The sequence below is a fragment of the Paenibacillus sp. FSL M8-0212 genome (assembly GCF_038004645.1).
Taxonomy (GTDB): Bacteria; Bacillota; Bacilli; order Paenibacillales; family Paenibacillaceae; genus Paenibacillus.
This window is the reverse complement of record NZ_JBBORP010000001.1, coordinates 3,402,234-3,459,904: the sequence shown is the minus strand read 5'-3', so window position 1 is coordinate 3,459,904 and position 57,671 is coordinate 3,402,234. Positions and strand designations below refer to the sequence as shown.

The following is a 57,671-nucleotide window of genomic DNA, read 5'->3' as shown; positions in this document are numbered from 1 at the left end:
ACATTCCGGTTCTCTCGCATCCCAAGAGATGGAGTTGTCTATTTCCTCAACGATCATTGTATACAGGTTTGCGAGTAGCTCATACTCGTTTATAACCTGGTCCATTTGAATGGACAGATGCTTAAGTCCTGCCACATAAGAGGCAATATCCCATCTTGATTTGGCATAATAGCGAAGAACTGTTGCCGCTTGTTCTGCGTCATATGTTCCTGACTGCAAAGCACCAGCAATAGCGGCATACGCAGCCGCCCCACAGGCATAATCTTGGGGCGGCAGCATATAGTCATGGGTTTCCCATTTGTAGACGGCCTGTATTAACGATTCCTTGCAGACTTCCCATAGATCTATAGGTGCACAGGCTTCCATCACCTGATAGTACCAGTAGGGTGTACTGTCCCTCCCAAACGAATCATAGGGCAGACGAATGATTTCATTACCTTTACTTTCACAGATGAACAGCACACGTTCCACCTCATCATATCCAGTAACAATGACAAATTGATCGTGCCAAAGAATCGCACCTACGCCCCGGTCAATGGAAGCTTTGATATCCAGCAGAGCCTGCTCCTGATAGAGCGGAAAAGTCGGTTCGAACGAAAAGCCCGCTGCCTGGCTCGCCGTCACGCCAATGAAGTCGGCTGCGACAAAGTTCTCTGCCATCCAGTTGTATGCGGAGATTGACTCTGCCGTCAGACACCGATCCACCACTAGTCTGAATGCACTTGCTGTCATACCTGCAATCATGTGGTGTGGGAAAACCGTCCACTGTTTATGTAATAAAATGCGATACAACGCATCTGTATACGCGCTCATACCGCTCCATGATCTATATTCATCAGCAAAATTCACAGCTTGCGGGGATTGAATCCAGTCCTGCAATACTACTTTTGTCGCCATCATCCTTCACTCCCTTCCTCTCTCATCCTATCGTGCGGAATGTGCTCCCCACCGTGGTATAGTGGACCTTTTACGGTCAGGATACTTCCGGGATATCACTCGAAAATAATCAATAGCCTGCTCTTCCAATGCTTTCGCCTTCACTAGTACCTGTGCTATATCTTCTGTCGTATCTGATCGCAAGACACGTCTATTTTCCTGCTGAACTATATATCCTTTCATTTGGTCAATTAACGTCCCAAGCTTTTCATAACATGCACAAGCCTGGTCCAGTTCGTTCCATATCCCTTGAACACCCTGCAAATACATTCTTATTTCGGTTCGCGAATGGCAGAAGGATTCCAAAATATAAGCCGCACCGGATTCATCGAAATCCCCACTCCGCAGGGCCTCCACCCACACATCATATGCCTTTTTACCTGAGGCAATATTCTGATCAGGTAACAGACGATAGGGAATATCCCAATCCTCAATCGCCAGTCGCAGGGATTCCAGCAGCATCTGCTGTTCAGGAATGCGGACCTGATCACCAAACACCTGACAATACCAAAATCCGGTAAAGTTCAAGCCGAAATTGTCATACAACAAAATCTGTGGTTCCTTGCTCCATCCGTCTTGCACATAAAAGATGCGGTCACTGTCATCATATCCATGAATAACACCAAACTCAGGAATCCAGTAAATCACACCAGTGCCTTCATCAATACTCCGTCTCACCCAATTCACTGCATCCTGCTGATAATAACTGAACGTGGAATGACGTGTACGTCCCCCATCCCAGATCGTGAATATCCCCAGGTTATCGACTCCAGGACGATGCGCTTCCCCCCACTGCCCATACGCTGTAACCGACATGGGAAGTAGTCTGCGATGTACCGACAGCTTGAAAGCCATGCCCGTATATCCGGCAAGTACAACCTTGGAACCTTGAAACTTGCCCGTATGGGTGAGTATCGCATGCAGACTATCCACGTATGATTTGGACTCCCGCTTCATGATGAGGTGATCTAAAATATTCTCAGCCAAGGACGGATCTTCTCCTCTCTACACTGGTTTATTCCACGTTTAACTTACGTTGTATCGCGAGCCTGTCCATTAATCCTTCTGCGCTTTGCTGAAGCTTGCGTCTAAGCCACCCAGGAGACAAAAGTTCTTCCCATTCGCTAACAAACAAATGCTGCAAGAAAGCGTCCGTGTCATAAAATTCAATTGAATAAATCTGATCTTGCCTAGCCCGAATACGATACCCTTCCCATAGGTCCATTTGCTGCAATTCCTTCAAGCGAATCTCAGCTACAAACGGTTTACGCACAGGCAGTGGTTCTTCCCATCCACCTAAAAGAGCATCTGACCTGTGCTCAAATCTCTCATCCAAGATCGATACATGAACAATGCCCTCCAAGCGAATGGCCACTTGCTGTACAGGGTCTGCTTCATACCCCACCACGTAATCGGCGTTAAACTGGGATATCATCTTTAATGGACACAAGGAAAACTGCCGTTCTCCATCATGATCCCTGTAATGAATATGTATTCTGCGCAAGTCGGTTATGGCATGGGACAACAATTCAAAGACTTGCAGTTGCTTCGGTTGCGCCGAAAACACTGGGAGCTCACTACTTCCCATCTGTTGTTCCTCCAACGTAAAACGCTCCAGCAAATGCGCTACACGTTTCACCGCATCCGATTGATCATAATCGTAATGCCGGTAACGATGCGCCAGATATTTCAGCACACGCTGCTCTTCTTCGGTCATATACAAATGGGGCAATCGAAAAGTCTGATCCTCATAACAATAGCCCCGATATTTTGCCATATACACCAAAGGGGCTCGCAAGGAACTTGCCATATATTCAATATCACGCTGAGCCTGACGACGGGAGATTTCAAATTCACGGGCAAGCCAGCTGCTATTCGGAAAACGTCCACCCCGAATCTGTTCGTCAAACCAGTGAATCCGATGCATGTTACTCATCTTCCCGCCCCCATCTCATCCATTCCTAATATATTCGATTATATCAAAAGACATGGCCCGTTCCGAAGAACAGGCCAGTTATGTTATACATGTGCCTTATCCACTCTGGATTGCACGGCTTTGAAGCATTTCTTGCATACTTTCAGACTTGTACCGTCTGTTTTTGTTTGCGTATACAACAATTTAATTCGGGTACTGCTACACACCGGGCATGTTCCCCGGCCTCTGGAAGGAAGACTCCACAAAACGCGTCCTCTTTTAGTTTTTGCCAATGGTTGTGAACCTCTTTTCGATATGGTTTGTTTGTTCACCGTTATTATATAGGGCCTGGTACGACACAGAATGTCGCATCAGTATTAGAGGTTGTTTAGTATCAGAAAATAAAAATGTCCCCTCTTCGACCTGAAGAAAGGACAAAATTTAGGAAAGATCTGTGCTTGACTGAGCTGCGGCCTGCAATAACGGTTGCAAGAGACCTGGAAAGCGCGTTTCCAAATCTTCGGATCGCAGGGTGAGAAAATGCTGTGTGCCCTGCACTCTGACCCGAATAACTCCGGCTTCCCGCAGGGTGCGAATGTGGTGCGACATCGTTGACTTCACAACAGGTGCATGAAAATGACTGCACGGCTGCTCCCCGCTTCTCGCTGCTTCCGCAACAATCCCAAGACGGGTTGGGTCGCTTAACGCATACAACACGGAGGAAAGTTCAATATCTGACACCTGTGGATGATGTAAAATCTTCATACTGTAGTCCCCTTTTCTCAGACTATCCATTGTATTTTAACACAGATCCATGATATATTTCTAATGTTCGATACCAATCGAACTTTAATGATTTCGTTATGTAACCCCTGCTGTTAGGCACGGGATTGACATCATACTACATTTTGCAAATGTTACACACTGTTTCTGAAATGTTGCGAAATACATATCACTTTAGGAGGTTTTTATGAACAACACTGCAACCGCATCATCAGGGGAACGGACCGGAATACAGGAAGGATTAATTGTAAGCTTGCTTGGTTTCACCGTTGTACTCGTTGTTATGAATACAATGATGTTTAATCTGGCTCTTCCCAAAATTGCAGCCGAATTTATGCTTACATCCGTCGCTTCCTCATGGATTGTTACAGGGTATTCCATTGTATTTGCCATTTCCTCGATTACGTTCTCACGTCTATCGGATTTCATCCCCATTCGTACATTATTCACGACCGGGCTTACGTTACTTGGTGCGGCATCGGTTCTCGGGTTCTTCAGTAATCACTTCATCATTTTGCTCATTGCACGTCTGATCCAGGCTGCGGGTGCTGCATCGGTTCCGGGGCTTGCCATTGTGCTGATTACCCGGTACATTCCACATGATCGCCGGGGTAAATCGATGGCTGTCATCATGTCCGCGAGTTCACTGGGGCTTGGACTTGGTCCCGTCATCGGCGGAAGTATTACTCAGTTTCTGGGATGGCATGATCTGTTTATCGTTACGGGCTTAACGTTATTCTTGATTCCTGTATTCTTCAAACTGCTTCCTCGGGAAACACCGCAAAAAGGTTCATTTGACCTGCTGGGTGCCGTGCTTCTTGCCATTGGTACTACGGGTGTGCTGTTATTTCTGACTTCCCGTCAGTGGTACACACTTGTTATCGGTGCTGCGGCACTGCTTCTGTTCTGGCTCCGAATTCGGCGCGCGGCAGATCCATTTGTTCAACCTGCTTTGTTCAAAGATAAAAAATATATGATGCTCAGCTCGCTGGGGATTGTATCGTACATCAATAACTTCTCAACGCTGTTCCTGCTGCCGCAAATTTTGGCGCATCTGTATGGACTGACCCCTGCTCAATCGGGACTCGTCATCTTCCCGGGTGCAGTCGTGTCCATGCTGCTGTCCAATCGGATCGGCCGCATGATTGACCGACACGGCAATACGTTGCTACTGAAGTTTGCACCATGGTTGCTACTGGCTGCTGCCGGGTTGTTTGCCTTATTTGCAGACAATAACATCTACGCCATTATGGCGGTCTATGTGCTGCTCAGCGTTGGCTTCTCATCCCTGACCACTAGCGTGTCCAATGAATTGTCTGGTAATCTGACCATGGATCAGGTGGGCGCAGGTATGGGACTGTTCCAACTCAGTCAGTTCTTCAGCGGTGCTTTCAGTGTTGCTGTTACTGGCGTAGCATTAACGGCGATGCAGAATATGCCACTGTCCTCAGCGTACACTAATATTTTCTGGGGCATGACTGTAGTCGCACTGGCATCCGTTATTTTCTCTCAGGTGTATCTAAGAATGCAGTCTCGGAAAGTCACGGAAACAAGTAGCCGGATCTAACATCATATTTAAACAAAAGAAGTCAGGAAGGGACCCTCGGGTTCTGAACCTGACTTTTTTGTTATCCCATTTTTCTGTGTAGGTGTCAGCTGTTCTGCTCCACTAACACCAAATAGCCCCAAGGACGCATTCATTGCGCTACTCGGAGCTATTATTTTCATGGTTGATCAACTTATCTATTCTGCTACACGGATTATACTATTCAAACAGGTCCAGACGAAGACGTTTCAGACTTGTATGTTTGATGTACCACTGGCCGTCGATTTTGACAAACGTTTCGTGGTAGTGTCCAAATCCGTGGAAGGATTTGTTTTCATTGCCCTCCGGGAACGTGACCCAGTCTTCCATTGGGGAGATGACCTTTGCTTCGTTCTCAGATACAAATTCAACTTCGGCGCTATGAACATGATGCACAGTTACGGCAACATCCACCAGATCACGGAATACTTGTACGATCGTATCACGGCCTGTTAATACCGGAATCGGATTGCCTTCTGTGCTGAAATCGGCCACTGCATCCGGAGCAAAAACATCACCCAAGGTATCCCATTGTTTCGTATCAATATAGCGGCAATAACGCGCCTTGGTGTTCCTGATGTTTTCAAGCGCGAGCAATTGTTCCAGTCCTGTGATCATTGATTGGCTCATGTGTTGTCCCTCCAGAGATGTAAAATATGATGTGAAATTTGGATCATGTATGTATGCATACTATACCTTCCTTATTGTACCATTCGGCTTCTATTAGGTACAACGATACAAAAAAAATCTTTCCTTACCTCTCGCGAGGTTGGGGAAAGATCACTTCTAGTGCAAGTTACAGGGAATGTGTACCCTTCATCTGGGAAGCCAGTTCTGACATTTTTTTATTGTTCAAAAAACTTTCCATCTCTTCTTCCGCCTGCACCATCACCTGCTGGATCAAACAGCCTGCGTTATGATTCTGGGAACATTCGAACAGGGACGCCTGACCTTCAATCGCATGAATGATCTCCAGAAAAGAAGGGTCCGGATTTTTACGACTAAGTCGGTAGCCACCATTGGCACCAGAAGTAGATTCAATCATGCCCGCCTTAACCAATTTGGTCAAAATTTTGGACAGGTAGGTTGGTGATACCTTCTGCAATTCTGCAAGTTGGTGTACACTAACCAGCTGCTCAGGGGCAGTACTTACAAGATGAAGCATCGTATGCAAAGCATAATTTGTCGCTTTTGAATATTTCATGAGGGCACCTCATTATACACGGATTTAATTTATCCATAATAGACTTGATTGAGCTCTCTGTCAAACCACTATACCTAAAGCGCTGACAACATCGAATCGATACGGGTTAATTGTGATACAATCCGCGGTAATCCGTAGGTGTCATCCCCTCATGGGCCATGAACTGGCGGTTAAAATAACTGGCATTGGGATACCCCGCTTCCTCCGCGATTTGTCCAATGTTGGCCGTAGGCCGTTCGAGTAACCACTGCTTCGCCATCTGTAGCCGTGAACGAGTGATAAACTCCATAGGCGTCATCTCCACAGCACTCTTGAACATTTTGCAAAAGTAATACGAACTCACACCTGCGAGATCCGCCCAGTCCTGTAACAGGAAAGGTTGACAGGCCTCTTGCTGCATCTGTGGAAGAAGTGCAAGAACCCGACTCTCCGCCTTGCTTGTGGTACGAGTGCTCTTTAAAGGTACTGCATGCTGTACGAACTCGGCGAGTACGGCATAGGTCAGTGTGGATAGCTGAGCAGGACGCAGCATCGTGTTCTGTTCCGCTTCAGTCAGCAAAGCCAGATGAGCCTCTTCCCATGAGCTACGCTGCCGTAGCGTCCACAGCAGATTGCGATGCAACCCCCGCTCGATCATATAATCATGCAGACGTTCACCGTAAAAATGAACCCATCTCACATCCCACGGGTCATCTTCACTACTATAATAATGCTGCCGCTGCTGCGGGAAATAGAGAACCGCCTGACCTGCGCGAAGCTCATGCATCACCCCGTCCACTTCCACGTACCCTTTGCCCGCAGCGACATAGTGAATATTAAAGTTGTTCAGTGCTCCTGCCTCCCGCAACACGGAATGCTGGACGTGGTCCATATAATGTCCAACGGACTCGGGATAACAAAAATATGGAATATCCTGCAGGGTAAGCAATACGGTTTGTCTCATCATAGCCGGTTCTCCTTGATCAACAATATTGTGTTAACTAACTTCAATATATTATCATTTTAATTCATTGGTCTATTCTTTATAATCACAATATACATTTATACACAGGAGGATACAACACATGAATTCAGTTCAAAAATTGCGTTGGGGCATTCTTGGTAGCGCTAGCATTGCTGTGGAATCCGTCATTCCAGGCCTGCAGCAATCCGAGTTGAATGAAGTAACCGCGATTGCCAGTCGAGACGAAGATAAAGCCAAACAGACGGCCGAACAACTTGGGATCAACAAGGCTTATGGCAGTTATGAAGCTTTGCTCGCTGATGATTCCATTGATGCCGTATATATCCCACTGCCGAATCATCTGCATCGGGAATGGACGATCCGTGCTGCTGAAGCAGGCAAACATATTTTGTGTGAAAAACCACTGGCTCTGACAGAGCAGGAAGCTCAGGAGATGGTTCAAGCTTGTGCAGATGCAGGTGTGCATCTCGCGGAAGCATTCATGTACCGCCATCATCCAAGATATGAGCAGATCAGGGATATCATTGCCAGTGGTGAGATCGGTGAGATCCGTGGTATTCACAGCACATTTTCATTTAATAACTCCAATGCATCCGGCAATGTCCGCTTTCGGAAAGAGTGGGGTGGCGGTGCACTGTATGATATCGGGTGTTATTCCATCAGCGTAGCACGTCTGCTGCTTGGTCAAGAACCAAGTGCAGTTACCGTTATTGGCATGTTCTCCCCACAGCATGATCAGGTCGATATGATGGCTTCCGGACTGCTGGAATTCGATAATCATGTTGGCGTGACGTTTGACAGCAGCATGTGGGCAGCCTTCCGCAACACGCTGGAGGTATTGGGATCCGACGGGATTATCGAAGTACCTTCCGCATTTATCAGCGGACAGGACCGCAGTTCCAACTTCTATGTAACGGCTGGTGGTGAACGCAGAGAGATTGAAGTCCCGCAAGTGAACCACTACTCTCTACAGGGAGATGATATGGCACGTGCTGTACTTCAGGGCAAGGATCTGCGCTTCGCCCCTTCCGATGCGGTAGCTAATATGAAAGTACTGGAAGCTTGCCTTCGTTCAGCGGAAGAACGCACACGAATTACACTATAATTGAGAGGATGAACTGACTTATGGAATATATCGAAATTGCTGGTGCAGGTAAACGTGTCTCCAGATTGATTAAAGGAACCGATTATTTCGTGCATGATGCCTACGATAAAGCAGCTACGAACATGGATGCTTTTCTGTCGATTGGCGGTAACACTGTAGATACAGCACATATCTATTGTGGTGGACAGAGTGAAGAAGTCCTTGGTCGTTACATGAAAGAACGTGGTAACCGCGACCAGATCGTCATTCTCACCAAAGGCGCGCATCATGACCAGAATGGACCACGTGTGAACGCTGATGCCATCCGCAGTGACTTGATGGAAAGTCTGGAGCGTCTTCAGACAGATCACGTAGAGATGTATGCCTTGCACCGGGATGATCCAAATACTCCTGTGAGTGTTATTCTTGAAGCATTGAACGAACATATTGAATCCGGCAAAATCGGCGCAATTGGCGCCTCCAACTGGACTTGGCAGCGGCTCGAGGAAGCTAATGCATATGCTGCGGCAAATGGCCTGAAGGGCTTCACATTCAGCAGTCCAAATCTCAGTCTCGCCAAAGCAAACGAACCGTTCTGGGAAGGCTGTGTGTCAGCAGATGCAGAGACGCTGGCATGGCATGATCAAACCAAGCTGCCATTGCTATCCTGGTCCTCTCAAGCGCGTGGTTTCTTCACTGGACGATTCACACCTGAAGTTCGGGATAACGAAGATCTGGTACGTGTATTCTACAGTGATAACAACTGGGAACGGTTACGTCGGGCTGAACAATTGGCTAATTCGAAGAAAACATCACCCATTCAAATTGCACTCGCTTATGTATTGAATCAGACGTTCCCAACCTGTGCCCTGATCGGTGCCCAGAATCAGGCGGAACTGCTGTCCTGTGACGAGGGTTCCCGCATCACGCTAACTCCGGCTGAAATAACATGGCTGGATCTGGGCAGTGATGTACCGGCTGGCATCTAAAGAAAGTTAATCATTATATCATTAATTTTAATGACTCTAAAGGGCTGATATTCCGCGATAGCGCGAGATGTCAGCCTTTTTCTGTTCAGTACAAGCGATCAGATCCTTTAACCTTGTTGCACAAATTACCGTATACACTGTTCACCTTCCCATACTTGCCTGTAAACAAACAGAGAAAGACTTACCCCAGAACACTTCACTGAGATAAGTCCCTTATATCATACATTAAGACATATAAAATGTTAGAAATTGCACTGTCATTCGGTTGAATTACAGCTTAATGATCTGACCTGTTTTCTCGGATTCGAATGCTGCCAAGATCACTTGCAGGGAACGCAAGCCCTCTTCCCCAGAAATCGCTGGAGGTGTTTGGGTTACAATCGACTCTACAAATGCGTCAATTACACCACTCGGCACTTGTTTCTCGTTGGTAGCCATGGCACCAACTTTGTACGTCTCAACTGTACCATTGGTCAGCTCAACGATAACTTCATCGCCTTCCACTGTTCCGATCTTCATAACACCATTCTCGCACCACAGCACTGTACTGTTGTCTCCAGCTCTGTATTGTGTCCAGCTTGCTACGAGCGTTCCGATCGCTCCGCTCTTCATACGCAGCAAACAAGTTGCGTTATCGTCAACCTGAGTACCTTCCTTGTGCAGTGTGCTGATGAAACCAGCCACTTCAGATACTTCATCATTCAGCAAGTAACGGATAAAGTCGGATTTGTGTACGCCCAGGTCGCCCATCGCGCCCATGATCGCTTCTTCTTTACGGAAGAACCAGCTTTCAGCTCCGTCCACACTCCATCCTTCCGGACCCGGGTGACCAAAGGAAGTACGGAAATTCAGGACTTTTCCGAGTCTGCCGGAGTCGAGAATTTCTTTTGCTTTTACGTGAGGAGGCATCAAGCGCTGGTTGTGTCCAACCATCAGATACACACCATTTTTCTTGGCAGCTTCGATCATTTGCTCGCCTTCTTCAGTGGATACTGCCATTGGTTTCTCAACCAATACATGCTTGCCTGCATTTGCAGCTGCAATCGCCATTGGCGCATGCAGATAGTTAGGTGTACACACACTAACGGCATCCACTGTTTCGTTTGCAAGCAATTCTTCGTAACTGGAATACGCTTTACCGCCGTAAGTCTCGGCCATCTTCTCCGCACGCTCCACAATCGGATCGGCAAAAGCGACAAGTTCTACGTTCTCATTGGCAGCGTACTCTGGAATATGTCTGCGCTCGGCAATGGCTCCACAGCCGAATACAGCAACTTTAATTTTACTCATGTACATAAGTCTCCTTTGACAAATAGATTAGCATTTTTTATGGTTCGATGGTCCGTTAGAATTGGTTCAAATAGTTCTGTTTCAGCCAGTTGTAGCTGTTGGATACGCTCTCAAGCGGAGGGTTCTGACATACGTCTTGTTCCACGATCAGCCATTCCACGCCTGCATTCGTAGCGCCTTCAATAACAGCTGGCAGGTCAACCGAACCTTGTCCCAATTCCAGTGTTTTCATCTGGCCCTGTTCGTCTTTGCTGAAGTCCTTCAGATGAAGCAGCGGCAAGCGACCCGCATATTTATTAATATACTCGATCGGATTTTGTCCCGCAAATTGTACCCAACATACGTCCATTTCCACTTTTACCGCTTCCGGTGATGTTTGAGCGAACATGGCATCAAAGGCATTAGCATCGCCAACCTGGCCATGGAATTCAAAGTCATGGTTATGGTATCCGAAGATCAAACCTTGTTTCGCTGCTTCAGCTCCATATTGTTGTAACTCAGCGAATAGCTTGGTCCATCCTTCTGCATTCTCAGGACGATCTTCTGGCATCAGGTAAGGGCAAATGATATATTGTGCACCAATTGTTTTCAGGTAATCGATTTGTTTTTGCAAGTCTTCGCGCATCGCATGTAATGAAACGTGGCTGCTGAATCCTTTCAGTCCAAGTTCATCTAGTAGCGCTTTCATTTCCTCAGCTGGAATATCGCCATATCCGGCAAACTCCACACCTTCATATCCAAGGGCCGCTACCTTACGCAACGTACCACGAAAATCTGCTGCAGTTTCATCACGGAGTGTAAACAATTGCAAACCAATATTAAGTTTTTTCATGTAGGATACACCTCTGTTCTCAAATTTGCTTTCATTGCTCTATCTGGTATCATCCTAACGCAAAACAGGCTAGAATGAACATATACAATATAGTCAGAACATGAACTATCTGATCAAATTTTATTTCCATCATTTTGCATCTATTGAATGTAGCTAATTTCAACTGAAGATATTTACACTGGCACTCCGATGACAGAACAACCTTCCGATCGCTGTTATCCCCAGATTTTTTTGATTTCCTTTTCAATAAGGATAAAATCCGGAGATAAAGGCGAACACTTCGTTTCTTCAGGTTCTTTCTGTCCTCTCCGTTTTCGTGTAATGTTAAGTTAAACTTATGATGTAAAAGGATGTACATATTGGGGGATTTTATCTTTGGATACGTTAGAGACATCTGTACTGATCTGTGACTACTCATACCACTATAAAGCGTTCACACATAATATGAAGGGCGAGTTGCAAACCTATCTGTTCCGCCTGCAGACCGAAGGCTCGTGCAAAGTGTATGTACAGGATAAAGAATTCAGGATGACTAGCGGGGACTTGTTGCTGCTCAAGCCTGGCGACGACTATCATCTCGTTGTAGATGAACCACATAAAGAAGGACGTTTGTCCAGCGGAGATTATTATCTGTTCTGCGAGGGCAGCTGGATCGAGAACTGGTGGAAACGGCAGCATCGATCTACCGTGAGCCGGATTGGACTTGATGATAAACTCATCAGCCTTTGGAGAAATATGTTACTTGAGAAACGTCGCGGGCCTCTAGAAGAAAATGCGGAGCTAAAGGATGCGTTACTGCGCGGATTATGTCTGTATATCGACCGGGCAATTAAAGAGAATATTCAGACCGATCGGGCAGTTTCCTCTGCGCTGAAGTTAAAACGATTTATTGAGGAGCATGCCACGGTTACGTTCAAGCTTGAGGAAGCGGCACGTTATGCAGGGCTCAGCTTGTCACGTGCAGTCCGTTTATTTAAGGAGCACTACAATCAGACCATGATTCAATATGCGATTGAGATCCGTCTGAATGCGGCGCTGGAACGAATGAAATACAGTGAAATGACACTGGAGCATATTGCCGAATCCTGCGGTTTTGCAAGTTACTCCTATTTCCACCGGGTATTCCGGGCGCACTTCGGTGTGTCTCCGGCGGAGTATCTCAAATCCAGACAGCATGAACCTATCGATGATCTGGAGCATGTGTGAGGATTCTATTTTAAGATACTCTCACACTCCAGGAAACGATAGATATAAATAACACCTTGGTCAATACACGCATATCGTGTCTGCCCAAGGTGTTATTTATATTTAAAGAATGCCCATTGGTTCGCTATCCACAAATAACGTTTGAGCGTCCAATCATGGCTTACAGATTAAGGCTCGCATCAGCGATTATCACCTTTGTTACGGAAATAGTTTTGAAGGAATTCTTTTGCCCGCTCCGATTTAGGGTGATTGAATACCTCATCTGGAGTCCCTTCTTCAACAATTTTCCCTTTATCCAAAAAGAGAACTTTATTCGCTACTTCATATACAAAACTCATCTCATGTGAAACAAGGAGCATCGTTTGACCCGTAGCCGCTGTTCTTTTGATGGTTTGCAGTACCTCACCCACGAGTTCCGGATCCAGAGCAGAGGTTGGCTCGTCCAGCAACAACAGTTTAGGTTTCATCGCAAGAGCACGAGCGATCCCAACACGTTGCTGTTGGCCTCCAGATAAGTGCTTCGGATAATAATGACTCCGTTCGGAAAGCCCTACTTGTTCCAACTGTTCTTTGGCAAGTTGAGTAGCTTCACGATCATTCATTTTTTTGACGATCTTTAAGCCTTCTTTGACATTATCTAGCGCAGTTCGATGTTGAAATAGATTGAAGTGCTGAAAAACCATCGCCGTTTGCTTCCGGAGCTCCAGCCGCTCTTTATTAGTGATCGTACTAAAATCAATCTTGAACCCTTCGAGATCCAACGTACCTCGATCCGCCGTTTCCAGACAGTTCAGCGCACGCAAAAAGGTGGACTTCCCCGCACCAGACGAACCGATTAGAGCTACAACATCTCCCTTTTCAATCTCGACTGAAATATCATCAAGGATTAAATTGCTGTGAAAGGACTTGGACAAATGGTTTACCTTAATCATCAGATGCCCCTCCTTCCCCAATTAAACCAACCGCCTCCGTTGATCGTTTGTTGAACCGGGTCTGGAATGGAAAATCTCTTCTCCAAATATCGAAGAATTTGTTCAATGATAATCGTCATGACCCAATAGATAATTGCAAGAGCGAGATAGACCTCAAAAAATCTAAACGTGCTTCCGGCAATAATTTTCCCTTGTGCGGTCATTTCGATAACTCCGGCAACAAACGCCAAGGACGTTCCCTTTAACAAACCAATCAATGCATTTCCAAGCGGTGGAATCGCAACGACAAGCGCTTCAGGAACGATGACTCTTCTCAAAACCTGAAGATAGGTCATCCCCAGCGATTCAGCAGCCTCAATCTGCCCTTTGTTCACAGATTGTAGAGCAGCACGAATCGTTTCCGAATTGTAGGCAGCTTCATTAAACGCAAAAGTAACCAAAACAAAAAGCATAGCAGGCACAGCATTAATGTTGTAGTCTGTCCCGTACTGTTGATTAATGAATTTTAATAACAACGGAATCCCGTTATAGGTCAGGTACAACTGTACAATAATTGGTGTTCCTCGTATAAACGAGATAAAGACAGTGACAAGCTGACTCAGAACAGGGACTTTTTTCATGCGAATAATCGCAAATAACAAAGCAAAAACAAGACCAACGATCATTGAAATAGCAGTGATTTGCAGACTCACAGGAAGAACCTCTAACAGACGAGGAATTGATGTGAACACCGCGTTGATATCAAAAATCTCTCCCATGAAGTTTACATTCCTTCCACGTTCATTTTCCACAGACCGTCAAAGTGGAATTACTTCCACTCTTTAACGGTTATACGTTCGCCTTGGCGTACAATTTCGGTATTATATCTGTCCTTGCTCACTGTATTCAGCCTATCAAGCAAAGACGATGTAGCCTCTTCCGATGCGAGCACAGGCAACCCCCGTTTGGTCACGGTTGAATGAGTCAGCTGGAGATCAATCGGGATCAATTCATAATCAAACCTCTGCTGCTCCACATCCAGATCAAATGAGATTACAAAGTTCTCCGAGAACTTCCGATCACTATAGAAGCCCTGCCAGTTCCCTTCACTGTCTTTTGTTCTGTTCTTGTGCAGTGTAGACGGAGACTCGTTCTCTTCATAACCATAGGCAGTGAACATTTCCGGAGAAACAATCGATTCTCCTGCCTCAAATTCCATGAGCAAGCTGCCAATGTTGTAGAAAATCGGCTGTCCCTGGTAAAGTTCTACACCTCTTGTGAAGTGGGCACCATGCCCGAATACACAATGAGCTCCTGCATCCACAGCTCCACGAGCAAAACTTTCGATAAATGCAGCAGGATAATCGGAATACCAGTCTTCATTCTCTCCCTCATGTGTATGCAGGTTGACAAAAACAAAATCACTGCGCTCTTTAGCGTCACGAATGGTCTCAAAGATGTCCTGTTGATCCTGTTCATGCGCTGTCGTTTTGACACGCGGGTCCTCGCCTTTTTCAAAGGTCAGATACCCTTCAAACAACGATCCAAACTCATAATGATTCTCGGACTTGCTCTTAAACGTCTCAATCCGTTTGCCTACTTCCATGCTTGCGGCGATACCGATTCGTTCACTGATACCCTTCAGAGCCTCGAAGTCCTGATCGTTAACCACGTACGTGCGTGACCACCGCAGCGGATTCAGACCTGGACGTGCAGGAACGCCATTCCCCGGATTGGATGCGGCGAAAACTTCGCTTCGTGTCACACCTATCGTAATGATCGCAATCCGTCCATCTGCTGTATCAATAAAAACCGGCTTGCGTGCATCATGCAGACTCATGCCCACCCCAAGAGGAATCAGCCCGCGTTGCTCCGCTTCCTCAAGCGTGTCCGTAAGTCCTTCTATTCCATAGTCACCGGTATGATTGTTGGCAAAGCCGACATAACGAATGTTCAAACGTCCAAATTCATCCAGTGTATTGGGACGTACACTCGTCTGATAACCCCGGCCTGCCGCGGGAGCTGTATGTTTTCGCGGGGTGACAAATTCCGCATTGGTAAAGACCTCATCTGCTCCCTTTAACAGGGACAACAGATTCGGGTCCATGGTTTTATCTACATTACGACTGGAAAATAACGCATCCCCTGTAACGATAAATTTCATGCCATCACCTTTTCCTATTCCATTAGTTCTTTCTTAGGCAAATAATCGCCCCCAAGTTGTTCTTCGCTAATTTTCAATAACGTTCCATCGTTGTACATTTCTTTGATTCTCTTATTAACTGCATCCAATAGTGTGCTGTCAGCAGATTTGGAGAACAGGATATAGGAGCCTGGATCGCTATTTTCAGTAGAGAAAGGAACTACTTTCAAATTGGTAAAGCCATGCTCTTTAATCGCCTTTTCAGCAGAAACGCGAGAAATGATTCTTACATCGTATCGTCCTGCTTCAATACCTTCAAACTGCTTGACGAAGTTTTCTTCGGTGTACATAATTTCCGCTTTGGCATCCGCGTGTTCCGCATTATAATTTTCAAGCAGCGTAGCGCCGGAATTCCCTACTTCAGTCACGGCTTTGTAGCCCTTGAGATCTTCTATCGATTTAAGTGTATTATCGTCCTTGCGAACAACAAACACATTTGCATTTTCAATGATAGGCAAAGAGAAATCATATTTATTGCGTCTTTCTGCGTTGGAGCTGAAATTATTTGCGCCCAATTGGAAACGTCCATTATCAAGGCCAGTCAAAATGCCTTCAAATTCAATAGCTTGTACTTCCAACTTATATTCAGGAAGACCTTCAAAAACAGCTTTCATGACTTCAACATCGTATCCCGTCAATTGGCCGTCCTTATCATAACTGAACGGATTGCTAACTCCGCTCGTGCCAGCTACAATCGTCTTTTGGCCTGGTGTTGCACCGGATTCTGCTCCTGAGCCTGTCTCATTTTTGTTTCCACAACCCGCGATGACAACCCCTAACAATAATACAAAAACAACCGGCAAAAATTTCTTTTTCATTTTAACTTCCCCCTCGTTTATCAACGGAAAAAATATGATGTCCAACTTAACATAGTAATTTAGTATGAAATGTATTATGTCACGCTATATATACTGTGTCAAGGTAAACCGGTAATGGATTACTGAAACTGCCAATGCCGATCAAGGAACAAGAGATCACCCTTTTGATCATTCATATTTTCCTTGCTGATCTTTGTCATTTTGTCATTCCAAATGTGATGTTTTATCAAATATCGGAACAATACATTGGTATTATTAATTTAATGAGAAGTAATCATACTTTTCTGAATAAAATAAATAGCTAAATCAATAACTTGATTCCTCTATGACTTAAAATGACATAAACTAAGAATATACATAATTACAGTTATTGCCTTAGCTTATTATCCTTCTAATGGAGCGCGATCAGAATGAACTCTAAACGCAAAGTCCTCATCATCGAGGATGAATCAGATATTTCGCGCATTCTGCGAGATTATTTAACCAAAAATCAATATGAAGCCGCCGTGGCAGCCACTGGACAAGATGGACTTCAGATTATGGAGCTTATTCAACCAGACTACATCATTCTGGATATTATGCTTCCGGACATGGACGGGATCGAGGTCTGTCGAGAGATCAGAAGACGCAATAATATCCCCATCCTTATTCTGAGTGCCAGAGGCAGTGATACCGATAAGGTACTTGGTCTTGGCTTTGGAGCAGACGACTATATGACCAAGCCCTTCTCGCTGAGCGAACTGTTAGCACGGATTAATGCCCACTTCAGGCGTTATGACAGCATGACATCCGTTGGAGACAGAACAGATCTACTGCATCTTGGAAACCTTATGATTGATAAAAAAGCCTATAAAGTTACATTAAACGGATCGGAAGTTTCTATGTCTGCCAAGGAATTCGAATTACTTCATTATCTGGCAAGCCATAAGAATCAGGTATTCTCCAAAGCCCAGTTGCTCGACGCCATCTGGGGATATGCAACCTACGGCGATGAAAATACCGTAACCGTATACATTCGCAGACTGCGTGAAAAAATCGAGGCAGATGCCTCGCATCCGACCGTTCTGAAGACCGTATGGGGTGTCGGTTACAAATTCAATTACGCATAAGTGAGATTGGAGGCTCCCACATGTCATTGAACAGCTGGTCCAAACGCTGGTTGTTAACAACACTTGGGCTTCTCATTATTATCGTTTCAAGTATCCTTGCACTGTCGATGATGCTGTTACAAGATCAAAATTCAGGCGAATCCAATCTGTCCCTGAATCAGGTTCGACTCAAGGTCAATCCGATCTTACTCGCTTTGGAGCAAAATCATCAGCATCTTAATGAACAAAATATTCGTGAAGTCATACGTTCCACCGCCAGAGAGACCGGAGTTCTGCTTACCTATCTAAACTTGGATGGAAAAGTCATGCTGTCCTCCGACCCCAACTCTGAAGGGACGCAAGTTAATCTGCGTTCAGCTCTCCATTATGATCTGCATCATGCCACGCAGGCCGCGGACGGTAACGATACGCTTGATATTGCGTTTCCCGTGATGGACGGACCGGTGGGAAGTCAGATCGGCAATGCCATCTTTTCCATCCCCCAAGCCATGGTTACGGTTCAGCAGTCGATGACTTTTCCGGTTATATTGATTAGCGCACTCATTCTCCTGTCACTGATTCTGAGCTTATTTCTATTCTGGATGAAACGAAAACTGGACAAACACCTGCTCTCTCCCATCCATCAATTGAAGCAACATGCGGAATCCATGCTTAAAGGCAATTATGAAGAAAAAATCCAGTACAACCGCAACGATGAATTGCTCGAAGTATATGCCATGTTTGATCTAATGCGTACGGAGATTAAACATATGAGCGAGCAGCGTATTCAGCAGGAACAAGCACAAAAGGAACTCATCACCAATATATCTCATGATATTAAAACACCAATTACCACGATAAAAGCATACATAGAAGCGATTGAGGAAGGACTATGCAACGATCAGGAGACGCTGATGGAATATATGAGAGTCATGCGGACCCATACGGATAAAACGGCCCGCCTTGTGGAGGATCTGCTGGTTCATGCACTTCAGGAATTGGGGCAAATTTCGGTGGAAACCCGTGAGATGTACAGTGGGCCTATACTGGAGACGATGTTGAAACCTATTGAACATGTTGTCCTAACAAAGGGGCTTATCTATAAAGGACCCAACTACATCCCAAATGTGTTAATCGCTATCGATCCCACTCGAATTGAACAAGTGATTTCCAATCTTGTCGTCAACGCCCTCAAGCATACAGCTCCAGGAGACACGATACGTATAGGTATGGAACTGGAATCCGGACACTTGAAAGTGACGATTGCCGATTCGGGTCAGGGAATACGTGTACAGGACATGCCGTTTGTATTCCAACGTTACTTCAGAGGCCAAGCGAGTCAGGCAGACCAACATGTTCAGGAAGGTACAGGGCTGGGTCTTTCCATCTGCCAAAGCATTATTGAAGCACACGGAGGCAGTATTTCTTTTACTAGTAAAGAAGGAGAAGGTACGACCTTCCGATTCTATCTGCCGATCTGCTGAGCCCACACTCCACAGCTGTAATACTTTATTCATAATTTGATAAGGCTTCCTCAACATCCCTCCTCTAGAATGAATCCTATACTGCACTTGGGAGTGATTTGACTTGTCCAAAAAGGTGATTATCCGTGCACAGAATCTGTGCAAAACGTACAACAGCGGAAGTGAGCAACATCATGCCATCCGTAATGTTGATCTCGATATCTATGAAGGGGAATTCACGGTCATCATGGGTAACTCTGGCTCTGGCAAATCAACCCTCTTATATCTGCTAAGCGGACTGGATCAGATTACAGCAGGTGAGGTCTATTTTCGTGATCAGCGGATTGACGCTTATAGTGAACGGGAAATGTCCAACTTCCGCACCCGCCGAATCGGTTATATCTATCAGAGCATCAATCTGGTCCCAGACCTTTCCATTAAAGAAAACATTGCTTTACCGGGATACATTGCAGGAAACAAAAAGAAGGACATCCAATACCGTGCTGCTGAGCTGATGAGTGCGATGGATATTGATGGACAGCGTAACCGTCTTCCCTCCCAAACTTCCGGAGGACAGCAGCAGCGAGCTGCCATTGCACGGGCTTTGATCAATTCGCCGGATATCATTTTTGCGGATGAACCGACCGGAAGCCTGAATATGGAGCACGGCACAGCTGTTCTTGATATCCTTACGGCTATCCATCGGAAAGGACAGTCTGTTGTCATGGTGACGCATGATATCAAGGCCGCCTGTCGGGCAGATCGCCTGATCTACATTTTGGACGGCAAGATTGGCGGAATCCTTGAGTTTGACACCTATGACGAACATCAAATTCAAGATCGTGAAGCGATCATCTTCGCTTTGGTTACGGGGAAGGAATAACGATGGCGGTCATGTTTAAACTTAGCTTGTCGTATCTGAGTAGGAACAAAATACAAAATGCGTTGATTGCGCTGCTTATTTTGCTGTCTACCCTACTGGTATCCACATCTGTCATCATTCTGGCCAATACGGGTAACCAGTTCAAGGAAATGCATAGTCGGACCAACGGGTCCCATCAGATCTTGACGTTCGACAAAGGACTGAATGATCCCCAAACTGTGCATGGCTGGTGGGCTGCCCAGAACGGTGTTCAAGTCTCACCTTTGCTTACTTACCGCATCTTGTCGGGCATCACTTTTGGCGGCACTGACATCCCTAACCTTTATCTGTACATGATGAATACCCCGCCTCCTCCGTGGAGTGTAGATGAACTTGTATTTGCAAGTGGTACACAGCATTCGGCTCCTGAACAAGGAAGCGTATGGATCCCAACTTCCATGGCGAATGGCTATAACATCGCTGTCGGTGATACCATTCAATTCAAAACTGGATCTACCACACTTGACCTCGCAGTCTCAGCTATTGTTGTGGATGTTCCTTATGGGGCACCGTTCACCAATACGGCAAGAATTTGGATGAACAGTACGGATTACCAAAATGATCTTAGTACGCTTGCAGGAAAAGATATTCACATGATGGGCATCCATTTTGATGATTACAGTACGAACTCCAGCTACTGGGATCGTTATACAAGCGAGACGGGTGCCCCATTCTTGGAAACCAAAATGGAATTTGAAAGTATCTCATCCTTTTATCTGATCATCAATCAGATCGTAGGGTTCATTATGATATTCTTAGGGGCCGTCATGATGATTATTGCCCTCATTACGATTGGCTTCACCATATCCGATGCCATTCTGGCCAACTACAAAACGATAGGTATCCTTAAATCGCTGGGACTCACTTCCCGGGGCACCATTGGTACCTACGTCATTCAATATACCCTGCTGTCCATCATCGCCGTTCTTCCCGGGCTAGTACTGAGCGTATTCGTCTCCAAATTCATCATCAACATCTCCGTATCGTCCCTGCGAACTGGCCAGGGTGATCTTCCAATTGAGGGCATTGGAGCTGCTATTGTTGTGGGGCTGCTGTTACTCGTCTTGGTTATTGCATTTGTCGTGTTATACGCCAGAAAAGCTCGCACGATCGAGCCTGTTCAGGCCATTCGGTACGGTATGTCGGAGAGCGACAATGTACGCATGGCGCGACGAATGAATTCACCGCTCGCAAACCGGGCCTTGTTTGGACGATTGCCCGTCTCTTTTGTAATCGGCATACGCAATCTGATCAAAAACAGCAAAAGCTCGGTTCTGATGTTATTGCTAACAACGTTGGCTGCTTCCGTACTTGTCCTCGGGTATGTTGTACTGACCAGCATTACCGGAATCTATCAGACGGCGGCCAAATGGGGGTATGACAATGCTAACATTGCCGCAGTCGTTGTAAACAAAACTACGTTTCCGAGAGCAGAGCTGCAGAACGTATTGGAAGAAGACCCTCGCATCAAAAATGTGGGCTGGCAAGGAAACATCACCGGAGTTATCCTTCCAGATGATTCAACCGACGTGGTCAGCCAGTCTACCAGTCTTTATCTAAGAGTACTGGATGGAAGCTATCAAGATCTTGGTTTTGAGACGTTGAGAGGAAACAATCCGGAACTCGAAAATGAAATTTCAATCGGGGTTAGTGTTGCCAAGATGTTAAACAAGGATATGGGAGATCTCATTGATCTCTACATTGAAGGAGAGAAGCGCACGTTCATGATTTCGGGCATCTATCAGGCCATCTCCGACTTGTCGGTATCCGGAAGAATCACAGCTCAAGCGGTTCGAAGCGTGAATCCGGATTACGGAGATGTAAATGTCGCGTTTATCAATGTCAACGATCCTTCACAGGCAGGAGCCATTGCTAACCAATTGAATGAGCGGTTCAAAGACTCTGCTTCCATCGTCACGCAAAAAACGCTGCTGGATTCTGTTTATGCAGAAGCTGCAAGCATTCTTGTGTACCCCATGGCTCTCATTGGTCTGCTGTTCATTTTGGTTACATTTATCATTATCTTCAGCACCTGCCGGATCAGTATTCGCAAAGAGAGCAAGACGTATGGCATTTATAAGTCGATTGGAATGACATCTAGCAGTATTCGGTCTTCTATTACACTGGGAGTCGTATTGTTATCCCTGATCGGTTCGATGTTTGGCGTTATTGCTGGCGTGTACCTTCTTCCGTTGTTGCTTGAAAAAGTACTCTCGGGATACGGTATTGTTCAAATCCCATTGGTTCTGAATTGGTGGGGAATTATACTTTTCTCTTCTCTGAGTATCCTTGCAGCAGCTTTTGGCTCCTGGAGATCATCCAAGGTGATTCGTCAGGCATCCCCGCGCATTCTTGTTATTGAATAACATGCAGCAGCAGACAGACATTAAAACACATGACAATATATTTCAACAAAACTCTAAATCCGACACAGAAATAGTCCTATATACCTAGCAATGATAGATATGATAGACTTAATGGCATACTATGGTAAAGGAGTTAATTTCTTTGTACAACAAAAATAAAACGAGTAAATTGTTGAAGTGGATAGCTTGGATTAGCATCATTCTATCCATTATTGCCGGCATCCTCGTTGGGCAAAATGAGTTCAGTGGCTTTCAATGGTCTTTGACTCTTCCAGTTATGATGAACGGCATTGTAGCAGGACTATTGTTACTAGGTGTTGCGGAGATTATACGGTTGGTGCAGGATATTAAAAATGAAACGGTAGGTCCAGATTAAGTTTGACCTCGATTTTTGTTAAGGAGTTGTTTATTTTGAAATGGTTATGTATTCGATTTTGTTTGTTGATCAGCATCCTGAGTCTAGGATTGTTGTCAGTAGACAAACCTTCAGCGTCGGCTAAAGCCAAGACCGTGCCACAACTTGAATGGGTCAAGCAGGTCGATTCTGGCCAATGGGGGGATGGATTCACTCCGCATTACTTCAGACTGGATTCGTCCGGCAACCTAAACATTCTGGTGAGAAAGGTTGTGAATGAGGACCTCATATATGTGGAGAACATTAGTGGTGAAACCGGGGACATCCGATGGTCCAAGCCAGAATCTGATTATGGTTCAACAAGTGATGGTTACATGTATACTTTCAAACCTGCTGAAACTGATGACTATGAAAATAGATTAGATGATATTATTACAGTCTCGGATCTGACAACTGGTAAACCGATATGGTCTTCAATAAACCCTTACTTTCGTGAAGGTCAGTCCTCAGATTTCGCCAAAAACGGAACAGTTTATTCTTTCACTTATCACAAAAACAAATATGTAACTCTTTATTATTATGATGAACAGGGACATCGAAGCAAAAAGCTTGTTCTCCCCTATATGCAATATTACACAATAGAAGGCAATTTTATTTTAGGTCAACCGGGCAACAAAAGTCCGTATACTCATGTTTTTAATCTTTCTACAGGTAAGAAGCTAACGGTGCTGACCAATGAAACAACCTTGCCCTACGGGAATAGGGTTACGGACGATGGAACCCTAATAACCCGGAAGTTTATCAATAACCGTGAACTTGAGTTGAGGGCATACTCGCCTACAGGAAATTTGAAATGGAAGTATGATTTTTCTTTTAAAAAGGGGCCTCCCGAGATATTTATCATCCATGATCGTGTGCTGTATCTGGAACAAACCGCAGGCAATATCATGCTTATGAATTCCGATGGAAAATTCATTACAGGGGTCAATGAAAATCCCTTCTACATGCAAGGTGAGCCAAATAGCTCTCTGAAAATGGCCATCGATTTACAGAGTTTTATGTACATCCAATACACGGAACAGGGAATAGAACTCGTGATTAGAGATTCAAATAATCTGAGAGAACTCTATCGGGTGTCGCAGAACGATTGGAAAGATGTAAGGTTTAATCGAGATGAACTGTTCCTCAACAAGCAAAATGAACTATTTTTCATACCTTCCGACGGGCAAACGATAAGAAAGTATCAGTTACTTCCATAATCCAGAGAACATTACATAAGGAGTCTACCAATCATGAGTTTAAAACGAATCAACTATTGGCTTATAGCCAGCCTATGCATCTTCCTTGCGATCCCATCCGAGCCAGCTCTGGCTAAAGATCTGCTGCAATTCCAATGGGGGTATGATATTACCAACGGCGGACAGAGTGCAACAAGCTCATATTCAATGAAAAGTGTTACGGACGCCATGGGGAATGAAAGTCTGCTCGTAACTAAAGCAGGCAAGAATAATGATTATTATATCGACAGTGTGGATGCCAAAACAGGGGAGCTACTTTGGTCGATTCCAACGGACAACGAGTACACGCTATCCGATGATGGATATATGTTTATTTTCCACGATAATCAAGTCAATGCCAAGCATATAGCTACGGGCCAGATCCGTTGGACAGCTTCTCTGCCCGGACCGCCAGAAGATTGGAGACTATACTCGGCAGAGTCAGCCATTCCAGGCGAAAATGGAAGTCTGTATGTGATTTCAGTCTCCCATGATAATAAAAGCAGTACACTCTACTATTACGATGCTAATGGAAATTTAAGTCGAAAGTTCAAGGTTCCATATATAATGCAACAGATTCATGGTGATGTGATTGTCGGCAGTACATTTGGCGATCATCCCAATTTTCACTTGATTAGCCTGACCAGCGGACAAAAAATTAAAACGATTACTGGTGGTAAAGGTTACAATGGGATTAAGAGTCTATCTGACGGCACATTCCTATATTATAATATCTACAAAAAAACAATAACGCTTAAAGGCTATAACAGCACGGGGCAGCTAAAGTGGACAAAACAACTTCCTTATAAGGAATATTCAACAGAGCTTTTTGCATTGAAAGGTCGTTTTATATTTGTGGATTATAAAAATAAGCGAATCAAGCTATATTCATCTTCAGGTAAATTAATTGCTGAGAAGGCATATCTGCCAGTATCATATCCAAATATGGCTTTGGATGGCACAAGTTTGATGTTTAAATCTGAAAAGAATGACGAAGATGAACTAGAACTAATTATTATGGACACAAGCAACCTGAACGTTTTGTACACTTACAAAAATGGCGAATTTGATCTTAATGATGAACGTCTATTTCTCAATAACACAACGGGTCTGTACATCCTAAGCGACGAAGGTCGTACCTTAGTTAGCACTCAGTTAATTAAATAGCATAATTAGAAGCATCAGAAGAGGAATGTCCTCATGTTGATGTTAACAACGCTAAATCACACTGAAAAAGCCCTCACCAATCCAGTAATGGGTCGTGAGGGCTTCTTTATATTTGGTTGTATCTCTAGCTTTTCAGTGTACAACTCTATTTCAAGTCTTTTAACTCCGCCACTTCTTCGCAAGTTCGCCAATCTGATGTGGCGTAGTGCGGCAACAGCCGCCAATAATCTGCGCGCCCGCAGCAACCCACTGCTCCGATGCGTCCCTCATACTACCACAGGTCCCCTGTCCGCTCCACGTCTTCGTTGCTGCATCATACGTCTCTCCCGAGTTCGGATACACAATAACAGGTTTGTCGCTAGCACTACTGAGAATACCCACTGCTTCCGTCACCACTTCCATCGGAGCACAGTTCAGGCCAATCGCCGCAATCTGCGGCTCGGAGCCAAACGTCTGTGCACATACCTCAAGCGGTGTGCCCTCGCTGATGCTTGTCCCGTCTTTTAAAGAGAAAGATAGCCAGGCATACGCATAAGGAAACTCTTTCAGTACATCAACCAGCACCTGTGCTTCCTGCAAGGAAGGAATCGTCTCAAACGCCAAAATGTCAGCCCCCGCTTCAATCAGCGCCGCCATACGCGGACGGTGAAATGCAGCAAGTGTCTCATCCGACACGCCGTAATGTCCCACATACTCTGAACCATCCGCCAGATAGGCGCCGTAAGGCCCAACGGACCCAGCAATAATTGGACGTGGACGGAGATTGTCTTCTTCGCGATCCACTGTAAGATCTACTATATGCTCATCATTTTCCACGGTCTCGGAACGTATCGAAGGAACTTCTACAAGCTGACCTGTCGAGCTTTCTCTCCCTACTAAACCACTCTGCACTTCTGCCCACACGTCATCTCTCGCCTGCGCTGCCAGTTCGACCGTCTTGCGAATCAGCTCCAGTGCTGCCTGTTCATCGATCCCTCTCTTGCGGAAACCATCCACCGTCGCCTGATAGCTGGATGTAATCGCACAGTCGGCTCCTGCTCGAAAATAATCTGCATGGACCTGAACGATAACATCTGGATTCTCGAGCAATACACGAGCTGACCACAGTGGATCATCCAGATCACAGCCATGCTGTTCGAGTTCCGTGGCCAGCGCTCCATCCAGAATCATGACCGGATGTTTACGCAGGATCTGTTCTATGGGATTAGTCTGTTGTGCTTGAGTCATGTACTTGTCCTCTTTTCTTATTCACACGTTCTGTCAGATAATAAGCAGCGTAACATACTGCAATAAATGGAACCCCACAATACAGCGCAATCCGCTGTGTCGGGTCAAAGGCAATACCTATGCATGAAGCCAGGCATAAAATAAATGAAACAATCGGTACCACCGGATACAGCGGTGTGCGATAAACCAGATCTTTGACCGCATGTCCTTCCCGGATATACTGTCTGCGGAACATGTATTGGGAGGCACTGATGCTCATCCATACCGCAACGACAGCCAGACCTGAAATGGAAACCAGTGTAATATACACGGTACCTGGCGCAATGATGCTGGACAGCAAGGCCAGTGCACCACCGACCATACTGATCAGAAGTGCATTCAGCGGTACCCCGCTTTTGGTCAATTTGGCAAACCACGGAGAGATCGTTTTTTTGTCAGCCAAAGACCAGAGCATCCGTGAAGATGCATATAGGCCTGAATTGGCAGCAGAGAGAATCGCCGTCAGAATAACAAAGTTCATAATGTCTGCTGCATAGGGTACACCCACCCGCTCCATTACCGCTACAAACGGACTTTCCAGTACACTGGCATCCGACATGGGCAGCAAGGCCGACAAGATAATAATCGTTCCGATGAAGAAAATAACCAAACGCCACAGCGTTGTATGAATAGCTTTTGGTATCGTCTTTTCCGGATTCTCCGTCTCACCGGCGGCAATGCCGATTAACTCGGTGCCTGAGAAGGCAAAGTTTACAGCAAGCATGGTCATCAATATCGCTGTAGCCCCATGAGGGAACCACCCGGATGCGGTAATATTTGATAGAAATGGAGCCGGTTCAGAATCCGCCATGGGAATGATACCAAACATGGCTGCGCCACCGATAATAATGAAGATTACAATAGTAACTACCTTCACAGATGAGAACCAGAACTCGGATTCCGCAAATAATTTCACCGTTAAAGCATTGAACAAAAAGATCATCAGTGCAAAGAGCGCGCTCCATATCCATACGTTTACCGATGGGAACCAGCGCTGCATCAGCAATCCGGCGGCTGTGAATTCGGAGCCAAGCGCAACAGTCCAGGTTAACCAGTATAACCAAGCCACCGTGTAACCTGTTGCCGGTCCGATATATTTGGCTGCATAACTATGAAATGCTCCCGTCTCTGGCATATGAACAGACAGTTCACCAAGACAGAGCATCACCAGATATACAACGATGGCTCCGATCAGATAGGACAGAATGGTTCCCAGTGGTCCCGCCTGCTGAATGGTGTAACCTGAGCTGAGGAATAATCCCGTTCCAATGACTCCTCCGAGAGAGAGCATGACCACATGCCGTGCCTGCATTTTTCGCTGAAAATGCCCTTTGTCGTTGTTGTTCTCCATACCTGCTGCTCCCCTACTTCTTCATCCAGAAAAAACAAAAAAGACCCACTCTTCCTAAAGAGTGCGCCGTTACTGACAAATAAAAACAAACGCTCCTATCTATCAGGCTTTCACCCGCTGGAATTAGCACAGTATCCTTCAGATCTGTTGCTGAGGTTTCTAAGGGCCAGTCCCTCCACCTCTCTGGATAAGAAAATGATTTTTTATAAATATAGCGATTGATCATGAATGTGTCAACATTTAAATAGTAAATGGCACACCTCGCTATTCCGTAGAAGACCCCGGATTGATGATGGAGGTCTTTACCTCATACGTAATGGGTATAGTAGCAAAGATTTCATCCCAGTTCCCTTTAACCTTCTTCCACGTTTTTGGATATTTAATACGAATGCTATCGCGGAAACCAGCAACATCGACTTTGTAGGTATGTTGGAGCTTGTATAGTAACTGTTTGATCTGTTGCTCGACCAGTTCAGCAAAATCGTTTTCCATTTCTTTCAGATATGCACCCTTTTCCTCTTCTTCCGGTGCCCGCCAATCCTCCATTAGCCATCCTTCAGACTCTGCCTTCACATGGAACGAGATATCATCGCCATTAACCTTCGGAATGATTTTGATTTTCTTCTTCTTGATTTCATAGAGTACCGTGAAACCCTCCTTACTATATGTTTTTATGACACCACCTTGTTTTTTAGGCATAAGCCAGGACAGAGCTTCCAAATCAGTTTGGCTGAGTTCCCCCAGAAATTTGGTTGTATTTGCAGCAAATATGCTGCCCCCGGAGAACTTGTCCTCTCCATTGGCATTCAGCACATTTTGAAGCAGAAAACTGGACCCGGACTGCATCTGTGCATCCAGTTTTGCCAGCGAAACGGGTTCCAGAATCTTGTTGGAAATGTATGCATTGTTCGTAATGCCTGTAAGGTAAAATGCAGGAATACGGGAAGGATCATCTGAGGTAAGCACATCAACCGCCCGCTGGTGACTAATCAGTACAAGACAGTTCGGTCGAATATCGTTATCCCGGAGTACAAAATCGAGCAATTGAATCAGTCCATACTTTTTGGCAATATCCTTGGAGATCACAATAACCTTCAGATGATGTCCAATGAGTGGACGATCTCGCCGCAAAGCAAACTGACGAAAAATTTGCAGCATGGAATCTCCCGTAAGCTGCTCATTGGAATAAGACTCTTTGCCAGAAGAGGGTGAACCAGATTGCTGACTTTTTTGACTGCTAGAATTCCCAGGGGCAATCTGAACGGTTGCTGTGACATTGTTTTGTTTGGGATAATGCCCACCCTGCGCTGAAATCTTCTTCTCGAAATCGGTCTCTTTTCCAACGTCAATCCCGAGACCTACATACAAGCTTAGATCTTCTATCTCGCGGCTGCTCCAGCAACCTGATATTATACACAGGATGAACACAGCACAAGTTACTCTTAAGCACAGGCGGAATGAAATCATGCGTGTTTGCCTCCTTTTTTGCGAATTATGCTGATAAGCAACAATACCAGAGGTAATATAGCGAACAAAACTACAGATACGTTACCTAGCATATCGCCCAGTGCAAAAGTTTCAAACACTGTTTTAGGCATCATTGCCGTCAGATAAATGAATGGAAGCAGGGCATACATAATCCAGCGTATCTTCTTTGCCCGAAACAAGTCCCGGATTCCTACGGAAGCACAGTAATGGGTAATGGCAAATGTCGAGAAAATCTGCATAATCCAGATCACCAGCAATAACGATTCGAAACGTTCAAATATCAGTCCCTGTATCTCAAAACTTCGTACCAGATCCAGTGTTGGCCATGTTCTGGTCTTAATTCCATCCAAGGACAAACTGCCTACGACCATTACAACAGTGATCAGATATACCATTGTAGAGATAGTTAACCCCCATGTCATCGCCTTGTTGCTTTTCTTCGGATCTTGCATATATGCAGTGATGACCAGCATAACTTCGTAACCGGTATACGACAGTAGCGATGGTTTCAGCCCTTTGAGTACAGGCATGATGCCCTCACCCAATACGGGTCTGAGGTTACTAATTTCGAAGAGCTGATTACTGAGCAATATCTCCATAACAAATATAATCAAGGTGATCGGCAGGATGATCTCAAACACGCGAATAATGACACCAAGCCCACCGGAGATCATATAGATGCCTATCCACATAAATACCATTACAATAGCCCATGTAGGCGTGCGCTCAAGCAGATACATCCCCGTGACATCGGCCATGACTCTAATTTCGAATGCTGAAATGATCATAAAATACAAAATTGTCACACAACCCAGTATGTAAGCAATCCAGCGCCCGGTGATCTCCCGGGTAAACTGGAACACGGTTTTCTCAGGAAATCTGCGGCACAGGGTAACCAAAATCAGACCAATACCTGTGACAATGAGCCCTGACAGCAGGATGGAAATCCAGACGTCCGGCGTTCCAACGGCTCTGCTAGTTGTTCGAGGTAACGTCAAAATACCCGCTCCAAGCATGTAGTTAACGATAATAACAACGGCCTGTGTGGTGTTAATTTTCACTCGCGAGTCATTCACTTTGTTGTACCTCCAGACCTTCTGTGGATTGTCTACTTCTTGCGATCTGCATCTACCGGATTCGTCATCTCGGGACGTCTTCTCATCATGTTGAGTGGAGCACGAATGACAAAATCTTTCCAATCACTCAAGTGATATGGAACAGCTGGTGCGACATAAGGCACTCCAAAGCTGGAGAGTCGTGCAAGATGTGTACAAACCAGCAAGAAGAACATAACGACACCAAACAAACCTAGTATTGCAGCACTAAACATGGCAGCAAACCGGAGAATCCGTAGCGTTAATCCCGCACTATAGACAGGAATCGTAAAAGAGGATATGGCTGTAACAGCTACAACGATAACAAGAAACTGACTGATGATTCCCGCCTGTACGGCAGCTTGACCAATAATCAAACCCCCAACGATACCCATCGCAGGTCCAATCGGCTTGGGTAAACGTATTCCCGCCTCTCTCAGGATCTCAATGGAGAGCTCCATGATCAGCACTTCTATAATAGAAGGAAACGGTACTCCAGTCCGGGTTTCTATAATCGTCAGTACCAGCTTGGTCGGAATCAACCCCGGATGAAACGATATAAAAGAGACATAGAGCGCTGGAGCAAGAAGGGCCAGCATGGCGGACATAAACCTCAGGACCCGGAGAAATGTACCGGGAATCCAGCGTTCATAGTAATCCTCAGGAGATTGGAGCAACATGCTGAAGGTCACCGGTACCACGAGGACAAATGGCGTTCCATCCAATAAAATAGCCACTCGACCTTCAAGCAAAGCACCGATTACCCGGTCAGGTCTTTCCGTATTCAGAACCTGCTGAAAGGGACTCAGTGTATTATCTTCAATGAGTTGTTCCACATAACCAGATTCCAGCATCGAATCCATATCCATCTCTTCAATTCGCTTGCATACTTCAGCCACGAGATTAGGATCGGCAATATCCTGAATATAGGCTATCGCCAAATCTTTTTTGATCCGTGAACCCACTTCATACTTCTTAATAAACAGGCTCTGATCACTTCCATAACGACGCAAAATGCCTGTATTATCGCTTAATTGCTCTGTAAAACCAATACGTGGCCCACGAAGCAATCCCTCAGACAGGGGTTCATTCATACCTCTTGTTTTGATCTTATGGGCTCCAATTAATAAAGCACCCGGCAGTCCATCGACCAAAAGCGCATTTTTCCCAAAAAGTACACCTACTGCAAGCTCTTGAAGGGACTTCGTCTCCTCAACCAGACTGACAGGAAGTAATTGATCTTGCAGATATGCCGACAATAAGTGGGCGTTGTCCGGATGGAGGAATCCTTCCTGTTTAAGCATGGGAACCCCTTCTAACATCAACGGTGTAATCAAGTGATCATCAATCAAATCTTGATCTACCAAGCCTTCGGTATAGATGACCGCAGCCCGTGTATTCGTTCCCCTAATGGTAAATTCCCGAATATGCACATCTGCATTTTGTCCAAAGCTTTCTTTTACGCTAATCAGATTGGTATTGTACTTCTCGGTTAATTTAATATTGGCATAATGGCCCGTTTCGGTTCCTTGACCCTGTCCTTTGGCTGCTGGCGAGATATCCTCCGAGGATACAGCAGGTTGCTTCGAACGCGAGAAGCTTCCACGCTTTATGGCGGCATTGATCCAGCGCATGGTCATGGTAATCCCAATCGGAATAATCAAGACCAAGAATGCCTGAATCCATATGGACGAATCTGGCACGTAGGATAGAATTGTTGACCACATGTTCCCACCCCACCATTTCTCTGCATGTGAAGCTGCAGGTATTCCCAAGTATTGTGTCCCCGTTTGATCACAAAAATTCCCGTTTTTTTGTGTACTGAACGACAAAAAAACGGTTCCTGTGCACGGAACCGTTATTACTATATATTTTTATACGATTCTGGTCACATGCTCCGCTTTGGCATCCAGCAAGTGAGCCGAAGCAGCAATTGCTGTAAAATCATTCAAAGCGATCTCAATCTGCTTCTGGCTCCGCTCAACGTATTCCTCTACTTTTTTGGTGCCGCCTGTGATATTACCAATTTCCTTGGTTATTCCAGTCACGCTATCACGAATCTCGTTAATCGAACTCTCCACCATTGCGGATAGTTTCTTAACTTCCTTGGCCACGATATCGAATCCTCGTCCGTATTCTCCTGCATGTGCAGCCTCAATGGCAGCATTCAACGCAAGCAGCTGTGTCTGTGATGAGATCTCGCGTATTGTTCGTACCACACCCTGAATCGATCCCGCCTGTTCCTGCAAATGAGTCAACGTTGCACGGTTAGTAACCGACACCTCTGAGATATAGGAGATACTGGACATTAATTCCTGGCTCCGTTCAATACCTACATCTGCCTGCCCATTCAGTTCATGAGACATCGTTTTCAGCTCATTCACTACGACCGAAATGTTGTTCTGACGGTTGGTAATGTTGGTGGCGATTTTGGAGACACCCAGTATCTTCTGATTTGTCTCATCGTAAACCGGCATATATGTCGCCTCAAGCCATACGGAATTCCCCTTTGCATCCTTGCGTTCAACCTTGTCCTGGAAGCTGACCCCATTAAAGATGCTATTCCAAAAAGCATCATATTCCGGAGTATTTGCAAATTGACCGAAGCATAGTTGCTGATGCTTCATGCCATACATCTCATCTACCGTATATCCCATCGTCTGGGCAAAGACCTCATTCACGTAGGTTACCCGGCGATCCAGATCGAATCGAATGATAGCAAGACTTTTCTCCATCGCCTTGATGACCATTGCATCGGTGACAACATCTTTCTTTTCCATATCTAATATAGACACTTGATAACCCCCACAGTTCATTCCATAATAGACAGCCTTTAACTAGCAGAAAACGATCATAACAACATATGTATCCATCAGGTTCTAGATGACTCTACTATTGATACCCGATTTGCAGAACTTTGGATCACCTGTTGTCATTTATTTTTTAAAAGAAAATCTGCTCCACCTCATCCGCTGACAATGGCTTGCTGTAGTAGTATCCCTGCACTTTATCGCAACCCTGTCCAATCAAAATATATAGTTGTTTCTTCGTTTCAATGCTTCTTCAATATCCTGGATAAAAGGCATCCGTCAACATACTTTCGGAGCATGTTCATCGTCCAGAAAAGAGACGCTATAGCTTATCTTATCCGTAAAATATCTCTGTATCTACTTGTTCGTATCGTAACATAAGGCAAAGAAGTATACACTTCTGTATTTGTAACGTATTTGTAACATAATTTCTGTTTTTTATTAAACATTTAGCCCCTATATACAATAAAAACAGGACGATTTGTCGTCCATCGTCCTGTTTCTTATCCAGTCTCATCTTTATTATTTTTTTCGTGGTGTCCAGCGCTTCGCTTCACTGTGATTCGGATACTGAATGCCCGCAGGATAGGAGATCAGCTCGATCAGCATCCCCCAAGGTGCCCTTCCGTACACAAACTGATTGCCTTCCCCGCCTTCAATATGACCGGTCAACGCCCCAGGCTCTGTTAGCAACACCCCGCCCGCTTCTTTGAAGTGTCGTGCAGCTTCTTGCATATCGTCCACGTACAATGCCATATGCTGCAATCCGTAATCCGATGCCCTAACTGGCTCTGATTGCGCTGTATTCGCGTACTTAAATAGTTCTATACTTGCACTCTCCCCGAGCGATAACATCCGAATATGAATAACCTTTGCTCCTGAACGCAGTCCTAATTTACGCTCTGCCTCAGGTCCTTCCTGTGGGGGATCATCCGGCGTTATATGATCATAGGCAAGTTGAGCTCCAAACGCCTGTTGTAGAAATAGTGTCGCCTGATCCATATCCGGTACAGTTATTCCAATATGGTCGATTCCTCTCGTAATCATGTTATCCCTTCTTTCCTTTATCCATTGAACTTGCTTGTACACAGCGACATCCGTACCTATATGATTTACACGAAAAGAGGTCCGCTATAACCATCGGTTGCTCGAACAACCTTGTATAGAAACCGAAGAAAGAAGAGCGCATGTTATCCATGGCTCTTCTTTTTTTTATGTTTTTAAGTTAGTTCCAAGTTTACATACCGAGTGCTTAACCGGGGGCCTAAACTCATTTTAAAAATCGTGCACAGTGACACACAGCTGAATGGCAATGCCAAATGGGTCCCGCATAATGCCATAACCTGGGCTGAATTCATTTTGCTCGTAAGGCACCAGTACCTTCACGCCCTCATGTTGCATCAGAGAATGATACAGTTGATCGATTGTCTCTTTATCCTTGGATTGAATACATAGTGACGTGCTGTTCCCCAGCTGCCATGCTCTCTCCGTGTCCATTGCTTCTTCCGCAATCATGACTTTGTTAACCCCAATCTCCAGCACCGAATGTGTAATATACTCATCTTGACCGGCAGGGTACTCGAAACCCGGGTTCATTTCCTTCATCTCTTTATAACTTTTCTTGAATATCACCTTGGCGCCCAGAAACTGCTCATAAAAAGCAATGGCTGCCGCCGCATCCCCGTTCATCGACAAAAATGGTATCACTTCAAAATTCATTATATTGCCTCCTTGTTCCTATTGGATTACACTTATCACTATAACAACGAAAGGTGCCAATCCATGGCACCATTAAGAAGGTTTGATATGAAAAAATCAGAACGTATGAACCAGATGTTACGCTTCATTAATCAAAAACAACAGTTCACCCTGCAAGATCTCATGCAGGAGTTCCAGATCTCCAAACGAACTGCGTTAAGAGATATCGCCTCATTGGAAGAGTTAGGTGCGCCCATCTATGTCGAATATGGACGCTACGGCGGATATCGACTGCTGCAACAGATGCAGCTGCCTCCCATTTCGTTTAATACGGGTGAGCTTCATGCCCTTTATGTTGCGATGCAGGCTCTCCGCAGTTTCTCTAGCTTACCCTTTCAAGTCTCTTTCCGTACCATTCATGAGAAATTTATGAGCGCGTTATCCGACAAGCAACGACAGGATATTGAGAACATCCAACACCGGGTTTCCTTCCGACATACGGAGCAGATCCGCGATAGTGCACATTTGGAATTTCTTTTGATGGCTGCTGTGCAGAATATAGTGATTCAGATTACGTACGCTAATCAGCGTAGATCCCCTGATCAAAAGCCATCTTCTGCAAACACCAATATCCGCACCATTCAACCCATCACACTCTATGCCAGGAAAGGCTATTGGTATTGCCAGGCCTATGATCTGCATAAACAAGCGTATCGTGTATTCCGCTGCGACCGCATCACTTCAGCCGAAACAACGGAGATTGAACCTTTAACTCATGTAAAGGAACTCTATTCACAGGATGCCCCGTCTCTATGGAAACCATCGGAACAAGCAATTCCATTCAAATGCCTGATTGATGAAGCCGGGATGGAGCTATTCCAGCAAGAACATTTCCCATCTATGCAGATCATCGAGCAGATGGGACACATGCATCTTGTTGGTTCATATGAACCTCACGAGCTTGATTTCATAGTGAGATATCTTGCAGGCTATGGTAAATCGATTAAGATTATTGAGCCCGTCATCTTACAGAAAGCATTAAGGCAGTACTATCTGGACTTGTTGGATCATGTATAAAAGTCCTATTTCTATATCCATTTCACTTTTAAATGCCTTTTAGCTCCTGCTCATGATCAATAACTTTTGAGCTTTTTTTATTACCAATAGCCAATTGAACGATAATCTGCAACACGATGATGATAGCCAAACCATAAAATGCTTGCACAAAGCTGCCTGTTAGATCGCGGAGCCAACCAATCGCCAGCGGCCCAAGTGCTCCAAGAATGTAGCCACCAGATTGAGTCATAGCCGACCAGCTACTGGCTTCCTGAGCATTGTTTGTCTCATCAATCGGCAACATGAGTGCAATCGGGAACAGTCCACCTGCACCGATACCGAGCGGGATCGCCGCGAGCCACGGACTGACAGAGACATTCAGCATCAGGACACCAATTAACTCCAACAACGCACATCCAACAAGCCAGAAGACACGTCTTTGGTACCGATGTACAAGCATGGGAATGAATAACGTTGAGGGCAGTGATATCAATGTAAATAACGTTTGGATGTTGCCAGCAGTCTCTTGGCTATATCCATGGCTCTGAATGGCTGGCGCAAGCCAGGCGGTTAATGAATAGAAGATCGCTGCCATCAGCCCGAAGAACAATGTCAGCACCCATGCACGCCTGTTCTTCACCGGAAGTGGTGCATGGACTACAGCCGAAGTTTGTCCGGATTGCCGCTCTGTACGCGCAGACCAAGCTAATTTCAACCAGATCGGCAATGCAATGGCTGCGAGTAATGCCCATGTAGCCAAAGAACCTCTCCAAGATCCACCCAACGTCTGCTGAAGCGGAACCGATAATCCCACACTAATGCTGGCCCCCATCACCATAGCTGTAGAGTATATGCCGACCATGGCTGCCACTCGGTTAGGAAAATACTGCTTAATGAAGCTGGACAACAGCGGCCCTGCCAATGCAATCCCTACACCTGACAGAAAAGAAGTGAACATCATCAACGGAGTTGCGCCTACGAACAATCGTAATCCCGTGCCTATCCCAATAAGGATTAAAGCCAGCACAATGGCTCCTTCGTTCCCCCACCTTCTACTTAATCTTACAGAGAATGGAGCGAATATGCCCATACATAATACCGGGAGTGTAGTTAACAGACTGGCGGTCATTCCACTCAAACCCAGATCATTCTGTATGGTACTCATCAGAGGAGAAATGGAAGTAATCGGTGGTCTTAAGTTCAGTGAAGCCAGAATAAGCGCCAATACAATATAAAAAAGTTTCATTATGGATCACCTCATGGTAGTAGTATCGTTGCCTTCACCAAAGATCCCAATTGTTAATGAAAAGATCTTCGGGTGGTGCACGATTAAGTATAGGATCATTAGAATGATTGAACAATACTATTGTTTCTATTAAAATGATTACTAAAACCAATGATTAGAGGTGAATTGATGGAGATTCGTCAAATGGAAAACTTTATTACAGTGTGTGAGGAGCTTCATTTTACACGGGCAGCTGAGAAACTTGGCATATCTCAACCTACGTTGAGTCAACAAATACGTGGGTTGGAGGATGAACTTGGTGTTCCTTTGTTTGACCGTGTCGGCAAAAAAATTGTGATGACCCAGGCAGGCACTCTGTTTTTGGAGCACTGTGTACAGATGATCCGGCATTTACAGAATACCCTAGATGCGCTAGCTGAATTCCGGAATGATCAGCGGGGACGATTGGTTATTGGTGTTCTTCCATCCGATTTGGATTACCGTATCACTCCGCTGCTCGTTGATTTTCATGCTCGATTCCCCAAGGTGCAATTGAAGGTTATCTCGTCGATCTATGTCGTAAATCAAGTGTTGGAAAATGAAGTCGACATCGGCATTGAGATCACGTCTGCCCCTGATAGGCGGCTTGTACGCATTCCTTTGTGCAGTGAAGAATATGTACTGGTCGTATCCGAGAATCATGATTGGGCTGAACGAAGCACAATTGAAATTCAGGAGTTACGTGATATCCAAACGGTGATGTTCCCCGAAGGATTTACAGGCAGAGAATTGGTCGATGGCTATTGCCGTAAATATGGCTTCACCCTAAATACCATCATGGAGACTAGTTCGGCAACCTCCATCATTAGCCTGGTCAAAGCCAACGTTGGAGGAACACTGCTGCCTTATCCTCTGATCAAAGCCATGAATGAGCCCACGTTACGTTGCATCCGAATTACAGATGATCCGCCATACCGGCACTTTGAGATCATCCATCGGTCCGACCGTTACCTGACGCAATCGGCCAAGGCATTTATTGAGAAAACAATCGAGTATTTCAATCAAAGGTGAGATTAAAAGGAGGATAATGAAATGAAAATAAAAGAAGTTGGTTTGTTGACACATCAGGTCGAGGCCATAAAAGAGTTTTACGGTACACTACTGGAACTGGATCTTGTGGAGGATAATGCAACATGCGTTTCATTCCGTGCGGGGAACTCGGTACTATCTTTCAAGAAGGCGCCAGAACAAGAGAAGCCCTACTATCATGTAGCATTTACGATTCCAACGAATAAAATTAATGATGCAAAAAGGTGGGCTCAAGACCGAAACATTTCATTGCTCTCCAAAGATGGACAAGATGAATTTTATTTCCCCTACTGGGATGCAACAGCCTTCTATTTTTATGATCCAAGCGGCAACTTGATGGAATTTATCGCTCACCATTCACTCGATAATGCAGTTGATGAAGTTTTCGAAGTGAAGCATCTGTTATGTATTAGTGAAATCGGTCTGCCTGTCGATGATGTTCCTGAGACAATGAACACATTGAATGAGCATTATCAACTTGATCCATTTGCCGGAGACGGAAAACAATTCTCCCCCACGGGTGATGCAAAAGGCATGTTTATTGTCATTGATAAACAGATGCCCTGGTTCCCAGACGGGCGTATGCCTGGTGTATTTGCTACAGAGGTGAAGGTGGAAACTGGACAGCCCGGTAATCTGCGTATACAGGACGATATGTACTCGATTGAATCGATATGATGTAAGAACGTACTGAATGAAAACCTCAAGAGGGACTTCCGGCTTAATACTTACCAAAACCATCCTCACACGTGATATCCGATTTAAGAATTTCGTACAGATTTTGTTTGGAATTCTCTAATTTATGTTGTGTTTCTTCAATTTCTAATATTTTCGCTTGGATAATGATTGCTTGATCATTACTTGAAAACCCATGTTTAGAGATCATAGATTGGATCTCATGGATCGTAAAACCAACAGCTAAACATTGTTTGACCACGTCCAGATGCTGAATAATGCTCTGCGCATATATTCGATAGTTATTATGATCTCTCAACATATGTTCATCCGGGATAATACCTATTTTCTCGTAGTAACGAATCGTGGATATCGGAAGGTTTACATGGTTCGCTACTTCACTAATCTTCATATGGATTTCCCCCGTTTCTTCTTCTTGCTATAAAGTATACTTCATAGTTTACAATCCTCATAGTGAGACAGATGGAGATATAATTTATACCCTACTCTCACCAATATAGATATGAGGAGAGATTTCAATATGAACACAATTACCGGTCAATTCAACAAAACAAATGATTTTGATACCATCGTCTTGGAGCGCCATTCCGTTAAAGTCTACGACCCTGAAGTGAAGATCAGCCGCGAGGAGATGACCGAAATACTGGCGAAAGCTTCACGTGCCCCTTCGGCCATTAACATGCAACCTTGGCGTTTTCTTGTTATCGACAGTGCTGAAGGCAAAGAGAAACTTGCACCACTGGCCTCTTTTAACCAGACACAGGCACTAACGTCTTCGGCTGTCATTGCTGTGTTTTACGATGCCAACAACGTTGAATACATGGAAGAGATTTTCAGCAAATCAGTGGAACTTGGGTACATGCCCCAAGACATCATGGATATGCAGATGCAGCAGGTACAACCTTATTATGCGAACATAAACGTATCCGAATTGCGTGATATGAACCTCATTGACTCAGGCCTCATATCCATGCAACTCATGCTCGTTGCCCGTGCTCATGGCTATGATACGAACCCTATGGCCGGCTATGACAAAGGTCAGATCGCCGAAGCGTTCGGCCTGGATAAAGAACGGTTCCAGCCCGTGATGTTGATCTCCATAGGTAAAGCAGCAAAAGATGGCTATCCTTCCTATCGTCTCCCCGTTGAAACGATTACGAGTTGGGCGTGACCAACAGCTACTCTCAAGACTAAAATGACTATGGATGATGCTATAGTAAATACTAAGTCTGAAAAATAGATGAAAATCACGGTGCATCCCATAATACCAGAGTACTCATCCTATATCAGTTAAAGGCTTTCATTATAATAGCCTCATACTGATTTGGACATAGGAACATTAACTATACGTTCATAAACAAAGGGTCCTGATGACAACTGTCATCAGGACCCTTTGTTACATAACTTAAATACTTTTGTCAGGTGATAAAAAAGTCGTGAAACTACCACAATTTTTCATTACCACTTCCTCAATATACCGAATGTCGCATATAACGTGCTTAAATGATCCATTTCCACCCAAGCCGGGTAAGGGATTAGAAAATAATATTAATAGCCTCTAGCTCATCTTGCTCCTGTTCGGATTGCCCGTTCAGGGAAATATCCTTTAACAGCACCGAAGGCTGTTCGCCAATTTGGTTGATGATCACGAGCAGGTCCTGAGCAAAATTGTCGATCAGATTGCGCGTAAACAACTTGGTTGCATATTCAAACTGCCCGTTCATTCCCTCATCCAGCAACGAAATGACCAAGGTAAGGTCAAATTGGGAAACCGCATGCAATTCCGGATAAGATTCGATCTGGATATCCCCGAAGCTTTGAACGTTATCTTCCTTCGTTTCCAGCGCAAACATGACATCGAATACAGGATTGCGGCTTTGATCGCGCGGCACCTGCAGCTTTTTCACGAGTTCTTCAAACGGATAATCCTGATGGTCGTAGGCCCCCAGCATCGTTTCTTTGACTTCGTTCAAGTAAACAAGGAACGTCTTCTCCCCGGATGGATAATGTCGAATCGCCAAAGTGTTGACAAACATTCCGATGAGCGGCTCCAGGTCGGCATGTGTGCGGCCCGAAACCGGTGTGCCTACAATGAAGTCTTCTTGTCCCGAGTACTTGCTGAGCAGGATTGAATAGGCCGCCGATAACACCATATATAGGGTAGCACCGTTCTCATCGGCAATGCGCTGCAAGCTGTCGGTCATCTTCTTGTCGATACTGAAAGGCAGCACATCTCCCTCAAAGCTGCGAGCGGCAGGTCTGACAAAGTCCGTAGGCAACTCAAGCGTTGGCAGTTCACCTTCCAACATGTCCAGCCAGTAGGCTTCCTGGCGTTTCAGCCGTTCTTTTACAGGCTCGGACTGCTGCCAAGCGGCGAATTCCTTGTATTGAATCCGAAGTGGTTCCAGTGTCTCACCGTTATACAGGCGTAGCAGCTCTTCGATGAAGATACCCATCGACATGCCATCCGTGACGATATGATGAATGTCCAGCATAAGCAGATGACGTTCCGCTTCCCATTCAACTAAGCCCACACGCAGCAGCGGCGGCCGCTCCAAATCAAAGACACGTACGAAGGCATCCGCAATGCTTTTCGTTTCACTTTCCGTCGCTTTTGTATACTCGACGGCAAACTCCAAGTCCGAATAAACCCGTTGTACCGGTTCACCGTCGACCATTTCGAAGCCAGTTCGCAAAACTTCGTGACGAGCGATTAATAATTTGAGCGCCGCCTCGAATTGATTCCGCTCCAAGCGCCCGACGAGAACCGTCATGCCGGACATGTTGTAGCTAAGTTCGGCGCCTTCCATCTGCTGCTGGATGTAAAGCCGCTTTTGCACAGAGGAAAGCGGGTAATACTCCCTTTTATCCAGAACCGGAATGGAAAGGAACTCCTGCTGCTCCAATCGGCTAATCACTTCAGCCATCGCTTCAATAGTCGAGTACCGGAATACATCGCGCAGTGGCAGGTCCACGTGCAGCTCCTTGTGCACCTTGCTGACCAGCGTCGTCGCCCGCAGCGAGTGACCGCCGAGGTCGAAGAAGTTGTCCGTCACACCAATCTTAACTGACCCAAGCACGTCCTGCCAGATGGAGACCAATTTCGTCTCCAGATCGTTGCGCGGCGCCACGTATTCGCGCCCTGCACTTGCTCCCTCTTCCGGCGCCGGCAGCGCTTTCCGGTCGATTTTCCCGTTTGGTGTCAGAGGTAAATGCTCCAGTTCGACGAAATACGACGGGATCATGTAACCCGGCAGCTCGCTGGAGATCGCTCGTTTCAGGTCGGCCGCCGTCAGTTCGATATCCGTTGTGTAGTACGCGCACAGCGCCTTTTGCCCGTTCGCATCACTTCGAACCAGCACCACCGCTTCGCGTATACCTACCACCCGCAGCAACTGCGACTCAATCTCACCCGTTTCGATCCTGTAGCCCCGGATTTTCGCTTGATTGTCAATCCGGCCGATGAAATCCACGTTGCCGTCCTCCATCCACCGCGCCAAATCTCCCGTGCGATACAACCGCTCACCCGCGGTGAAAGGGCTGTCTACAAACTTCTCTTCCGTCAGCTCTGGACGGTTCAAGTACCCACGTGCTACGCCAACGCCGCCGATGACCAGCTCGCCCAGCACACCGACGGGTACGGGATTCAGATGTGCATCCACGATGTAAAACTTCGCATTCAACCACGCTTTGCCAATCGGCACATGGCCTGTTTGCGGCAGTTTCGCCAACTCCTCGTCATAGAAACTGGAGTCAATTGCCGCTTCCGTCACACCGTAGGCGTTAATAATGCGGAACGACGAGCCAAACCGCTCCTGCAAGGTACGGTAATCCGCTACACTGCAGCTGTCCGAGCTTGTGATCAACAGTTCCATCGCGCATAACTCCAGCCCCTGCTCATGCACGTATTCCATAAACGGTACGATCAGTGCTGGTGTTGATTCAAAGATCGACACTCGCTCCCGCTCTATCCAGTAGTGCAGACGAGACGGATCAATCCGATCGTCCTTCGGTACAATGACCATGGTGCCGCCATTGTACAACGTGCGAGCAATATCGCCCACAAACACGTCAAACGAGAAGCTGGCGAGTTGCAGTAGCCGAACTGGGAACTGATCCATCCGGTATTCCCGTCGGTAGCCCGCTGCCGTGTTCACCAGGCTGCGGTGCTCAATCATCACGCCTTTTGGCTTGCCCGTCGTTCCCGACGTGTAGATGACGTACGCCAGATCCTTCGGACGGGCTTCATGGAAGCTGTCCATACCGACAACATCAACATCATTTGGATGACTCTCGCCACCACCGTTCACAGCCCCCGTTAGCTTGCCGTTGACTGGATTGGGAGCACTGTTGGAGCCTTGGCCAAAGTCCATTGGCACATTGCTCCGTTCCTCGCTGTATGACGTTTCGTCGTCGAGATACAGCACCTTCGCCAGTGCCAGTTCCTCTTCACCGAGCCAGGCTTCGGCACGCTCTCGCAGCGGCGTTTGCGTAAGCAGCACCTTCGCTCCGCTGTCTTCGAGCATAAACCGCACGCGGTCCGCCGGATAATCCGGATCAAGCGGTACATACGCCCCTCCCGCTTTCCAGACGGCCATCACGGCCACCAGCAAATCGACCGAACGCTCGGCGAGAATGCCAACAATCTCCTCTCGGCCAATGCCGCTTCCGCGCAGCGTAGCCGCCAAGCGATTCGCCCGCTCGTTCAGCTCCGCATACGTCAGCCGATCGTTCTCGTATACGACGGCTTCCGCTTCCGGCGTGTGTTCCACCTGTTCCTCGAACAGTCGATGGAACGCTGCCATAGGAGCCTCTTCCGGTTGCGCCGGGTTAAACGCGCCGACAATTTCTTCTTTTTCCGCTAGTGTCAAAATATCCAACTCGGAAATCGTCGCCGACGGGTTGCGGAGAATGGATTCAAGCAGCTGCAAGTAGTGGGCAGCCAACTTCTCCACCGTTTCGGTTTTGTATAGAGCCGTGGCGTATTCAAACAGATATTCCAAACCATCCTCAATCTCCGTAACGTCCAAGCTAAGATCGAATTTGGAAACAATTTCTTCGCTGACATACGTCGACAGATGCAGTCCCGGAAGCTGGATTTCCACATTTTCTGTATTCTGCAAAGCAAACATCGTATCAAACAGTGGATGACGGCGTAAATCACGAGCCACGTTTACCTTATCCACCAGTTCCTCAAACGGATAATTCTGATGTTCAAAAGCACCCAGCGTTGTCTCCTTGATCTCCTTCAAGTATTCAAGGAACGTCTTACCGGCAGCCGGGTAACTGCGGATGGCCAATGTATTAACAAACATCCCGATCAGCGGTTGAACGTCGCTATGATTTCTGCCCGCAATCGGCGTACCAACCACCACGTCTTCCTGACCTGAATATTTATGCAGAAGCACGTTATATGCCGCAAGCAGAACCATGTAAAGCGTTGCGCCGTTCTCAGCTGCAAGCCGTTTCAGACTTTCGCTTTTCTCAATATTCATAAACAATTGCAGCGTGCGGCCCTCATAGCTCTGCATAGCCGGGCGCGGATAGTCCGTCGGCATTTCCAGAACTGGCAGTTCTCCGCGGAACATGTCAATCCAGTAGGCTTCCTGCTTGGCAAGCTGCGTTTTCTGCTCATCCGAATGCTGCCATACTGCATAATCTTTGTACTGAATGCGGAGTGGCTTGAGCGGCTCCCCGCTGTACAAGTGCACAAACTCTTCGATCAGTACGTCCATTGAAACGCCGTCCGATACGATATGATGTGTATCGAACATCAGGATGTGCCGGTCCGGCGCGAGTTCGGCAATGCCCACCCGCAGAAGTGGCGGCTTCGCTAGATCAAACGCACGAACGAATTGGCGCACCGTTTCTTCCGCCTGCTCCCCGCTGATCTGCACATATTCCACCTGGAAGGTGACATCTTCGTAAATTCGCTGAACCGCTTCGCCTTCAACCATCTCAAAGCCCGTACGCAGCGTTTCATGACGAGCTACAAGCCCGCGGAATGCTTCTTCAAACCGCTGCCGGTTGAGCTGCCCTTCGAGCAGCATGGCTCCCGGTATGTTGTAGCTCAGCTCGCCTCCTTCCAGCTGGTTCAAGATATAGAGACGTTTCTGCGCGGAAGAGAGCGGATAATACTCGCTAGGTTCCGCAGCCGGAATAGCCGTAAACGAGCCAACCTCTAACCGCTCCATAGCCACAGCCATTTCCTCAACTGTCGAGTAGCGGAATACGTCGCGAAGCGGGAATTGGGCGCCCAGCTCCTTATGCATTTTGCTGACAAGTGTTGTCGCCCGCAGGGAGTGTCCTCCGAGGTCGAAGAAGTTGTCCGTTACGCCTACCGCCTTCTCCCGAACAAGCACTTCCTGCCAAATGGCGGCCAATTTTGCCTCCAGTTCGGTGCGCGGCGCCACGTATTCGCGGCCTCCGCCTGCTCCCCCTTCCGGCGCTGGCAGCGCCTTCCGGTCAATTTTCCCATTCGGCGTTAGAGGCAATTGCTCCAGTTCGACGAAATACGACGGAATCATATATCCCGGTAGCTCGCTGGAGATCGCCCGTTTCAAATCTGCCGCCGTCAAGCCTTTTTCCACTGTATAATAAGCGCACAACGCTTTCTGCCCTTCTTGATCTTCCCTGACAACAACGACCGCTTCCTTCACGCCACCTACACTCAGCAGCTTTGCTTCGACTTCGCCCGTCTCGATCCGGTAGCCCCGAATTTTTGCCTGGTTATCGATCCGGCCGATGAAGTCCACGTTGCCGTCCTCCATCCACCGCGCCAAATCTCCCGTGCGATACAACCGCTCACCCGCGGTGAAAGGGCTGTCTACAAACTTCTCTTCCGTCAGCTCTGGGCGGTTCAAGTACCCGCGCGCTACCCCGACTCCGCCGATAACCAACTCGCCCAACACACCGACGGGTACGGGATTCAGATGTGCATCCACGATGTAAAACTTCGCATTCAACCACGCTTTGCCAATTGGCACATGGCCTGTCTGCGGCAGTTTCGCCAACTCTTCGTCATAGAAACTGGAGTCAATTGCCGCTTCCGTCACACCGTAGGCGTTAATGATGCGGAACGACGGTCCGAACCGTTCCTGCAAGGTCCGGTAATCTGCCACGCTACAGCTGTCCGAGCTTGTGATCAACAGCTCCATCCCGCTTAACTCCAGCCCCTGCTCATGCACGTACTCCATAAACGGTACGATCAGCGCCGGCGTTGATTCAAAGATCGTCACTTGCTCCCGCTCTATCCAGTAGTGCAGACGAGACGGATCGATCCGGTCGTCCTTCGGTACAATCACCATGGTACCGCCGTTGTATAACGTCCGCGCAATGTCGCCCACGAACACATCAAACGAAAAGCTTGCGAGCTGTAAAAGCCTTACCGGAAACTGATCCAACCGGTATTCCCGTCGGTAGCCCGCTGCCGTGTTCACCAGGCTGCGGTGCTCGATCATTACACCCTTGGGCTTACCCGTTGTTCCCGACGTGTAGATGACGTACGCCAGATCCTCCGGACGGGCTTCATGGAAGCTGCCCATACCGACAAAATCAACATCATTTGGGTGACTCTCATTACGGTCGTTCACAGCACCCGTCAGCTCGCCAGAGACCAGACCTGAAACCATGCTGGAGCCAAGCGGTGTATTCGCTCGATCTTCGCTGTATGACGTTTCGTCATCGAGATACAGCACCGTCTCCAGTGCTAGTTCCTCTTCGCCGAGCCAGGATTCGGCACGCTCTCGCAGCAGCGTTTGTGTCAGCAGTACCTTTGCTCCACTGTCTTCCAGCATGAACCGCACCCGGTCTGCCGGATAATCCGGGTCGAGCGGTACATACGCCCCGCCCGCTTTCCAGACGGCCAGCACGGCCACCAGCAGGTCTACCGAACGCTCGGCGAGAATACCAACAATCTCCTCCCGGCCGATGCCGCTTGCACGCAAAGTTGTCGCCAAGCGATTCGCCCGCTCGTTCAGCTCCGCATACGTCAGCCGATCGTTCTCGTACACGACGGCTTCCTCTTCCGGTGTGCGTTCCGCCTGTTCCTCGAACAGTCGATGGAACGCTGCCACAGGAGCCACTTCCGGCTGCACCGGATTAAACACGCCGACAATTTCTTCTTTTTCCGCCGCCGTCAAAAGCTCTAACTCATGTACACGAACATTCGGATTAGCCGCAACCTGCTCCAATGCACGGGCAAAATGACCGTGGATCTGCCTGATGTCTTGCTCTCTGAATGTCAGTGCATTGTACGTAAACCGCAGCAAAATATGCTCTTCCGGAATGACGGTAATGTCCAGATCGTAGTTCGTTTGTTCCGGCGATTGGATATTAGCGATTTTCAGCGCTCCTTGTCCTCCGCCGACAACCTGCTCAATCTGTTCTTCCATCGGATAATTTTCAAAGACCATAATATGGTTGATCAAGTCACTCTTTTGCTCGCTCAGCGACTGAATTTCGAACAGCGGGAACGTTTCGTAAGCTCCCGATGTCAGCGCTTGATCCTGGGTTTTTCTCAAAATATCGGCTACCGTTTCCTCGGCTTTGCCTTGAATACGGACGGGGATCGTATTAATAAACAGGCCGATCATACTTTCGATGCCTGGAATTTCCGCCGGACGCCCGGATACAACGGAGCCGAACACGACATCCTCGCTGTTGTTGTATATCTGTAGGACCAGTCCCCATACAGTCTGCATAAACGTGTTGAGTGTCACCTGTTGCTGGCGCGCCACACGCTCAATTTGTCCAGTCAGTCCTTTGCTGAGTTCCACATCAATTTCAGCCATTTCAAAAGCATGCTGTTTCAGCTGCGTTCTCTCCTGCGGCAGCTTGGTCTGCTGATCGTAACCCGCCAAATACTCAGACCAGTAACCCGAAGCTTTCGCTACATCTTGAGCTTCCAGCCATTCGATATACCGAGAGTACGAGGTAACCGGAGGAAGCTCCAGCGTCCGCTGCTCTTGGAACGCAAAGTAAGTGTCGAACACTTCCTTGATCATGAAGGACATGCACCAACCATCCATCAAAATGTGATGATGACTCCAGATCACATGGTAGGACTCGTCGCCTGTGCGCAAAACGGTCACACGCATAAGAGAGTCTTGGGCCAAATCAAACTTGTTCGCTTTATCCGCGCTGACAAAATCGGCTATTGTCTTCTCCGGATGTTCATCTCTTGCCGAGCGAATATCTTCAAAATACACTTCACACTTCCGCTCGCGGAATACCACTTGAATCGGCTCGTCTCTCCAGCCGGTAATAAAATTGGTCCGGAGCGCCTCATTTCGCTGTACCAGCGTATCCAATCCGCGGGTGAAGGCTTCCACATTCAGGCTTCCATACAGATCGAAGGTCACCTGTTCGAAGTAAGCTTCCGAATCGGCATCCAGCAAGCTGTGGAACAACATCCCTTTTTGCAATGGAGTCAGGGTGTATACATTCTCCAGTTCGCCGAGTGCCGCCGTATGTTCGGACAGCCGCTCCAGTTCCTCCACCGTCACATCTTGAAGCAGCACATCACTAGGCGTAAGCTCCGGCCGCTCTTTTGATACGCAATGGCTGATGACTTCACGCAAACTCGATTCAAGCAAGGTGCCCAGGCGTTCAACCGTCTCCCGTTGATACTGGGTTTCCCCATAACGGATCGTGAGTTCCAACACACCTTCCGACACCATACCGTTGATATCGAGGACATAATCCATCACAGCATTTGGGCTTGAATCGGAGCCCGGACTGAACGGAGACGGCTGCGAGCCACTACTTTCGTAATCCTGGTCGAATTGACCCAAATAGTTAAAACTGATCTCCGGCTCCAAAGCAAAACGCTCGCCGTCATGCGGCGCCGACAAATAACGCAGGATGCCGTAGCCGATTCCTTTGTTCGGAATGTGGCGCAAGTTTTCTTTCACCTGTTTCACCTGATGACCGAGCGCCTGGACGTGACCCGGCTCCAGAACGACAGGGAATTGGCTTGTAAACCAGCCTACCGTGCGCGTAATGTCCACATCCGGCAAAAGTTCTTCCCGACCGTGGCCTTCGAGATTCACCAGCACGCGTTCCCGACCGCTCCAAGCTTGTACCGCGAGGCCAAGCGCGGCAAGAAGCAAATCGTTCATTTCCGTATGGTAAGCACGGTGTGCCTGCTTCAGCAGCTGTTCGGTTTCCTCCGCCGTCCAGCGGACGGTCACGAGCCCGCTGTCCTTCAGCTTGGCTGTGCCTTGTTCAAAATCTTTCGGAAGCGGCTCATAGGTCAATTGCTCGATATGCTGCCAATACGCTCTCTCGCTTTCCATCGCCGGACCGTTCGCATAATCAGCGAGCTGTTTCGCCCACGTTTGGAATGAATCCGTTTTGAGCGGCAGACGGATCGGCTGCCCTTGCAGCGCCTGCTCATAGGCGGCAGCAAAATCCTCAAGCAGAATCCGCCAGGATACGCCGTCTACGACCAAGTGATGGATTGCGATGAGCAGGTGGTCGCCGTCGTCACAGCGGAACAAACCCAGCTTCACCAGCGGACCGTTTTCCAGATCAATGCTTGCTTGAATGTCATTTGCCTTAGCCTCTACCGCTTCTTTCACGTCGAGGGTTCCCTTGAAATCGACAACCTCCAGATCGAACAGCACTTCGTTCTCCCCGGCGCCTCGGTTCCAGGCGGTATAACCATTCTCGGTTTGACGATAAACCGTACGAAGAGCATCGTGATGCACGATAAGCTGACACACCACTTGGCGTAAAGCTTTTTCATCAAACCCTTGCTTGGAGAACTGCATGATCGCCTGGTTGCTGTGATGAACGTCGGCCGGATTTTGTTCAAAGAACCAGCGCTGAATCGGGGTCAGGATCACCTCTCCCGTCACTTCGGATTGGCTTGCCGTTCTCTCCGCTGTTTGCAACCGCAAACTAAGGGCGGAAATCGTCGGGTAATGGAACAAATCTTTCATGACCAGCTTGTACCCCGTTTGCAAAAGACGAGAAGATACCTGTAAAGCTTTAATTGAATCCCCACCAAGCGCAAAGAAATTATCCATGGTGCCAACCTGATCCACGCCTAACACTGACTGCCAGACCAACGCGAGTGCTTTCTCGGCAGGAGTACGCGGCGCCGTGTATGCAGCCTCGGCACGAATGCTTCCTTCCGGCACAGGTAACGCTTTACGGTCGATCTTGCCGTTCGGTGTAAGCGGTAGTTGATCCAGACGCATGATGCGCGAAGGTACCATATGAGAAGGCAGTACGGCGTCCAGATGGGCCACAAGCCCTTCCAGATCAAAGCTGGAATCCACAACGACATACCCGCACAAATATTTCTGCCCCCGCTCGTCCGTCCGGTCGATGACAAGCGCTTGACGCACCTCGGCAACATTTTTCATGGCCGCTTCGATCTCACCAAGCTCGATCCGGTAACCGCGAATTTTCACCTGATTGTCGATTCGGCCGATGAAATCTACGTTGCCGTCAGGCATCCAGCGTGCCAGATCACCCGTCCGGTACAACCGCTCCCCAGCGGTGAATGGGCTATCTACGAATTTCTCCGCCGTCAAATCCGGGCGGTTCAAGTAACCGCGGGCCACACCCGCTCCACCGATAACCAGCTCGCCGAGCACCCCGATCGGCACCGGCTTCAGATTTGCATCCACGATGTAGAACTTGGCGTTCAGCCACGCTTTCCCGATCGGCACGCTGCCCGTGTTCGGCAACTTCTCCAGCGGCTCGTCATAGAAGCTAGAGTCAATCGCTGCTTCCGTTACGCCGTAGCTGTTAATAATACGGAACTGCGAGCCAAAGCGCTCCTGCAAGGTGCGGTAATCTGCTACACTGCACGCATCCGAGCTTGTGATCAGCAACTGCATCGAGCTGAGGTCCAGACCCTCGGTATACACATGCTCCATGAACGGCACAACCAGCGCAGGAGTTGATTCGAACACTGTCACGGCGTAGTCGCGAATCCAGCCATAGAGGCGGGTTGAATCAATTCGGTCTTCCTTCGGCACGATGACCATAGTTCCACCGTTGTACAGCGTCCGTGCAATGTCACCAACGAACACGTCAAACGAGAAACTGGCAAGTTGCAGCAGTCGGATCGGGAACTGATCCAGACGGTAGTCCCGCCGGTAGCCCGCCGCCGTGTTCACCAAGCTGCCGTGTTCCACTGCCACGCCCTTCGGACGGCCCGTCGTACCGGAGGTGTAGATGACGTAAGCCAGATCACCTGGCTTGTTAACATTTGCCGGATTTGATGCGAGATCCGCCACTTGTACGTTCTGCTCAGCTTCTGCCGTGGCAGAAGTTTCGACAGCAGCCGTTGCCACTTGCGCCAAAGCCTCCGCCTCTGCCCCCGCTTCGCCCAAAGCTTGTACGCCTACAGCTGTTTCCGCCGCGCCGAGGCTGTACGTCGTGGCGTCATCAAGTGCAAGCACTGTTTGCAGCGTTAGAGCTCCGTCGCTGCGCCAAGTTTCCGCCTGCTCCAGCAGGCAGGTCTGCGTAAGCAGGACCGATGCCCCGCTGTCCGCGAGCATATATTCGATCCGCTCCGCTGGATAGTCGGGGTCAAGCGGTACATAAGCACCGCCAGCTTTCCATACGGCGAGTACCCCGATCAACAGCTCCGCTGAACGGCCGGCCAGAATGCCGACCACCTGTTCCGGCTTCACCCCGCGTGCCCGCAGTACATACGCCAAACGATTCGCTTTGGCGTTCAGCTCCGTATACGTCAGCTTGCTGTCTTCGTAGACAACCGCCAGCGCTCCCGGAGTGCGCTCCACCTGCTCCTCGAATCGCTCGTGGAACGTTCTCCCTCTCCACGACTCATCCGCTTCCAGACCTGCACCCTCTGTGGCGGATTGCTTTACCAGAGCCGAAGACGACACGTCAAACCCGACCAATAAATTATCCTTTTCGCTGTCCGTCAATATATCCAAATCCGAAATCCGCGCACCCGGCTGAGCCAGGATCGACGCCAAAATCTGCTCGTAATGACCCGCCAGCCGTACCATCGTGTCCTGTCTAAACAACGAGGTAGCGTACTCGATCTTGCAAACCAACTCGTTACCCTCTTCCACGATGTCCAAGCTAAGATCAAACTTTGCCGTCTTTTCCTCGATGTCATACAGTGACCATTGCAAGCCTTCAAGAGTTAAATCCAGGCTTTCGTGCTTTTGCAAAGAAAACATGGTGTCAAACAGCGGATTTCGGCTTAAATCCCGGCTCACCTGAAGAGCTTCTACCAGCTCCTCAAACGGATAGTCCTGGTGCTCGTAGGCTCCAAGTGTCGTTTCCTTCACTTCCTGCAAGTAATCCAGAAACGTCCGCTCTGCCGTCGGACCCAAGCGAAGAGCCAGCGTATTGACAAACATGCCGATTATCGGCTGCACGTCGGCGTGAGAACGAGCGGCAATCGGAGTGCCGACTACGATATCTTCCTGTCCCGCGTATTTATGCAGCAATACGGAGTACGCAGCCAGCAGAAGCATGTACAACGTTGCCCCCGAATCGCTGGCAAGCTGTTTGAGAGCTTCGCCTTTCTCCGCATCTAGCCTAAACGTGAGCGTTTGACCGTCAAACTGCTGAACGGCTGGACGGGAGTAGTCAAGAGGCAGCTCAAGAACCGGAAGCTCGTAGCTGAATACCCCGCGCCAGTATTCTTCCTGTCGTTTGATGCGTTGACGCTGTTCCTCGGATTGCTGCCAAACGGCGTAATCCTTGTATTGAATCCGCAGCTCCGGCAATTCTTCCCCATTGTACAGCCGCACAAATTCGCGTAGCAGCACATCCATGGAAAGGCCGTCGGAAGCAATGTGATGCATATCCAGCGCGAGCAGGAATTTTTCTTTCTCCAATCCAATCAACAGGGCGCGCAGCAAAGGCGGCTGGGTCAAGTCAAAAGGCTGAATGAAGCCTTCGAGAATGGCTGCAACCTGGTCTTCGCTTGCTTGAATCTTCTCGACTTTGAAAGCGACGAGCGGATGAATACGCTGAACCGGCTCCCCATTCATGATTTCAAAACCGGTGCGAAGCATATCGTGCCGGGCCATCAAAGTAGTCAGCACATCTTCTACTTTGGCCTCGTTCAAAGCGCCTTCCAATTGTAAGGCGCTTGGAAGGTTATAATTCAGCTCCAAGCTATCCAGCTGATGCAGGACGTACAGCCTTTTTTGTGCAGAGGAAACCGGATAGTACGCTTTCTCTTCCGCTTTTGGAATCGAGCTGTGCTGCGATTCTTCCAAGCTGGCAATAGCCCCTGCCATCGATTCTACCGTCATATAACGGAACACATCGCGAAGCGGAAATTCCACGTTCATTTCCTTCCGAATCTTGCTGACAAGGTTTGTCGCCCGCAAGGAATGCCCTCCGAGCTCGAAGAAATTGTCCAGGACCCCAATGCCGGAGTTGCCCAGAACTTCCTCCCATATCTTCACAAGCTGGGACTCCGTAAGGTTACGAGGGGCTACGTATTCAACGCCCGTTTGCAGGCTACCTTGCGGCTCCGGCAGTGCTTTGCGGTCCACTTTGCCGTTGGACGTCAGTGGCATGCGTTCCAGCTGCACGAAGTACGACGGGATCATATATCCCGGCATTCCCTGGGCCAGCGAGGTTCTCATTTCGCTAACCGTCAGCGTCCGGTCCGCCACAAAGTAGGCAACAAGCGCCTTTTCGCCCCCGTTGTCCTGACGGGCGAGCACCACCGCTTCTTCCACGCCCTCCACGTTCAGCAGTTGGGTCTCAATTTCGTCCAACTCGATTCGGTACCCGCGGATTTTGACTTGATGGTCGATTCGGCCGAGGTATTCAATGTTGCCGTCCGGCAGCCAGACCGCCAAGTCACCCGAACGATACAGTTTCTCCCCCTCCGCAAACGGAGAATCAACGAACTTTTCCGCCGTCAAATCCGGGCGATTCAGGTATCCTCTCGCCAGGCCTTCCCCGGCCACGTACATTTCGCCTGCTACGCCGATCGGAACAGGACGACGGTTTCCATCCAGAACGTACACGCTCAGCGTCGGGATCGGCTTGCCGATATTACTCTTCGCCGCCTCCATCTCGATCCATGTAATTTCCTTATACGTTACGTGAACCGTCGTTTCGGTAATACCGTACATATTGATCAGCTTTGTCTCTGGGTACTTCGTCTTAAAACCCTTGAGCAACAGCGGGCTGAGCGCTTCGCCACCGAAGATGACGTTGCGAATCCTCAGATCGTACGCATGGTCCGCTAAAACCTCACGCAGCAGTTGGTAGAAATATGTTGGCGTCTGGTTCAAGATCGTGACCCGTTCGCGGCTCAGCAGTGCCAGGAATTCGGCCGGATTTTTCGCCGTAAGCGGCGGTACGATAACCAGCTTTCCTCCATTCAGCAGCGCTCCATACATCTCCCAGACGGAGAAATCGAAGCAGAATGAGTGGAATAACGTCCACGTGTCAGACGGCCCAAAGTCGAACAGGTTCTTGTCGTTGAACAAAAGGCGCACAACGTTTTTATGCTCGATCAACGTGCCTTTGGGTTTGCCGGTCGTTCCCGATGTGTAGATGACATAAGCCAAGTTACCCGGGCCAGAAATTGGCTCCAGATTCGAAGCGTCCAACTCACCAGCGGATTCCGCCCCTTTGTCGTCCCAAACGAAATCGTCCAATTCAAGGCGCGTTCCTGCGAAGTCGGTCTTCTCATGCAAATGCTTTTGAATCAGCAATAACGGTGCGCCCGAATCCTCAATCATGAAGCGAATGCGTTCCTCCGGGTAGTCGGGATCGACAGGCACGTAGGCTCCGCCCGCTTTGAGAATCGCCAGAATGCCGACGACCATATCAAGCGAACGTTCGGCCAGAATCGCTACCAACTGATCCGTTTCAACTCCTGTCTCCCGTAGTTTACGCGCAAGGCGGTTGGATCGCTCGTTCAGTTCGTGGTAGGTCAACTGCCGCTCATTCATGACCGCGGCCACGTTATCCGGGTAAAGCTTCGCCTGCTCTTCAAACAAGCCATGAATCGTCTGCTGACGCGGGTAGTCTGCCTCCGAATCATTAAAACCGCGCACCAGTTCACGGATTTCCTGCTCCGTTAGCATTTCCAGTGAAGCAATATCCCCTTCCGGCGCTGTTGCGATAGTTTCGAGTAGCTTGTCATAATGTCTGGCGAACCGCTCCGCAGTCTCCTGTTTATACAAAGCCGTAGCGTACTCCAACCGGCATTCGAGCTGACCATCCAGCTCCGAAATATCCAGAAGCAGCTCGAACTTGGACGTTCGGTTTTCCAACGGATAAAACGATTGCTCCAGCCCCTCGATGACAATTTGCTCATTCTCCGTATTTTGCAGGGAGAAGAACGTATCAAAGAGCGGATTCCGGCCGGTCGCGCGAGGAATGTGAAGACTTTCCACCAAATCTTCGAACAAATAATTTTGGTTTTCAAAAGCCCCGAGTGTGATTTCCTTCATTTCTTCCAAATACTTAAGGTACGGCTTGGAACGCTCCGGCTGGCTGCGAATGGCAAGCGTGTTGATAAACATACCTACGATTGGCTGCACTTCTTCCTGCGTTCTTCCGGCAATCGGCGTTCCCACGATCAGATCTTCCTGACCCGAATATTTATGCATAAGGATCGAGTAAGCAGACAACAGCACCATGTACAGGGTCGTGCCCGTCCGTGCGGCCAGTTCTCTCAGCTTCTCCGTCCGTTCTTTCCCAATATCAAACTTCACGGTCCGGCCGTCAAAACTTTGCACCGCCGGCCGCGGGAAGTCCGTCGGAAGTTCCAATACAGGCAGCTCGCCCGTCAGCTGTTCCAGCCAGTACTCCTTCTGCGGCTGGATCAACTGCCCGTAGGCTTCGGAATGCTGCCAAACGGCATAATCTTTGTATTGAATACGCAACGGAGCCAGCTCCTCACCCCGATACAGGCGGCTGAACTCGTCGAAAAGCAGCGCTGTCGAGATGCCATCCGAGACGATATGGTGCATATCAAACAGCAGAATGTGGCGATCCTCGGCGACTTCGATCAGGCCGATGCGAAGAAGTGGCGGCTTGGTCAGATCAAATGGGTGATAGTATGCTTCCACCACATGGTCCACTTCTCCCTCGCTCGCCTGGAAATAGTCTACAGCAAACTCCACCTCGTCATAGATGCGCTGCACAAGCTCACCTTGAACCTGCTCGATCCCGGTACGCAGCGTCTCATGGCGCTGAATCAACGCCCGGAACGCGTACTCTACGCGCGTGCGGTCCAGCTTGCCTTCGAGAAGAAGCGCCGCCGACATATTGTAGCTACGCTCGGCCGCGTCAAGCTGGCGCAGGACGTACAGACGCTTTTGCTCGGATGAAACCGGATAGTACTCGGCCTCTGCCGCCTTTGTAATCTCATACGTTTCTTGCTGCTTTAAACCGCTAATTTTTTGGGCAAGCTGTTCGACCGTGGTGTAGCGGAAAACGTCCCGCAGTGGAACCTCGACTTGCAGCTCTTTTCGAATCTTGGAAACAAGCGCGGAGGCCCGCAAGGAGTGACCACCCAGGTCAAAGAAATCGTCTTGGACTCCAACTCGCACAATACCCAGTACCTGCTGCCAAATAAAAGCAAGTCTTGTTTCCAGCGTTGTGCGAGGAGCCACATACTCACGGCCGGCTTCTATCTCTCCGGTCGGTTCAGGCAGCGCTTTACGGTCAATCTTGCCATTTGGTGTGAGCGGAAGCTGATCAAGAGACACCAGTCGGGCCGGGACCATATGGGCCGGCAGCTCTTGCTTCAATTGGGACAGCAGATCGCTCAGCTGCAAGGAAACATCCCCCGCCACGTAACCGCACAAATACTTTTGCCCCTGCTCATCCGTACGGTCAGTCACCACAGCCTGCTTGACCCCCGGGAAACGCAAAAGGGCCGTTTCAATTTCGCCGAGTTCGATCCGGAACCCGCGAATTTTCACCTGATAGTCGATCCGGCCGATGAAGTCAACGTTGCCGTCTTCCAGCCAGCGGGCCAAATCTCCTGTCCGATATAGACGTTCGCCAGGCACAAACTGGCTGTCTGCAAACTTCTCGGTGGTTAGGTCCGGACGGTTCCAATACCCGCGCGCTACCCCGGCGCCGCCGATGACAAGCTCACCCGGAACCCCTACAGGAACCGGTTTTAACCCTGCATCGACAATGTAAAACCGGGCGTTCAGCCAGGCTTTGCCGATCGGCACATGACCCAACGATGGCAGCTTGTCCAACGCCTCATCGTAAAAGCTGCTATCAATGGCCGCTTCGGTAACGCCGTAGCTGTTGATGATGCGAAATTGTCCGCCGAATCTTTCCTGCAGCAATCGGTAATCGGTTACACTGCAAGCATCCGAGCTGGTAATCAGCAACTGCATGGAGCTGACGTCCAGCCCTTCTTCATAAATATGCTGCATGAACGGCAGGATAAGCGCAGGTGTCGATTCAAATACCGTAATGTTTTGGTCCCGAATCCATCCGTATAAGCGGTTCGGATCAATCCGGTCATCCTTTGGCACAATTACCATCGTGCCTCCGTTATACAGCGTCCGCGCGATGTCTCCAACGAACACG

40 protein-coding genes and 1 riboswitch (2 of these 41 cut by a window edge) are annotated in these 57,671 nt (G+C 47.8%); of the genes, 15 read left to right on the top strand and 25 right to left on the bottom strand.

The features are described from left to right. The 5 genes from MKX68_RS15235 to MKX68_RS15215 form a co-directional block, all read right to left on the bottom strand. On the bottom strand, positions 1–897 hold the 5' portion of the coding sequence (locus MKX68_RS15235; protein ID WP_340912689.1) for a hypothetical protein. It extends 123 nt beyond the left edge of the window; the window shows 897 of its 1,020 coding nt (coding positions 1–897); its start codon is at positions 895–897; its stop codon lies beyond the left edge, outside the window. Between the two features lie 27 nt (positions 898–924). After that, positions 925–1,923 carry a hypothetical protein gene (locus MKX68_RS15230; RefSeq protein ID WP_340912687.1) on the bottom strand — a complete coding sequence of 333 codons (999 nt, stop codon included), beginning with the start codon at positions 1,921–1,923 and terminating at the stop codon, positions 925–927. A 28-nt stretch (positions 1,924–1,951) separates the two neighbouring features. Further along, positions 1,952–2,872, bottom strand: a complete 921-nt coding sequence (locus MKX68_RS15225; protein ID WP_340912685.1) for a helix-turn-helix transcriptional regulator — start codon at positions 2,870–2,872, stop codon at positions 1,952–1,954. Between the two features lie 83 nt (positions 2,873–2,955). Further along, the gene (locus MKX68_RS15220; protein ID WP_074096524.1) at positions 2,956–3,144 is read right to left on the bottom strand and encodes a hypothetical protein; all 189 of its coding nucleotides are present in this window, start codon (positions 3,142–3,144) and stop codon (positions 2,956–2,958) included. Positions 3,145–3,292: 148 nt separating this feature from the next. Beyond that, complete coding sequence (locus tag MKX68_RS15215; RefSeq protein ID WP_253441061.1) at positions 3,293–3,616, bottom strand: ArsR/SmtB family transcription factor; 324 nt, start codon at positions 3,614–3,616, stop codon at positions 3,293–3,295. A gap of 205 nt (positions 3,617–3,821) precedes the next feature. Here MKX68_RS15215 and MKX68_RS15210 point away from each other — a divergent pair, with 205 nt between their 5' ends. Beyond that, positions 3,822–5,201: an MFS transporter gene (locus tag MKX68_RS15210; RefSeq protein WP_340912679.1), complete on the top strand. Its 1,380-nt coding sequence runs from the start codon at positions 3,822–3,824 to the stop codon at positions 5,199–5,201. 198 nt (positions 5,202–5,399) lie between these two features. On the opposite strand, the gene MKX68_RS15205 is transcribed toward MKX68_RS15210, so the two are convergent. The 3 genes from MKX68_RS15205 to MKX68_RS15195 all read right to left on the bottom strand — a co-directional run bounded on the left by MKX68_RS15205 (position 5,400) and on the right by MKX68_RS15195 (position 7,369). Further along, positions 5,400–5,849: a nuclear transport factor 2 family protein gene (locus MKX68_RS15205; RefSeq protein ID WP_338588606.1), complete on the bottom strand. Its 450-nt coding sequence runs from the start codon at positions 5,847–5,849 to the stop codon at positions 5,400–5,402. A gap of 166 nt (positions 5,850–6,015) precedes the next feature. Beyond that, the gene (locus MKX68_RS15200; RefSeq protein WP_340912677.1) at positions 6,016–6,423 is read right to left on the bottom strand and encodes an RrF2 family transcriptional regulator; all 408 of its coding nucleotides are present in this window, start codon (positions 6,421–6,423) and stop codon (positions 6,016–6,018) included. 106 nt (positions 6,424–6,529) lie between these two features. Continuing rightward, positions 6,530–7,369: an AraC family transcriptional regulator gene (locus tag MKX68_RS15195; protein WP_338588608.1), complete on the bottom strand. Its 840-nt coding sequence runs from the start codon at positions 7,367–7,369 to the stop codon at positions 6,530–6,532. Between the two features lie 118 nt (positions 7,370–7,487). Between MKX68_RS15195 and MKX68_RS15190 the strand changes: the two genes are divergently transcribed. Continuing rightward, positions 7,488–8,492 carry a Gfo/Idh/MocA family protein gene (locus tag MKX68_RS15190; protein ID WP_340912675.1) on the top strand — a complete coding sequence of 335 codons (1,005 nt, stop codon included), beginning with the start codon at positions 7,488–7,490 and terminating at the stop codon, positions 8,490–8,492. Positions 8,493–8,512: 20 nt separating this feature from the next. Continuing rightward, positions 8,513–9,460 (top strand): aldo/keto reductase, encoded by a 948-nt coding sequence (locus MKX68_RS15185; RefSeq protein ID WP_340912673.1) that lies wholly within the window; start codon positions 8,513–8,515, stop codon positions 9,458–9,460. A 270-nt stretch (positions 9,461–9,730) separates the two neighbouring features. Here MKX68_RS15185 and MKX68_RS15180 read toward each other — a convergent pair whose 3' ends face one another. Together MKX68_RS15180 and MKX68_RS15175 are read right to left on the bottom strand one after the other, a co-directional pair. Further along, positions 9,731–10,750 (bottom strand): Gfo/Idh/MocA family protein, encoded by a 1,020-nt coding sequence (locus MKX68_RS15180; protein WP_340912671.1) that lies wholly within the window; start codon positions 10,748–10,750, stop codon positions 9,731–9,733. A 55-nt stretch (positions 10,751–10,805) separates the two neighbouring features. Then, a complete protein-coding gene (locus tag MKX68_RS15175) occupies positions 10,806–11,582 on the bottom strand; it encodes a sugar phosphate isomerase/epimerase family protein (protein ID WP_210110083.1) in 777 nt (258 codons plus the stop codon). A 375-nt stretch (positions 11,583–11,957) separates the two neighbouring features. Here MKX68_RS15175 and MKX68_RS15170 point away from each other — a divergent pair, with 375 nt between their 5' ends. Then, the gene (locus tag MKX68_RS15170; RefSeq protein WP_315939870.1) at positions 11,958–12,788 is read left to right on the top strand and encodes a helix-turn-helix domain-containing protein; all 831 of its coding nucleotides are present in this window, start codon (positions 11,958–11,960) and stop codon (positions 12,786–12,788) included. Between the two features lie 179 nt (positions 12,789–12,967). On the opposite strand, the gene MKX68_RS15165 is transcribed toward MKX68_RS15170, so the two are convergent. From MKX68_RS15165 to MKX68_RS15150, 4 genes are read right to left on the bottom strand one after another with little or no spacing between them, the layout of a single operon-like run. Then, positions 12,968–13,720 (bottom strand): amino acid ABC transporter ATP-binding protein, encoded by a 753-nt coding sequence (locus MKX68_RS15165; protein WP_340912665.1) that lies wholly within the window; start codon positions 13,718–13,720, stop codon positions 12,968–12,970. Next, positions 13,720–14,511 carry an amino acid ABC transporter permease gene (locus tag MKX68_RS15160; protein ID WP_340912663.1) on the bottom strand — a complete coding sequence of 264 codons (792 nt, stop codon included), beginning with the start codon at positions 14,509–14,511 and terminating at the stop codon, positions 13,720–13,722. The genes MKX68_RS15165 and MKX68_RS15160 overlap by 1 nt, the downstream gene beginning before the upstream one ends. A gap of 17 nt (positions 14,512–14,528) precedes the next feature. After that, positions 14,529–15,863: a CapA family protein gene (locus tag MKX68_RS15155; RefSeq protein WP_340912661.1), complete on the bottom strand. Its 1,335-nt coding sequence runs from the start codon at positions 15,861–15,863 to the stop codon at positions 14,529–14,531. 14 nt (positions 15,864–15,877) lie between these two features. After that, positions 15,878–16,720 (bottom strand): transporter substrate-binding domain-containing protein, encoded by an 843-nt coding sequence (locus tag MKX68_RS15150; protein WP_340912659.1) that lies wholly within the window; start codon positions 16,718–16,720, stop codon positions 15,878–15,880. A 410-nt stretch (positions 16,721–17,130) separates the two neighbouring features. Here MKX68_RS15150 and MKX68_RS15145 point away from each other — a divergent pair, with 410 nt between their 5' ends. The 7 genes from MKX68_RS15145 (at position 17,131) to MKX68_RS15115 (ending at position 25,358) form a co-directional block, all read left to right on the top strand. Then, on the top strand, positions 17,131–17,829 hold the full coding sequence (locus MKX68_RS15145) for a response regulator transcription factor (RefSeq protein ID WP_340912657.1): 699 nt from the start codon (positions 17,131–17,133) through the stop codon (positions 17,827–17,829). Between the two features lie 20 nt (positions 17,830–17,849). After that, on the top strand, positions 17,850–19,292 hold the full coding sequence (locus MKX68_RS15140) for a HAMP domain-containing sensor histidine kinase (RefSeq protein ID WP_340912654.1): 1,443 nt from the start codon (positions 17,850–17,852) through the stop codon (positions 19,290–19,292). 103 nt (positions 19,293–19,395) lie between these two features. Next, on the top strand, positions 19,396–20,154 hold the full coding sequence (locus tag MKX68_RS15135) for an ABC transporter ATP-binding protein (protein ID WP_338588612.1): 759 nt from the start codon (positions 19,396–19,398) through the stop codon (positions 20,152–20,154). Between the two features lie 2 nt (positions 20,155–20,156). Continuing rightward, complete coding sequence (locus MKX68_RS15130) at positions 20,157–22,559, top strand: ABC transporter permease (RefSeq protein ID WP_340912652.1); 2,403 nt, start codon at positions 20,157–20,159, stop codon at positions 22,557–22,559. Positions 22,560–22,701: 142 nt separating this feature from the next. Next, entirely contained in the window at positions 22,702–22,935 is a 234-nt protein-coding gene (locus MKX68_RS15125; RefSeq protein WP_339788727.1) for a hypothetical protein, read from the top strand. A 272-nt stretch (positions 22,936–23,207) separates the two neighbouring features. After that, on the top strand, positions 23,208–24,173 hold the full coding sequence (locus tag MKX68_RS15120) for a hypothetical protein (protein WP_339788725.1): 966 nt from the start codon (positions 23,208–23,210) through the stop codon (positions 24,171–24,173). Positions 24,174–24,206: 33 nt separating this feature from the next. Then, positions 24,207–25,358 (top strand): outer membrane protein assembly factor BamB family protein, encoded by a 1,152-nt coding sequence (locus MKX68_RS15115; RefSeq protein WP_340912648.1) that lies wholly within the window; start codon positions 24,207–24,209, stop codon positions 25,356–25,358. A 159-nt stretch (positions 25,359–25,517) separates the two neighbouring features. Here MKX68_RS15115 and mmuM read toward each other — a convergent pair whose 3' ends face one another. The 8 genes from mmuM to MKX68_RS15075 all read right to left on the bottom strand — a co-directional run bounded on the left by mmuM (position 25,518) and on the right by MKX68_RS15075 (position 35,086). After that, positions 25,518–26,585 carry a homocysteine S-methyltransferase gene (gene mmuM / locus MKX68_RS15110; RefSeq protein ID WP_340912646.1) on the bottom strand — a complete coding sequence of 356 codons (1,068 nt, stop codon included), beginning with the start codon at positions 26,583–26,585 and terminating at the stop codon, positions 25,518–25,520. Next, positions 26,563–27,975 (bottom strand): S-methylmethionine permease, encoded by a 1,413-nt coding sequence (mmuP, locus tag MKX68_RS15105; protein WP_340912643.1) that lies wholly within the window; start codon positions 27,973–27,975, stop codon positions 26,563–26,565. Before mmuP ends, mmuM begins: the two co-directional genes overlap by 23 nt. Before the next feature lie 92 nt (positions 27,976–28,067). Then, positions 28,068–28,169: riboswitch (SAM riboswitch) on the bottom strand. 70 nt (positions 28,170–28,239) lie between these two features. Next, complete coding sequence (locus MKX68_RS15100) at positions 28,240–29,442, bottom strand: Ger(x)C family spore germination protein (protein WP_340912641.1); 1,203 nt, start codon at positions 29,440–29,442, stop codon at positions 28,240–28,242. Further along, positions 29,439–30,539 carry a GerAB/ArcD/ProY family transporter gene (locus MKX68_RS15095; RefSeq protein ID WP_338588618.1) on the bottom strand — a complete coding sequence of 367 codons (1,101 nt, stop codon included), beginning with the start codon at positions 30,537–30,539 and terminating at the stop codon, positions 29,439–29,441. Before MKX68_RS15095 ends, MKX68_RS15100 begins: the two co-directional genes overlap by 4 nt. Positions 30,540–30,571: 32 nt before the next feature. Further along, on the bottom strand, positions 30,572–32,284 hold the full coding sequence (locus MKX68_RS15090; RefSeq protein ID WP_338588619.1) for a spore germination protein: 1,713 nt from the start codon (positions 32,282–32,284) through the stop codon (positions 30,572–30,574). 147 nt (positions 32,285–32,431) lie between these two features. Continuing rightward, complete coding sequence (locus MKX68_RS15085) at positions 32,432–33,337, bottom strand: methyl-accepting chemotaxis protein (protein ID WP_340912638.1); 906 nt, start codon at positions 33,335–33,337, stop codon at positions 32,432–32,434. Between the two features lie 552 nt (positions 33,338–33,889). Further along, positions 33,890–34,414: a VOC family protein gene (locus tag MKX68_RS15080; protein WP_338588621.1), complete on the bottom strand. Its 525-nt coding sequence runs from the start codon at positions 34,412–34,414 to the stop codon at positions 33,890–33,892. A gap of 228 nt (positions 34,415–34,642) precedes the next feature. Beyond that, positions 34,643–35,086: a VOC family protein gene (locus tag MKX68_RS15075; protein ID WP_340912634.1), complete on the bottom strand. Its 444-nt coding sequence runs from the start codon at positions 35,084–35,086 to the stop codon at positions 34,643–34,645. A gap of 87 nt (positions 35,087–35,173) precedes the next feature. Between MKX68_RS15075 and MKX68_RS15070 the strand changes: the two genes are divergently transcribed. After that, a complete protein-coding gene (locus tag MKX68_RS15070; protein WP_340912631.1) occupies positions 35,174–36,142 on the top strand; it encodes a helix-turn-helix transcriptional regulator in 969 nt (322 codons plus the stop codon). A gap of 28 nt (positions 36,143–36,170) precedes the next feature. Here the strand turns inward: MKX68_RS15070 and MKX68_RS15065 are convergent, their stop codons facing one another. Further along, entirely contained in the window at positions 36,171–37,367 is a 1,197-nt protein-coding gene (locus tag MKX68_RS15065; protein ID WP_338588624.1) for an MFS transporter, read from the bottom strand. Positions 37,368–37,550: 183 nt separating this feature from the next. Here MKX68_RS15065 and MKX68_RS15060 point away from each other — a divergent pair, with 183 nt between their 5' ends. Together MKX68_RS15060 and MKX68_RS15055 are read left to right on the top strand one after the other, a co-directional pair. Next, positions 37,551–38,417, top strand: coding sequence for a LysR family transcriptional regulator (locus tag MKX68_RS15060; protein WP_340912627.1), 867 nt, complete (start codon positions 37,551–37,553; stop codon positions 38,415–38,417). 21 nt (positions 38,418–38,438) lie between these two features. After that, positions 38,439–39,113, top strand: coding sequence for a VOC family protein (locus tag MKX68_RS15055; protein WP_340912625.1), 675 nt, complete (start codon positions 38,439–38,441; stop codon positions 39,111–39,113). 43 nt (positions 39,114–39,156) lie between these two features. Here the strand turns inward: MKX68_RS15055 and MKX68_RS15050 are convergent, their stop codons facing one another. Further along, a complete protein-coding gene (locus MKX68_RS15050) occupies positions 39,157–39,522 on the bottom strand; it encodes a MerR family transcriptional regulator (RefSeq protein ID WP_340912623.1) in 366 nt (121 codons plus the stop codon). A 129-nt stretch (positions 39,523–39,651) separates the two neighbouring features. Between MKX68_RS15050 and MKX68_RS15045 the strand changes: the two genes are divergently transcribed. Continuing rightward, on the top strand, positions 39,652–40,302 hold the full coding sequence (locus MKX68_RS15045) for a nitroreductase family protein (protein ID WP_340912620.1): 651 nt from the start codon (positions 39,652–39,654) through the stop codon (positions 40,300–40,302). A gap of 364 nt (positions 40,303–40,666) precedes the next feature. Here MKX68_RS15045 and MKX68_RS15040 read toward each other — a convergent pair whose 3' ends face one another. After that, positions 40,667–57,671, bottom strand: partial view of a non-ribosomal peptide synthase/polyketide synthase gene (locus MKX68_RS15040; protein ID WP_340912617.1) — the 3' portion only. It continues 1,994 nt past the right edge of the window; only the last 17,005 of its 18,999 coding nucleotides appear in the window; the start codon falls outside the window, past its right edge; it ends in the stop codon at positions 40,667–40,669.

Coding starts and splice junctions, on each gene's coding strand:
- MKX68_RS15155 (WP_340912661.1), bottom strand. CDS start 15,863: ATGAAATTTATCGTTACAGGGGATGCGTTATTTTCCAGTCGTAATGTA.
- MKX68_RS15055 (WP_340912625.1), top strand. CDS start 38,439: ATGAAAATAAAAGAAGTTGGTTTGTTGACACATCAGGTCGAGGCCATA.
- MKX68_RS15130 (WP_340912652.1), top strand. CDS start 20,157: ATGGCGGTCATGTTTAAACTTAGCTTGTCGTATCTGAGTAGGAACAAA.
- MKX68_RS15210 (WP_340912679.1), top strand. CDS start 3,822: ATGAACAACACTGCAACCGCATCATCAGGGGAACGGACCGGAATACAG.
- MKX68_RS15225 (WP_340912685.1), bottom strand. CDS start 2,872: ATGAGTAACATGCATCGGATTCACTGGTTTGACGAACAGATTCGGGGT.
- MKX68_RS15200 (WP_340912677.1), bottom strand. CDS start 6,423: ATGAAATATTCAAAAGCGACAAATTATGCTTTGCATACGATGCTTCAT.
- MKX68_RS15195 (WP_338588608.1), bottom strand. CDS start 7,369: ATGATGAGACAAACCGTATTGCTTACCCTGCAGGATATTCCATATTTT.
- MKX68_RS15060 (WP_340912627.1), top strand. CDS start 37,551: ATGGAAAACTTTATTACAGTGTGTGAGGAGCTTCATTTTACACGGGCA.
- MKX68_RS15150 (WP_340912659.1), bottom strand. CDS start 16,720: ATGAAAAAGAAATTTTTGCCGGTTGTTTTTGTATTATTGTTAGGGGTT.
- MKX68_RS15100 (WP_340912641.1), bottom strand. CDS start 29,442: ATGATTTCATTCCGCCTGTGCTTAAGAGTAACTTGTGCTGTGTTCATC.
- MKX68_RS15185 (WP_340912673.1), top strand. CDS start 8,513: ATGGAATATATCGAAATTGCTGGTGCAGGTAAACGTGTCTCCAGATTG.
- MKX68_RS15175 (WP_210110083.1), bottom strand. CDS start 11,582: ATGAAAAAACTTAATATTGGTTTGCAATTGTTTACACTCCGTGATGAA.
- mmuP (WP_340912643.1), bottom strand. CDS start 27,975: ATGGAGAACAACAACGACAAAGGGCATTTTCAGCGAAAAATGCAGGCA.
- MKX68_RS15215 (WP_253441061.1), bottom strand. CDS start 3,616: ATGAAGATTTTACATCATCCACAGGTGTCAGATATTGAACTTTCCTCC.
- MKX68_RS15075 (WP_340912634.1), bottom strand. CDS start 35,086: ATGAATTTTGAAGTGATACCATTTTTGTCGATGAACGGGGATGCGGCG.
- MKX68_RS15080 (WP_338588621.1), bottom strand. CDS start 34,414: ATGATTACGAGAGGAATCGACCATATTGGAATAACTGTACCGGATATG.
- MKX68_RS15140 (WP_340912654.1), top strand. CDS start 17,850: ATGTCATTGAACAGCTGGTCCAAACGCTGGTTGTTAACAACACTTGGG.
- MKX68_RS15085 (WP_340912638.1), bottom strand. CDS start 33,337: ATGGAAAAGAAAGATGTTGTCACCGATGCAATGGTCATCAAGGCGATG.
- MKX68_RS15190 (WP_340912675.1), top strand. CDS start 7,488: ATGAATTCAGTTCAAAAATTGCGTTGGGGCATTCTTGGTAGCGCTAGC.
- MKX68_RS15165 (WP_340912665.1), bottom strand. CDS start 13,720: ATGATTAAGGTAAACCATTTGTCCAAGTCCTTTCACAGCAATTTAATC.
- MKX68_RS15065 (WP_338588624.1), bottom strand. CDS start 37,367: ATGAAACTTTTTTATATTGTATTGGCGCTTATTCTGGCTTCACTGAAC.
- MKX68_RS15090 (WP_338588619.1), bottom strand. CDS start 32,284: ATGTGGTCAACAATTCTATCCTACGTGCCAGATTCGTCCATATGGATT.
- MKX68_RS15045 (WP_340912620.1), top strand. CDS start 39,652: ATGAACACAATTACCGGTCAATTCAACAAAACAAATGATTTTGATACC.
- MKX68_RS15070 (WP_340912631.1), top strand. CDS start 35,174: ATGAAAAAATCAGAACGTATGAACCAGATGTTACGCTTCATTAATCAA.
- MKX68_RS15145 (WP_340912657.1), top strand. CDS start 17,131: ATGAACTCTAAACGCAAAGTCCTCATCATCGAGGATGAATCAGATATT.
- MKX68_RS15205 (WP_338588606.1), bottom strand. CDS start 5,849: ATGAGCCAATCAATGATCACAGGACTGGAACAATTGCTCGCGCTTGAA.
- MKX68_RS15115 (WP_340912648.1), top strand. CDS start 24,207: ATGAGTTTAAAACGAATCAACTATTGGCTTATAGCCAGCCTATGCATC.
- mmuM (WP_340912646.1), bottom strand. CDS start 26,585: ATGACTCAAGCACAACAGACTAATCCCATAGAACAGATCCTGCGTAAA.
- MKX68_RS15050 (WP_340912623.1), bottom strand. CDS start 39,522: ATGAAGATTAGTGAAGTAGCGAACCATGTAAACCTTCCGATATCCACG.
- MKX68_RS15180 (WP_340912671.1), bottom strand. CDS start 10,750: ATGAGTAAAATTAAAGTTGCTGTATTCGGCTGTGGAGCCATTGCCGAG.